56 protein-coding genes, 1 tRNA gene, 1 pseudogene and 1 riboswitch (1 of these 59 running past the window's edge) are annotated in these 54,402 nt (G+C 68.4%); of the genes and pseudogenes, 29 read left to right on the top strand and 29 right to left on the bottom strand.

The window, feature by feature from the left end; all coding sequences use genetic code 11:
* Positions 1–664, top strand: partial view of an MBL fold metallo-hydrolase gene (locus tag ACFYXF_RS42805; RefSeq protein WP_389358063.1) — the 3' portion only. Its footprint begins 89 nt before the window's first position; 664 of the gene's 753 nt are visible here — the last part of the coding sequence; its start codon lies off the left edge, out of view; the stop codon is at positions 662–664.
* A gap of 83 nt (positions 665–747) precedes the next feature.
* Here ACFYXF_RS42805 and ACFYXF_RS42800 read toward each other — a convergent pair whose 3' ends face one another.
* A complete protein-coding gene (locus ACFYXF_RS42800; RefSeq protein ID WP_389358061.1) occupies positions 748–1,995 on the bottom strand; it encodes a PTS transporter subunit EIIC in 1,248 nt (415 codons plus the stop codon).
* 169 nt (positions 1,996–2,164) lie between these two features.
* On the opposite strand from ACFYXF_RS42800, the gene ACFYXF_RS42795 reads away from it, so the two are divergent.
* From ACFYXF_RS42795 to rdgB, 4 genes are all read left to right on the top strand, one after another.
* Complete coding sequence (locus tag ACFYXF_RS42795; protein WP_389358059.1) at positions 2,165–2,440, top strand: glucose PTS transporter subunit EIIB; 276 nt, start codon at positions 2,165–2,167, stop codon at positions 2,438–2,440.
* Between the two features lie 135 nt (positions 2,441–2,575).
* A complete protein-coding gene (gene rph / locus ACFYXF_RS42790) occupies positions 2,576–3,313 on the top strand; it encodes a ribonuclease PH (RefSeq protein ID WP_389358057.1) in 738 nt (245 codons plus the stop codon).
* 142 nt (positions 3,314–3,455) lie between these two features.
* Positions 3,456–3,902, top strand: coding sequence for a hypothetical protein (locus tag ACFYXF_RS42785; protein WP_389358055.1), 447 nt, complete (start codon positions 3,456–3,458; stop codon positions 3,900–3,902).
* A gap of 42 nt (positions 3,903–3,944) precedes the next feature.
* Entirely contained in the window at positions 3,945–4,547 is a 603-nt protein-coding gene (gene rdgB, locus ACFYXF_RS42780) for an RdgB/HAM1 family non-canonical purine NTP pyrophosphatase (RefSeq protein WP_389358053.1), read from the top strand.
* Positions 4,548–4,602: 55 nt separating this feature from the next.
* On the opposite strand, the gene ACFYXF_RS42775 is transcribed toward rdgB, so the two are convergent.
* The 5 genes from ACFYXF_RS42775 to bcp all read right to left on the bottom strand — a co-directional run bounded on the left by ACFYXF_RS42775 (position 4,603) and on the right by bcp (position 9,215).
* Positions 4,603–4,678 (bottom strand) — tRNA-Leu (locus ACFYXF_RS42775).
* 10 nt (positions 4,679–4,688) lie between these two features.
* Positions 4,689–5,546 (bottom strand): HNH endonuclease, encoded by an 858-nt coding sequence (locus ACFYXF_RS42770; RefSeq protein WP_389358051.1) that lies wholly within the window; start codon positions 5,544–5,546, stop codon positions 4,689–4,691.
* Complete coding sequence (locus tag ACFYXF_RS42765) at positions 5,543–6,169, bottom strand: HNH endonuclease signature motif containing protein (protein WP_389358049.1); 627 nt, start codon at positions 6,167–6,169, stop codon at positions 5,543–5,545. Before ACFYXF_RS42765 ends, ACFYXF_RS42770 begins: the two co-directional genes overlap by 4 nt.
* Before the next feature lie 166 nt (positions 6,170–6,335).
* The gene (locus ACFYXF_RS42760; protein WP_389358047.1) at positions 6,336–8,513 is read right to left on the bottom strand and encodes an RICIN domain-containing protein; all 2,178 of its coding nucleotides are present in this window, start codon (positions 8,511–8,513) and stop codon (positions 6,336–6,338) included.
* Between the two features lie 234 nt (positions 8,514–8,747).
* Positions 8,748–9,215, bottom strand: a complete 468-nt coding sequence (gene bcp / locus ACFYXF_RS42755) for a thioredoxin-dependent thiol peroxidase (protein WP_389358045.1) — start codon at positions 9,213–9,215, stop codon at positions 8,748–8,750.
* A gap of 170 nt (positions 9,216–9,385) precedes the next feature.
* On the opposite strand from bcp, the gene ACFYXF_RS42750 reads away from it, so the two are divergent.
* From ACFYXF_RS42750 to ACFYXF_RS42740, 3 genes are all read left to right on the top strand, one after another.
* The gene (locus tag ACFYXF_RS42750) at positions 9,386–9,715 is read left to right on the top strand and encodes a DUF3618 domain-containing protein (RefSeq protein WP_389358043.1); all 330 of its coding nucleotides are present in this window, start codon (positions 9,386–9,388) and stop codon (positions 9,713–9,715) included.
* A 21-nt stretch (positions 9,716–9,736) separates the two neighbouring features.
* Complete coding sequence (locus ACFYXF_RS42745; protein ID WP_369033459.1) at positions 9,737–10,093, top strand: co-chaperone GroES; 357 nt, start codon at positions 9,737–9,739, stop codon at positions 10,091–10,093.
* A gap of 70 nt (positions 10,094–10,163) precedes the next feature.
* Positions 10,164–10,235: riboswitch (guanidine-III (ykkC-III) riboswitch) on the top strand.
* 38 nt (positions 10,236–10,273) lie between these two features.
* On the top strand, positions 10,274–10,594 hold the full coding sequence (locus tag ACFYXF_RS42740; RefSeq protein WP_389358041.1) for a DMT family transporter: 321 nt from the start codon (positions 10,274–10,276) through the stop codon (positions 10,592–10,594).
* 58 nt (positions 10,595–10,652) lie between these two features.
* Here the strand turns inward: ACFYXF_RS42740 and ACFYXF_RS42735 are convergent, their stop codons facing one another.
* On the bottom strand, positions 10,653–13,118 hold the full coding sequence (locus tag ACFYXF_RS42735) for a transglycosylase domain-containing protein (protein WP_389358039.1): 2,466 nt from the start codon (positions 13,116–13,118) through the stop codon (positions 10,653–10,655).
* Between the two features lie 211 nt (positions 13,119–13,329).
* Here ACFYXF_RS42735 and ACFYXF_RS42730 point away from each other — a divergent pair, with 211 nt between their 5' ends.
* The 4 genes from ACFYXF_RS42730 to ACFYXF_RS42715 are packed head-to-tail and all read left to right on the top strand — an operon-like array spanning position 13,330 to position 16,784.
* Positions 13,330–14,130 (top strand): ABC transporter permease, encoded by an 801-nt coding sequence (locus ACFYXF_RS42730; RefSeq protein WP_389358036.1) that lies wholly within the window; start codon positions 13,330–13,332, stop codon positions 14,128–14,130.
* A gap of 31 nt (positions 14,131–14,161) precedes the next feature.
* Entirely contained in the window at positions 14,162–15,031 is an 870-nt protein-coding gene (locus tag ACFYXF_RS42725; protein ID WP_389358284.1) for an ABC transporter permease, read from the top strand.
* Positions 15,032–15,035: 4 nt separating this feature from the next.
* Positions 15,036–16,016, top strand: a complete 981-nt coding sequence (locus tag ACFYXF_RS42720; protein ID WP_389358034.1) for an ATP-binding cassette domain-containing protein — start codon at positions 15,036–15,038, stop codon at positions 16,014–16,016.
* Between the two features lie 33 nt (positions 16,017–16,049).
* Entirely contained in the window at positions 16,050–16,784 is a 735-nt protein-coding gene (locus ACFYXF_RS42715; protein ID WP_389358032.1) for a DUF1707 domain-containing protein, read from the top strand.
* A 440-nt stretch (positions 16,785–17,224) separates the two neighbouring features.
* Here ACFYXF_RS42715 and ACFYXF_RS42710 read toward each other — a convergent pair whose 3' ends face one another.
* Positions 17,225–18,571, bottom strand: a complete 1,347-nt coding sequence (locus ACFYXF_RS42710) for an SGNH/GDSL hydrolase family protein (protein ID WP_389358030.1) — start codon at positions 18,569–18,571, stop codon at positions 17,225–17,227.
* A 288-nt stretch (positions 18,572–18,859) separates the two neighbouring features.
* On the opposite strand from ACFYXF_RS42710, the gene ACFYXF_RS42705 reads away from it, so the two are divergent.
* Positions 18,860–20,122, top strand: coding sequence for a DUF445 domain-containing protein (locus ACFYXF_RS42705; RefSeq protein WP_389358028.1), 1,263 nt, complete (start codon positions 18,860–18,862; stop codon positions 20,120–20,122).
* A 77-nt stretch (positions 20,123–20,199) separates the two neighbouring features.
* A complete protein-coding gene (locus ACFYXF_RS42700; protein WP_389358026.1) occupies positions 20,200–20,691 on the top strand; it encodes a hypothetical protein in 492 nt (163 codons plus the stop codon).
* A gap of 89 nt (positions 20,692–20,780) precedes the next feature.
* Here ACFYXF_RS42700 and ACFYXF_RS42695 read toward each other — a convergent pair whose 3' ends face one another.
* On the bottom strand, positions 20,781–21,230 hold the full coding sequence (locus ACFYXF_RS42695; RefSeq protein ID WP_389358024.1) for a hypothetical protein: 450 nt from the start codon (positions 21,228–21,230) through the stop codon (positions 20,781–20,783).
* A gap of 95 nt (positions 21,231–21,325) precedes the next feature.
* Here ACFYXF_RS42695 and ACFYXF_RS42690 point away from each other — a divergent pair, with 95 nt between their 5' ends.
* A complete protein-coding gene (locus ACFYXF_RS42690; protein ID WP_389358022.1) occupies positions 21,326–22,276 on the top strand; it encodes a GlxA family transcriptional regulator in 951 nt (316 codons plus the stop codon).
* A gap of 69 nt (positions 22,277–22,345) precedes the next feature.
* Here the strand turns inward: ACFYXF_RS42690 and ACFYXF_RS42685 are convergent, their stop codons facing one another.
* Together ACFYXF_RS42685 and ACFYXF_RS42680 are read right to left on the bottom strand one after the other, a co-directional pair.
* Positions 22,346–22,654 carry a hypothetical protein gene (locus ACFYXF_RS42685; protein ID WP_389358020.1) on the bottom strand — a complete coding sequence of 103 codons (309 nt, stop codon included), beginning with the start codon at positions 22,652–22,654 and terminating at the stop codon, positions 22,346–22,348.
* Positions 22,655–22,782: 128 nt separating this feature from the next.
* Positions 22,783–23,205 (bottom strand): winged helix-turn-helix transcriptional regulator, encoded by a 423-nt coding sequence (locus tag ACFYXF_RS42680; RefSeq protein ID WP_389358018.1) that lies wholly within the window; start codon positions 23,203–23,205, stop codon positions 22,783–22,785.
* Between the two features lie 120 nt (positions 23,206–23,325).
* Between ACFYXF_RS42680 and ACFYXF_RS42675 the strand changes: the two genes are divergently transcribed.
* Complete coding sequence (locus tag ACFYXF_RS42675) at positions 23,326–23,691, top strand: DoxX family protein (protein WP_389358016.1); 366 nt, start codon at positions 23,326–23,328, stop codon at positions 23,689–23,691.
* Here the strand turns inward: ACFYXF_RS42675 and ACFYXF_RS42670 are convergent, their stop codons facing one another.
* Complete coding sequence (locus tag ACFYXF_RS42670) at positions 23,692–24,663, bottom strand: NAD(P)-dependent alcohol dehydrogenase (protein ID WP_389358014.1); 972 nt, start codon at positions 24,661–24,663, stop codon at positions 23,692–23,694.
* A gap of 62 nt (positions 24,664–24,725) precedes the next feature.
* On the opposite strand from ACFYXF_RS42670, the gene ACFYXF_RS42665 reads away from it, so the two are divergent.
* From ACFYXF_RS42665 to ACFYXF_RS42645, 5 genes are all read left to right on the top strand, one after another.
* The gene (locus ACFYXF_RS42665; RefSeq protein ID WP_389358012.1) at positions 24,726–25,139 is read left to right on the top strand and encodes a DUF6924 domain-containing protein; all 414 of its coding nucleotides are present in this window, start codon (positions 24,726–24,728) and stop codon (positions 25,137–25,139) included.
* Positions 25,140–25,188: 49 nt separating this feature from the next.
* On the top strand, positions 25,189–25,935 hold the full coding sequence (locus tag ACFYXF_RS42660; protein ID WP_389358010.1) for a hypothetical protein: 747 nt from the start codon (positions 25,189–25,191) through the stop codon (positions 25,933–25,935).
* Positions 25,936–25,998: 63 nt separating this feature from the next.
* The gene (locus tag ACFYXF_RS42655; protein ID WP_389358008.1) at positions 25,999–26,850 is read left to right on the top strand and encodes a hypothetical protein; all 852 of its coding nucleotides are present in this window, start codon (positions 25,999–26,001) and stop codon (positions 26,848–26,850) included.
* On the top strand, positions 26,847–29,045 hold the full coding sequence (locus ACFYXF_RS42650; protein WP_389358006.1) for a bifunctional serine/threonine-protein kinase/ABC transporter substrate-binding protein: 2,199 nt from the start codon (positions 26,847–26,849) through the stop codon (positions 29,043–29,045). Before ACFYXF_RS42655 ends, ACFYXF_RS42650 begins: the two co-directional genes overlap by 4 nt.
* Positions 29,046–29,308: 263 nt before the next feature.
* On the top strand, positions 29,309–31,528 hold the full coding sequence (locus tag ACFYXF_RS42645; protein WP_389358004.1) for a bifunctional serine/threonine-protein kinase/ABC transporter substrate-binding protein: 2,220 nt from the start codon (positions 29,309–29,311) through the stop codon (positions 31,526–31,528).
* Between the two features lie 20 nt (positions 31,529–31,548).
* Here ACFYXF_RS42645 and ACFYXF_RS42640 read toward each other — a convergent pair whose 3' ends face one another.
* Complete coding sequence (locus tag ACFYXF_RS42640) at positions 31,549–32,316, bottom strand: PIG-L deacetylase family protein (protein WP_389358002.1); 768 nt, start codon at positions 32,314–32,316, stop codon at positions 31,549–31,551.
* A gap of 139 nt (positions 32,317–32,455) precedes the next feature.
* On the opposite strand from ACFYXF_RS42640, the gene ACFYXF_RS42635 reads away from it, so the two are divergent.
* Both ACFYXF_RS42635 and ACFYXF_RS42630 read left to right on the top strand, forming a co-directional pair.
* Positions 32,456–32,926, top strand: coding sequence for a DUF5959 family protein (locus tag ACFYXF_RS42635; RefSeq protein ID WP_389358000.1), 471 nt, complete (start codon positions 32,456–32,458; stop codon positions 32,924–32,926).
* A 623-nt stretch (positions 32,927–33,549) separates the two neighbouring features.
* Positions 33,550–33,702 (top strand): hypothetical protein, encoded by a 153-nt coding sequence (locus tag ACFYXF_RS42630; RefSeq protein ID WP_389357998.1) that lies wholly within the window; start codon positions 33,550–33,552, stop codon positions 33,700–33,702.
* A gap of 1,254 nt (positions 33,703–34,956) precedes the next feature.
* Here the strand turns inward: ACFYXF_RS42630 and ACFYXF_RS42625 are convergent.
* Both ACFYXF_RS42625 and ACFYXF_RS42620 read right to left on the bottom strand, forming a co-directional pair.
* Positions 34,957–35,160, bottom strand: coding sequence for a DUF397 domain-containing protein (locus tag ACFYXF_RS42625; RefSeq protein ID WP_389357996.1), 204 nt, complete (start codon positions 35,158–35,160; stop codon positions 34,957–34,959).
* Positions 35,161–36,006 (bottom strand): helix-turn-helix domain-containing protein, encoded by an 846-nt coding sequence (locus ACFYXF_RS42620; protein WP_389357994.1) that lies wholly within the window; start codon positions 36,004–36,006, stop codon positions 35,161–35,163.
* 186 nt (positions 36,007–36,192) lie between these two features.
* Here ACFYXF_RS42620 and ACFYXF_RS42615 point away from each other — a divergent pair, with 186 nt between their 5' ends.
* On the top strand, positions 36,193–36,855 hold the full coding sequence (locus tag ACFYXF_RS42615; RefSeq protein ID WP_389358282.1) for an ATP-binding protein: 663 nt from the start codon (positions 36,193–36,195) through the stop codon (positions 36,853–36,855).
* On the opposite strand, the gene ACFYXF_RS42610 is transcribed toward ACFYXF_RS42615, so the two are convergent.
* Complete coding sequence (locus tag ACFYXF_RS42610; RefSeq protein ID WP_389357992.1) at positions 36,852–37,601, bottom strand: HNH endonuclease; 750 nt, start codon at positions 37,599–37,601, stop codon at positions 36,852–36,854. The genes ACFYXF_RS42615 and ACFYXF_RS42610 overlap by 4 nt on opposite strands.
* A 161-nt stretch (positions 37,602–37,762) precedes the next feature.
* Between ACFYXF_RS42610 and ACFYXF_RS42605 the strand changes: the two genes are divergently transcribed.
* Positions 37,763–38,812, top strand: coding sequence for a DNA cytosine methyltransferase (locus tag ACFYXF_RS42605; RefSeq protein WP_389357990.1), 1,050 nt, complete (start codon positions 37,763–37,765; stop codon positions 38,810–38,812).
* Between the two features lie 16 nt (positions 38,813–38,828).
* On the opposite strand, the gene ACFYXF_RS42600 is transcribed toward ACFYXF_RS42605, so the two are convergent.
* The 6 genes from ACFYXF_RS42600 to ACFYXF_RS42575 all read right to left on the bottom strand — a co-directional run bounded on the left by ACFYXF_RS42600 (position 38,829) and on the right by ACFYXF_RS42575 (position 44,424).
* Complete coding sequence (locus tag ACFYXF_RS42600) at positions 38,829–39,317, bottom strand: very short patch repair endonuclease (protein WP_389357988.1); 489 nt, start codon at positions 39,315–39,317, stop codon at positions 38,829–38,831.
* Complete coding sequence (locus ACFYXF_RS42595; protein WP_389357986.1) at positions 39,314–40,288, bottom strand: hypothetical protein; 975 nt, start codon at positions 40,286–40,288, stop codon at positions 39,314–39,316. Before ACFYXF_RS42595 ends, ACFYXF_RS42600 begins: the two co-directional genes overlap by 4 nt.
* 44 nt (positions 40,289–40,332) lie before the next feature.
* Positions 40,333–41,376, bottom strand: coding sequence for a NaeI family type II restriction endonuclease (locus ACFYXF_RS42590; RefSeq protein ID WP_389357984.1), 1,044 nt, complete (start codon positions 41,374–41,376; stop codon positions 40,333–40,335).
* 607 nt (positions 41,377–41,983) lie between these two features.
* A complete protein-coding gene (locus tag ACFYXF_RS42585) occupies positions 41,984–42,301 on the bottom strand; it encodes a VOC family protein (protein WP_389357982.1) in 318 nt (105 codons plus the stop codon).
* Positions 42,302–42,752: 451 nt separating this feature from the next.
* Positions 42,753–43,235 (bottom strand): hypothetical protein, encoded by a 483-nt coding sequence (locus ACFYXF_RS42580; protein ID WP_389357980.1) that lies wholly within the window; start codon positions 43,233–43,235, stop codon positions 42,753–42,755.
* 481 nt (positions 43,236–43,716) lie between these two features.
* Complete coding sequence (locus ACFYXF_RS42575) at positions 43,717–44,424, bottom strand: NAD(P)-dependent oxidoreductase (RefSeq protein ID WP_389357978.1); 708 nt, start codon at positions 44,422–44,424, stop codon at positions 43,717–43,719.
* A gap of 126 nt (positions 44,425–44,550) precedes the next feature.
* Between ACFYXF_RS42575 and ACFYXF_RS42570 the strand changes: the two genes are divergently transcribed.
* The 4 genes and pseudogenes from ACFYXF_RS42570 (at position 44,551) to ACFYXF_RS42555 (ending at position 46,357) form a co-directional block, all read left to right on the top strand.
* Entirely contained in the window at positions 44,551–45,279 is a 729-nt protein-coding gene (locus ACFYXF_RS42570) for a TetR/AcrR family transcriptional regulator (protein WP_389357976.1), read from the top strand.
* A 57-nt stretch (positions 45,280–45,336) separates the two neighbouring features.
* A pseudogene (locus ACFYXF_RS42565) lies at positions 45,337–45,690 on the top strand (beta-ketoacyl synthase N-terminal-like domain-containing protein); the annotation flags it as partial.
* 17 nt (positions 45,691–45,707) lie between these two features.
* Positions 45,708–46,076 (top strand): hypothetical protein, encoded by a 369-nt coding sequence (locus ACFYXF_RS42560; RefSeq protein WP_389357974.1) that lies wholly within the window; start codon positions 45,708–45,710, stop codon positions 46,074–46,076.
* Positions 46,073–46,357, top strand: coding sequence for a hypothetical protein (locus tag ACFYXF_RS42555; protein ID WP_389358280.1), 285 nt, complete (start codon positions 46,073–46,075; stop codon positions 46,355–46,357). Before ACFYXF_RS42560 ends, ACFYXF_RS42555 begins: the two co-directional genes overlap by 4 nt.
* A 41-nt stretch (positions 46,358–46,398) precedes the next feature.
* Here the strand turns inward: ACFYXF_RS42555 and ACFYXF_RS42550 are convergent, their stop codons facing one another.
* From ACFYXF_RS42550 to ACFYXF_RS42520, 7 genes are all read right to left on the bottom strand, one after another.
* On the bottom strand, positions 46,399–47,583 hold the full coding sequence (locus ACFYXF_RS42550) for a serine hydrolase domain-containing protein (RefSeq protein ID WP_389358278.1): 1,185 nt from the start codon (positions 47,581–47,583) through the stop codon (positions 46,399–46,401).
* 162 nt (positions 47,584–47,745) lie between these two features.
* The gene (locus ACFYXF_RS42545; protein ID WP_389357972.1) at positions 47,746–49,845 is read right to left on the bottom strand and encodes a PQQ-dependent sugar dehydrogenase; all 2,100 of its coding nucleotides are present in this window, start codon (positions 49,843–49,845) and stop codon (positions 47,746–47,748) included.
* A gap of 36 nt (positions 49,846–49,881) precedes the next feature.
* A complete protein-coding gene (locus tag ACFYXF_RS42540) occupies positions 49,882–50,850 on the bottom strand; it encodes a hypothetical protein (protein WP_389357970.1) in 969 nt (322 codons plus the stop codon).
* Between the two features lie 26 nt (positions 50,851–50,876).
* Positions 50,877–51,656 (bottom strand): ABC transporter ATP-binding protein, encoded by a 780-nt coding sequence (locus ACFYXF_RS42535; RefSeq protein ID WP_389357968.1) that lies wholly within the window; start codon positions 51,654–51,656, stop codon positions 50,877–50,879.
* On the bottom strand, positions 51,646–52,422 hold the full coding sequence (locus ACFYXF_RS42530) for an ABC transporter ATP-binding protein (RefSeq protein WP_389357966.1): 777 nt from the start codon (positions 52,420–52,422) through the stop codon (positions 51,646–51,648). Before ACFYXF_RS42530 ends, ACFYXF_RS42535 begins: the two co-directional genes overlap by 11 nt.
* Positions 52,403–53,407: a branched-chain amino acid ABC transporter permease gene (locus tag ACFYXF_RS42525; RefSeq protein WP_389357964.1), complete on the bottom strand. Its 1,005-nt coding sequence runs from the start codon at positions 53,405–53,407 to the stop codon at positions 52,403–52,405. Before ACFYXF_RS42525 ends, ACFYXF_RS42530 begins: the two co-directional genes overlap by 20 nt.
* A 106-nt stretch (positions 53,408–53,513) precedes the next feature.
* Positions 53,514–54,401, bottom strand: coding sequence for a branched-chain amino acid ABC transporter permease (locus ACFYXF_RS42520; protein WP_389357962.1), 888 nt, complete (start codon positions 54,399–54,401; stop codon positions 53,514–53,516).
* Position 54,402 lies beyond the last annotated feature (1 nt).

Raw genomic sequence — 54,402 nt, 5'->3', positions numbered from 1 at the left:
GCTGCTTCTCGACATGGGCAACGGTGCCCTTGGAGAGTTGCAGCGCCACGTTGGTCTTTACGACCTCGACGCCATCTTTCTCAGCCATCTGCACGCCGACCACTGCATCGACATGTGCGCGTATTTTGTCGCACGGTACTACCGCCACGACGGCGGCCGCTGCGACCCGATCCCGGTCTACGGCCCCGAGGGCACCGAACACCGCCTGACCACGGCGTACGCCGACACCCCGACCGCCTCCTCGATGAGCGAGGTCTTCGACTTCCACACGGTCAAGCCGAGCACGTTCGACATCGGCCCCTTCACCGTCCACACCGAGCGGGTCCGCCACCCCGTGGAGGCGTACGGCATCAGGGTCGAACACGCCGGGAAGTCCCTCACCTACTCCGGGGACACCGGCGTCAGCGACGCGCTGGACCAACTCGCCCAGGACACCGACCTGTTCCTCTGCGAGGCAGCGTTCACGCACGGCAAGGAGAACATCCCCGACCTGCACCTCAACGGCCGCGAGGCGGGTGAGTCGGCGAACCGCGCGGGAGCGCGCAAGCTCGTGCTGACCCACATTCCCCCGTGGACCGACCCGCAGGTCAACCTGGCCGACGCGCGCGAGGTGTTCAGAGGGCCGGTGGAACTGGCGATGCCGAGGGCGTCGTACGAGATCTGATCTCTTGTTGTGCGTGTACGTGCACGAGGGCCCCGGAACCGTGTCGGTTCCGGGGCCCTCGTACATGTCGTGTCCCTGTGGGGCTATGCCTTGGTGAGGTCCTCGATCTCCTCCGCGGGCTCGCGGCCCGGGGTCGGGAGGTCGAACCTGGTGATCGCGAAGCGGAAGAGGAAGTAGTAGATCGCGCCGAAGACGAGACCGATCGGGATGATCAGCCAGGGCTTGGTGGCGAGGTTCCAGTTCAGGGCGTAGTCGATGAAGCCCGCGGAGAAGGTGAAGCCCGCGTGGACGCCGAGGGCCCAGGTGACCGCCATGGACAGGGCGGTCAGGACCGCGTGGATCACGTACAGCAGCGGGGCGATGAACATGAACGAGAACTCGATGGGCTCGGTCACACCCGTCACGAAGGACGTCAGCGCGAGCGAGATCATCATGCCCATCACGGCCTTGCGGCGCTCGGGGCGGGCGGAGTGCGCGATGGCGATCGCGGCGGCGGGCAGACCGAACATCATGATCGGGAAGAAGCCCGACATGAACTGACCGGCGGTCGGGTCGCCGGCGAAGAACCGGTTGAGGTCACCGTGGACGACGGCGCCGGTCGCGTCGGTGAAGTCGCCGATCTGGAACCAGGAGACGGTGTTCACGAACTGGTGCATGCCGACCGGGATCAGCGCGCGGTTGATCAGGCCGAACAGACCGGCGCCGAGGGAGCCGAGACCCGTGATCCACTCGCCGAAGTCGGAGATGCCCTCACCGATCGGCTCCCAGACGAGGCCGAAGAAGACGCCCATCGCGGTGCCGACGAAGGCCATGATGATCGGCACCAGACGGCGGCCGTTGAAGAAGCCGAGCCAGTCGACGAGCTTCTTGCGGTGGTAGCGCTGCCACAGTACGGCGGACAGCAGACCCATCACGATGCCGCCGAGGACACCCGGGTTGTTGTAGGTGGCGGCTATGTCGGCGCCCGCCTGGACCTTGGCCTCGCTGACCGGGAACGCCTTGAGGACGTTGCTGTAGACCAGGTAGCCGACGAGGGCGGCGAGTGCGGTGGAGCCGTCCGACTTCTTGGCGAAGCCGATCGCCACACCGATACAGAACAGCATCGGCAGGTTGTCGAAGATGGCGCCACCTGCGGTGGCGAACACCGCCGTCACCTTGTCCGGCAGGTTCAACTTGTCGTGCACGTCCTGCTGGCCGAGGCGGAGCAGGATGCCCGCCGCCGGAAGCACGGCGATCGGGAGCTGCAGACTGCGGCCGACCTTCTGCAGGCCCTGGAACAGGCCGGATCCCCTCTTCTTCGCGGGGACCGCCGCGGTGGTGGCGGTGCTCATACTTCCTCCAACGGGGAACATGGTCTACACCAGTCAGTGGTGTAGACCACGTTGTAGCACGGTTAAGGCCGCATAAGGAACCCTCGATTTCACAACAAGGGCTTACTGGTGTAGACCAGTCGACGAATGACGCGCGGAGGCGTGGATCGTTCGCGAAGATCGGTCAACTGTGGGTTACTGCGACAAAGCGGCTCGGACCAGGGAGAAGGACATGTCCACCAAGGCTGAGAAGATCGTTGCCGGACTCGGCGGCATCGACAACATCGAAGAGGTCGAGGGCTGTATCACCCGCCTCCGCTGCGAGGTCGCCGACCCCGCGCTGGTCGACGACGCGGCCCTGAAGGCCGCCGGCGCCCACGGCGTCGTCAAGATGGGCACCGCGATCCAGGTCGTCATCGGCACGGACGCCGACCCGATCGCGGCGGACATCGAGGACATGATGTAGTTCCCGGGCCCGCACCCCCGTCCCCCCGAACCTTCGAACTCCCGAACCCCCGTACCTGGTACGGATGTTCACCCCTGAGGGGCCCTTCCCGCTGACGGGAAGGGCCCCTCCGCCGTTGCGGATAGGCTCGTCGCCATGTCACGTATCGACGGCCGCACCCCCGAACAGCTTCGCCCCGTCACCATCGAACGCGGGTGGAGCAAGCACGCCGAGGGCTCTGTCCTCGTCTCCTTCGGCGACACGAAGGTCTTCTGCACCGCCTCCGTCACCGAGGGCGTCCCGCGCTGGCGCAAGGGCAGCGGCGAGGGCTGGGTCACCGCCGAGTACTCGATGCTCCCGCGCGCCACGAACACCCGCGGTGACCGCGAGTCGGTCCGCGGCAAGATCGGCGGCCGTACGCACGAGATCAGCCGTCTGATCGGCCGCTCCCTGCGCGCGGTGATCGACTACAAGGCGCTCGGCGAGAACACGATCGTCCTCGACTGCGACGTCCTCCAGGCCGACGGCGGCACGCGTACGGCGGCCATCACCGGCGCGTACGTCGCCCTGGCCGACGCCGTCGCCTGGGCACAGGGCAAGAAGCTGATCCGGGCCAACCGCCAGCCCCTCACCGGCACGGTGAGCGCGGTGTCGGTTGGCATCGTGGACGGAGTCCCCCTCCTCGACCTCTGCTACGAGGAGGACGTACGCGCGGAGACGGACATGAACGTCGTCTGCACCGGCGACGGCCGCTTCGTGGAGGTCCAGGGCACGGCGGAGGCGGAGCCCTTCGCCCGCGAGGAGTTGAACTCCCTCCTCGACCTCGCGGTCGCCGGCTGCTCGGACCTGGCGACACTCCAGCGCAAGGCACTGGACGAGGCCCTGGAAAGGTAAAGGGAACACCAAATAGGGTGGCGGCAGCGGGCAACCGCACACCTGATCCAGCGCGTCTCCAGAGGCACGCAGCGATACGCAGGAACGTGGGCGTACGGCATGCCGCCGTACGCCCGACAAGCCAACGGAGGGAACCCCAACGATGCCCGTGAGCCGCCGAATCCGAAACGCCCGAGGACTCGGACGAGGACTTGGACTTGGACGGGGGCGCCGTGCCACCGCCATTGCCGCCACGGTGGCAGCCGTGGCGCTGACCGCCGGGCTCACCACCGGATGCGACGCCGTCAACAAGGCCCTGGACTGCGTCCAGACCGCCGACGCCATCGCCACCAGCGTCTCCGACCTCCAGCAGGCGGTGGAGAACGCGGCGAACGACCCGACGCAGGCGTCCGAGGCGCTGGACTCGATCGACAAGAACCTCAGCGACATCGGCGACAAGACGGACAACGCCGACGTCAACAAGGCGGTCGACGACCTCAACAAGGCTGTGAACAACGTCCAGACGGCCATCAAGAACGGCGACGAGACCCCGGACATCAGCGGTGTGACGGACGCGGCGGGAGAGCTGACAAAGGTCTGCACGTCGTAAACGGAATGAGTGGCGAGGGTGGAGCCCGGGATACTGGACGCCATGACACGCCTGATCCTCGCCACCCGTAACGCCGGAAAGATCACCGAGCTGAGGCAGATCCTCGCCGACGCGGCCCTCCCCATGGACCTGGTCGGCGCGGAGGCCTACCCGGAGATCCCCGACGTCAAAGAAACGGGCATCACGTTCGCGGAGAACGCCCTGCTCAAGGCCCACGCCCTGGCCCAGGCAACAGGCCTCCCGGCGGTGGCCGACGACTCGGGCCTGTGCGTGGACGTCCTGAACGGCGCCCCGGGCATTTTCTCGGCCCGCTGGTCGGGACGGCATGGGGATGATCGAGCGAACCTGGAACTACTGCTCGCCCAGCTGTCGGACATCGCGGACGAACACAGGGGCGCCCACTTCGCGTGCGCGGCGGCCCTGGCCCTGCCGGACGGCACGGAACGGGTGGTCGAGGGCCGCCTGAGGGGCGTCCTCCGCCATACCCCGGAGGGCACGGGCGGCTTCGGCTACGACCCCATCCTCCAGCCGGAGGGCGACACCCGGACGTGCGCCCAGCTGACGGCCGCGGAGAAGAACGCGATCAGCCATCGGGGGCAGGCGTTTCGGGGGTTGGTGGCGGTGGTTCGGGAGTTGTTGGGCTGACTTCACGAGAAGGCCCCGCACCTATGAATCGAAGGTGCGGGGCTGAATTTCCCTGTGGGCCCGGTGGGACTCGAACCCACGACACACCGGACCTAAACCGGCGCCCTCTTGGCCAGCTGGGGTACGGGCCCGCAACGCCGCCTACTCTACTGTGCGTCGCGGTGAGGGCAGACGGTGAGATCGATTCGCGAAGGTTTTCGTCTGGCTATGGCAGGACGGGCACAGGTATCGCAGGTTCTCCTGCCGGTTGTCCAGCCGGTCTCCGTTGACGTGGTCGATCTCCAGCACGAGTCGTTTGCCCTGCCAGACGTCCCCAACACCGCAGGTTTCGCAGGTGTGGGGGACGTCCAGGTCATCGAGTGCTCGTCTCAGCTGCACGGTCTTGGTGCGGGAACAGCCCGGCTCCAGCCGCACCAGGATCTGGGCTGCGGACTTGCGGTTCTTACTCGGAACACCCTGACTGTGACCCTGGCCGACGAAGTGGCCGATCGACAGGTTGTGAGCTTCCAAGCTCCGTTTGACGCGTGAGCGTCCCGCCCCGTTGTCGACGATGCCGAGCAGCTTCAGGACACCCGCGATACTCCGAGAGGCAGCGACGGCGGGTGCGACCTGGTCGCGCCGCAGGATTCCCGGACCGTATCTGCGCCCGCTGTTGAAGTGGGAGGTGTCGATCCCGAATTGGTCGAGCTTCTTGCGAATGTGACCGTACGGGCTGTCGCGTGGATCAAAGCCCATGTACTCCAGCATCTCTCGGATGCTGGACGACTGGGCCGCCGCCTCCTGCAGAACCTCTTTCGAGTAGCTTCGCCGCTCTCGCCCGGGCATCGGCTCGTTGATGAAATGCGAGGTGTCTATCCCGTAGTGCTCAAGCCGCTTGAGTAGATAGCTGCGTGGTGCGCTGCCCATCGGAGCGTTCAGTCTGCGCATCAGGTCGGTCAGGCTTGTGGAAGCAGCTGCGGTACGGGCCAGCAGGTCGAGCGTGTACTTCGTAGTACTCATCCCTGAGCCCTCCGCTTGCGCCCCCGGTAAGTGTCCGTCACCGAATGGCAGTTGGGGCAGAGCAGCTGGAGGTTCTCCTGGCGGTTGTCCCACCAGTCACCGTTGATGTGGTCTACCTCAAGGCGGAGCGGCCGACCGTTCCGTTCCGGCCCGGTGCCGCACATCGTGCAGCGCTCCTCGACTCCAACTTGGAGCAGTGCGCGGCGCAGGCGGTCGCCAGGCACTCTTCCGTCCTTGGCGGAGCGGAGACAGAGAGGGCCCCCGAGTGAGCCTTTGGGGCGCTTTCGTTGTGCCGCTCCGAAGTGGCTCGTGTCGATTCCGAGTGTGGCGATACGGCGGCTGATGTGGGTCTGGTTACCGCCGACCTGATTGATCCCGAGGTGTCGTACGACGCCCTTGATGCTGGTCGATGCCGCTACGGCGGCCCGCAGCCGTTCTTCGGTATGTCGAATCCGGTTCGTCGTGAAATGCGAGATGTCGATATCTGCTTCCGCCATCTTCTGGTGCAGATAGCGCCTGCTGCCGGGCGTGGGGTTGCCCCCGCACCATCGGACAGCGTCATCGATGTGAGTCGTTCCGCGGGCGGCCTCTTCCAGCAACTCGCGGGTGTATCGAACTGCCACGTTCCCCCTCCGAAACCGGCCGCATGTTCGCGGCCTCGTACGGAGTAACGAACCGCTTATCGGACAGTCACGCCCGAAAATGCAGAGGGAGCCTCAAGGGCGGCGGAACACCTCGGTATGTCGGAACGGCCGCCCCTCGGACAAGGGGCGGCCGACAGGCGTTGGGCTACGGGTAGTTGGTCAGGTTGGCCACGTTGCTGGACGGGGTGGAGGAACCGCCCGTGCCGTTGGCGATGTGCCAGATGGTGCCGACGCCGCCCAGGGAGACCGTCACCATGCTCTGGAAGCGCACGCCCGAGCGGTTCGGGGCCTCGATGGCGCGCTCGGCGGCCACGCCCGGGTTGACGTTGAAGAAGCAGTAGCTGCCCAGGCCGTAGGCCTGGTGGCTGGTGACCGAGTCGGCGACCTTGTAGGCGGCGTAGCCCAGCGTGGAGCCGTTCATCCAGGCCGCCTGGTTCGGCGGGTCGTACGGCATCTCGTTCTGGTAGAAGAACGTCCGGCCGCCGTTGCCGTTCCAGATGGTCTGGTACTTCTGGTAGTGCTCGACGAACAGGCCGTACATCGTCACGTCGTCACCGTTGACGATCAGGCCGGTGTCCGCGGTGTTCGTGTTCCAGCCGACGCCGTCGCCGTGGTCGGCGCGCCAGATCCAGGTGTGGTCGCCGATGACGTTGTCGCTGTTGACGACGAGGCTCGTGGTCGCCCTGCCGACGGCGGCGCCGCCGACGCGGAAGTACACGTCGTGCAGGGAACTCGGGTCGGCCGCGTGGGAGGCGGCGGAGCCGGCCGGGCCGACCTCCAGCAGGGAGGGCGAGTTGGTGGTCCCGGCGTCGAAGAGCACACCCGCGATCTTCACGCCGTCGACGTCGGCCACCTTCATCGCGGTGATGCCGTTGTCCGGGATGAACGTGGCCAGGCCGAGACCCAGGACGACCGTGTCGGCGCGGTTCACCTGGAGCGTCTGGTTCAGGTGGTACACGCCCGGGGTGACCAGGAGGTTCTTGCCGGCTGCCAGTGCCGTGTTGATGTCGGAGGCGGTGGCGCCCGGTTTCACGACGTAGAAGGTGCTCAGGGACAGTGAGTTGCCGGTGGGGGAGCCGTTCGCCCAGCCGGTCGCCGTGGAGTTGGTGCGCACGGACGGCACGAACACCTGGTAGGCGCCGTTCTCGTCGACGTGGAGGAACGGCTTCTCCCGGCTGACCGGGCTCTGCGCGACCGTCGTGTAGGGCGGGTTGGGGAAGCTGGTGCCCGGCACGCCCTGGCTGCCGACGAAGACCTGGTTCCAGTTGGCGCCGGTCCAGCTGCCGAGCTGGGAGTTGCGGGTCAGCCACTGCTGCTGGCTGCCGGAGTCGACCTGCCCGTCGATCTTGCTGTCGGCGAGCAGCCCGCCGCTGGACCAGCCGCCGTCGTCCAGGGCGAGGTTGCCGCGCAGATGCATACGCCGGTACGGCGCCGCCTGCGAGACCGCCCAACGGTCGCTGCCGCCCGCCGGGTTGACCGAGAGGTTCTCGGCGCCGCGCCAGAAGTTCTGCGTCGCGTTGCCCTGGAACCAGTCGGCCTCCGCGTGCACCGCCCCGTTGACCGTCACCGCGTCCGGGGACAGACCGAGCCCCGCGACCTGGGTGTAGAAGCCGACGTTGACGTCCGCGTTGTAGGCGCCCGGCTTGAACAGTACGGCGTAGCGCTGGGAGCCGAACTGGTTCGTCTCCTGTTGCGAGAAGATGCCGTTCAGCCGGTTCTGGATCGTCGCCGACGACATCGACGGGTCGAATATCACCACGTTCGGGCCGAGGTCGGGGTTGGCCGTCGACTGGGCCACGGGCGTCACCTGGAAGCGCTGGGCCGCCGACCCGTTGCAGGTGTACTGCACGAACTGCACGCTGTCGGCGGTCGAGGCGGCCGGGTCGTCCAGGCACTTGCCGCTGTTGCGGTTGACGAAGTGGTAGGCGCCGCCGCCCTCGTGGACCGGCAGCCACTGCTGGTTGGTGCCGCCGCCCCACGCCCACAGCTGCATGGGCGCGTTGTCGGCCGTGGACACGCCGGTGACATCCACGACCTGGCTGGTGTTGTTGCGGTTGTTGATCCGGACGTAGCCGCCGCCGGTGTCGGTGAAACTCCACTGCTGGGCGGTGGAGTTGTTGCAGGAGTACTGCTGTACGGCGGTGCCGTTCGCCGTGGCGGCCGAGCGGGCGTCGAGACACCGGCCGCCGGCGGCGTTCATGACGGTGGCGAAGTCGCTGGGCAGCGCGGCTGCCGCCGGTGCGGGGGCGGCGGCGACCAGCGAGGCGGCGGCCACGGTGACCGCCGCCGCGAGGGAGACGACCGTGGACAGAGGTCTGGACATAGGTGGGGGAGAGCCTTCCGTGGGGGGACGGATGATGCGTTCGACTCGTGAGCGGCGCGTGTGGCGCGAGGTGCTTGGTCTGAACCTATGGCTGTGGACCATCTGTGTCAGCTGGTGAAGCAAGGGTTGGTGAAGGTGACTTGAAGGTGACTTGAGGGTGAGGGCAGACGCAAAAAGCCCGTGCCGGAACCAAACCGGCACGGGCTGCCCGTGAAGGGAAGGGGGAGCGGGACCTCAGATCCCCAGATCCTTGATGATCTTCGCCACGTGCCCCGTCGCCCGCACGTTGTACAGGGCCCGTTCCACCTTGCCCTCCTCGTCCACGATCACCGTGGAGCGGATGACTCCCACGTACGTCTTGCCGTAGTTCATCTTTTCGCCGAAGGCGCCGTACGCCTCCAGGACCGTCTTGTCCGTGTCGCCGAGGAGGGTGACCTTCAGGTCCTCCTTCTCGCGGAACTTGGCGAGCTTCTCCGGCTTGTCGGGGGAGATGCCGATGACGTCGTAGCCCGCGCCGGCCAGCAGGTCGAGGTTGTCCGTGAAGTCGCAGGCCTGCTTGGTGCAGCCGGGGGTCAGGGCGGCCGGGTAGAAGTAGACGATGACCTTGCGGCCCTTGTGGTCGGCCAGCGACACCTCGTTGCCGTCGGCGTCGGGCAGGGTGAAGGCGGGGGCCACATCCCCGGGCTGGAGTCGCTCGCTCATCCGTCTGCTCTCCTCGTACGTCCTGTGCTGTGCGTTCACATGCGTCCTCGAAGGGCGCGGGACCGAGCCTAACCGGGGGTGCTGACATGGCGGTCCGGGGTGGAGCTGACAGACTGTCCGGAGCAGGGCAGTAGTGCATCAACGCAGCAGCGGACTTCGGAGGGCGTACGGTGGCGGACACCTCGGACAGCAGAACCCCGGTGCAGATCGAGGCGGACATCAGGCGCCGTCGCGAGACGCTGGCCGAGACGCTCGACGAGATCGGGGTGCGGGTGCACCCGAAGACGATCGTCGGCGATGCCAAGGCCAAGGTCGTCTCGCACATCGATCACACCCTTGGGCGTGCGTACGTCGGCGTCAACCGCGTCGTCGGCGACGTCAAGGGGCGGTTCGTCGACGCGGACGGGGCGCCCCGGATCGAGCGGATCGTGCCCGTAGCCCTTGTGGTCGTGGGGCTTGTCGGGGTGCTCGGTCTCGGGACCCGGCGGCGCAAGGGCTGACTTGGCAGGTAGGTTCGGAGTGTGAGCGCCAAAAGCAATGAGCAGAGCACCCATCACGACAAGCTGCCCATCCGGATGCTGCACGACCGTGTGCTCGTGCGGCAGGACACCAGCGAGGGCGAGCGGCGTTCCGGCGGCGGCATCCTGATTCCCGCCACCGCGGCCGTCGGGCGCCGGCTGGCCTGGGCGGAGGTCGTCGCGGTCGGGCAGAACGTACGGACGGTGGAGCCGGGCGACCGCGTCCTGTACGACCCGGAGGATCTCGCGGAAGTCGAGGTGCGGGGCGTCGCCTATGTGCTGATGCGCGAGCGGGATCTGCACGCCGTCGCCGCCGACCGCTTCGAGGGCTCCGAGGACTCGACCGGCCTCTACCTGTAGATCAGCCTGTAGATCAGCGGTAGCGCCGTACGTATGTGGGGCTGGTGACCATCGTCACCAGCCCTTTTTACCTGTCGTTTGCTAGCTTGGAATGACCCCGACGAGACGCGCCGTACCGGGCCCGACGCAAAGACGACGCACCCCGTTCCGTACGCCGTACGTCTCTCGGAGGTGGCCGTCATGGCCTGGGTACTGCTTGTCGTCGCCGGTTTGCTGGAGATCGGCTGGTCGGTCGGTATGAAGTACACCGACGGGTTCACCCGTCCGCTTCCCAGCCTTCTCACCGGCGTCGGCATCGTCGCCAGCATGTATCTGCTCTCCTGCGCCGCCAGGTCGCTGCCCATCGGTACCGCCTATGGCGTCTGGGTCGGGATCGGGGCGGCCGGGGCGGCGGTCGTCGGCATGGTGGTGCTGGGGGAGCCGGCCACCGCCGCCCGGATCTTCTTCGTCTGTCTGCTGCTCGTCGCCGTCGTCGGGCTCAAGGCGACCTCCGGTCACTGACCAGAGGCCGCCTTCGGTCCCGTCAGCCCCGCCGGTCCCGTCGATCCCGTCGATCCCGTCAGTCTCTTCTCGACGTGGTCAGCGCCCCCGTCGTCAGCCCCGCCGTCGTCCCTCCCGTGTTCCCGCCCGTGTCCGACGTGCCGCCGGTGTCGGTGGTCCCGCCGTCGGTCGTCGTGCCCCCGGTGTCCGTCGTACCGCCATCCGTCGTCGTGCCGCCCGTGTCCGTCGTACCCCCGGTCGTGGTGGTCCCGCCGGTGTCCGTCGTCCCGCCGGTCGTCGTCGTGCCGCCCGTGGTGGTGGTCCCGTCCGTCGTCGTGCCGCCGGTCGTCGGGGTGGCCCCGGTGGTCGCGCCGGTCGTCGCGCCCGGGGTCTCCCGGCCGCCGTCGGTGGTGCCGCCGTTGTCCTGGCCGGCGTCCGTGCCGGGGTCGGGCCGGGTGTCGGCGGGCGGGGCCTGCTGTTCCTCGGCGCCCTCCTGGAGCTGGAGGTCGAACTCCTTCGCCTTCTTGCCCTTCAGGGCGGCCTTGGTGAACTGGGCCCAGATCTCGGCGGGGGCGCCGCCGCCGTTGATGCGGTCGAGGCCCATCGCGCCGTAGAGGGACTTGTGCTTGCCGGTTACCGGGTCCTGGCCCATCACTGACACGACCGTCGCCAGGTCGGGGGTGTAGCCCGCGAACCAGGCGGCCGTGTCCTCCTCGGCCGTGCCGGTCTTGCCCGCCGCCGGGCGGCCGGCCTCCAGCGCGGCCGTCGCCGTACCGCTCTCCACCACGCTCTGCAGGATCGAGGTGGTCGTGTCGGCGGCCTCCCGCGACACCACCTGCTTCGTCTTCTGCTTCGGGAGGGTGACCGAACCGGCCTCGCCGTCCTTGGTGATCTTCTCGATGATCGTGTACGTGCCGTGCTTGCCGTGGTTCGCGAGCGTGGCGTACGCCTCCGCCATGTCGAGGACGCTGGCCGTCGACGTACCGAGCGCGATGGACGGGTACGGGTTCAGCTCGGGCGTGTCGGAGGGGAGGCCCAGGTCGATCGCCGTCTGCTTGACCTTCGCGGGGCCCACGTCCACCGCCAGCTGCGCGTACACCGAGTTGACGGACTTGTCCGTCGCCGTACGGACCGTGATGTTGCCGTACGAGACCTGGTCCTCGTTCTCGGGGGCGTACTCGTCGCCGCTCCAGCCCTGGACCGGGCGCTCGTTGGTGCCGTCGTAGTACGTGTTCGGGGTGATCGTCTGGCCGTCCTGCGTGACCGAGCCGTTCTCGACGGCGGAGGTGAACACGAACGGCTTGAAGGTGGAGCCGTCCTGGTAGTCACGGCGGGTCGCGTTGTTGACGTACTGCTTGGTGTAGTCGATGCCGCCGTACATCGCGAGGACCTTGCCGGTCGCCGGGTCGATGGCGACACCGCCCGCGCGGACGTAGTTGTCGACCTTGTTGTTCTTCTTGTCGAGCTTCTTCATCACCTGGTCGTTGACCGCCTTCACGAAGGCGTCCTGCTTGGGCTTCTGCAGGGTGGTCGTGATGCGGTAGCCGCCGGCCTGGAGCTCGTCCTCGGTGAGGATCTTGTTGTCGAAGAGGTAGTCGTCGACCGCCTTGACCAGATAGCCGCGCTGGCCGGACATGCCGGTCGAGACGATCGACTGCTTCGGCTCGGGGAAGGTGGTGGCCTTCCGCTCGGCCTCCGTCAGCCAGCCCTTCTTGACCATGCCGTCGAGGACGTAGTTCCAGCGCGCGAGCGCGGCCGGCCGGTTCTCGGGGTGGGCGATCACGTCGTACTCGCTCGGCGCGTTCAGCAGCGCGGCGAGGTAGGCGCCCTGGCCGGCCGTCAGGTCGATGGCGTCGATGCCGTAGTAGGCCTGGGCGGCGGCCTGGAGGCCGTACGAGTTGCGGCCGGCGTAGCTGGTGTTGAGGTAGCCCTCCAGGATCTCGTCCTTGGACTTCACCTGGTCCAGCTTGATCGAGATGAAGAACTCCTTCACCTTTCGGGTGACGGTCTGCTCCTGCGCGAGGTAGTAGTTCTTCACGTACTGCTGGGTGATCGTCGACCCGGACTGCTTGCCCTTGCCGGTCACCGTGTTCCAGGCGGCGCGCAGCATCGCCTTCGGGTCGACCGCCGACTCGGTGTAGAAGTCGCGGTCCTCGGCGGCCAGTACGGCGTGCTGGGCGTCCTTGGAGATCTGCGACAGCGGCACGTTCTCCCGGTTGACCTCGCCGTCGCGGGCGAGCTGGCTGCCGTCGGCGTAGAGGTAGACGTTGCTCTGCTTGGTGGCCGCCGCGTTCGCCGCCGGGATCTGCACCGCGTAGTAGCCGAACGCGAACAGGCCGACGACCAGCAGGATCCCCAGCACGAACGTGCCGAGCACGAACCGCCAGGTCGGGACCAGCCGACGCCAGCCGGTGCGCCGGGGCCGCTTGGGCTTCTTGACCTTCTCGGCCTTCCCGGCGTTCTCGGGCGTCCCGTCGTCCGCGACTTCGGGTTCTGTCGGTGTCCAGCCCTGCGTCGGCTGCTGCGGCTCTGGCTGGTCGCTCATGTCGTGCACGGACTCCTGTTTCGCGTCGTACGTTCCCGTACGACCTCTCACGCGTTCAAACGTCTCTTACGCCCCCTCTTGAAGACTGTCGCACCGCTCGATCAGTTCCCTGACCTCGGCACGCGTCTGCCCGAAAACGTGTGGCGGGCGGGTCGGGGCGCGGACTAGGCTCGTGCGTTTCGGTCCGAGTACGGGGGAGAGGGCTGGTGTCGTGGGTTCTGGGCGGTTGTACGCGGCCGTCGCGGCGGGGGGTTTCCGACGGTATGCCACCTATCGTGCGGCCACGCTCGCGGGGGTGTTCACCAACACCGTCTTCGGCGTGATCCTGGCCTATACCTACATCGCCCTGTGGGACGAGCGGCCGCACCTCGGCGGGTACGACCAGTCCCAGGCCCTGACCTTCGTGTGGCTGGGCCAGGCGCTGCTGATGACGATGTGCGTGATGGGTACGGGCTTCGAGGAGGAGCTGATCGAGCGTATCCGTACGGGTGACATCGCGATCGACCTCTACCGGCCCGCCGACCTCCAGCTGTGGTGGCTGGCCCAGGACATGGGACGGGCCCTGTTCCACCTCCTCGGCCGGGGTGTGGTCCCGGTCGCGTTCGGCGCGTGGGCCTTCGAGCTGACGTTCCCGTCGTCCGCGCTGACCTGGCTGGAGTTCCTGGTCGCGGTCTGCCTCGGCATGCTGGTCAGCTACTCGTTCCGGTTCCTGCTGGCGCTGGCCGCGTTCTGGCTCCTCGACGGCGCGGGCATCATCCAGATGGCATGGCTCGCGGGTGTCTTCTGCTCGGGCATGGTGCTTCCGCTGAACGTCATCCCGGGGCTGCTGGGCGAGGTGATCCGGGCCCTGCCGTGGGCGGCGCTGATCCAGGCGCCCGCCGACATCCTGCTGGGGGAGGCGGACGCGGTGAGCACGTACGCCTTCCAGGCGGGGTGGGCGGTGGCGCTGCTGGCGGCGGGACGGGTACTGCAGGCGGTGGCTACTCGGCGGGTGGTGGTTCAGGGTGGGTGACGGGGGTGTCGCCGGCGCGGTGAGGACCGGTGTGCGGGGCGACCGGTGGGCCGACGGCGACTGGGACGACGGGCCGCTGAGCCGTACCGCCCGGGTGCGCGACAGTGTCCGGGCGTACCGGATGATCGCCGCGATGTGGATCCGGTCCACGATGGCCTACCGGGCCTCCTTCGCGATGACCACGTTCGGCAACTTCGCGGCGACCGGCCTCGACTTCCTGACGATCGTGCTGATGTTCTCCCAGGTCGACAGTCTCGGCGGCTACTCGCTGCCCGAGATCGCGTTCCTGTACGGGCTGTCGTCGATCGCGTTCGGGATCGCCGACCTCGTCGTCGGGTCGATGGACCGGCTCGGGCGCCGGGTCCGCGACGGCACCCTGGACACGCTGCTCGTCCGGCCGGCGCCGTTGCTCGCGCAGGTCGCCGCGGACCGGTTCGCGCTGCGCCGCCTGGGCCGGATCACCCAGGGGCTGATGGTTTTCGGCTATGCCCTGCTCACCCTCGACGACGTCCACTGGACGACGCTCAAGGTGCTGCTTGTGCCGGTGATGATGATCAGCGGCGGGGCGATCTTCTGCGCGGTGTTCGTCGGGGGCGCGGCCTTCCAGTTCGTGGCGCGGGACGCCTCCGAGGTGCAGAACGCGTTCACGTACGGCGGCGCCACCCTGTTGCAGTACCCGCCGGGCCTCTTCGCGCAGGACCTGGTGCGCGGGGTGACGTTCGTCCTCCCGCTGGCCTTCGTCAACTGGCTGCCCGCGCTGTACGTGCTGGGCCGCCCCTACCCGCTCGATCTGCCGGAGTGGGTGGCGTTCCTGCCTCCGCTGGTGGCGGCGGGCTGCTGCGCGCTCGCGGGGCTGGCCTGGCGGGCGGGAGTTCGTTCGTACCGGAGCACGGGGAGCTAGGGCAGTGGAGTCCTTCGAGTCTTTCATCGAGCTGGCCGACGTCGAGAAGGTGTTCGACGTGCGCAAGAGGACCGGGTTCCTGCGGAGTGAACGGCGGGAGGTGCGGGCGGTCGACTCGATCTCGTTCCGGGTGGCGAGAGGGGAGATGGTCGGCTACATCGGCCCGAACGGCGCCGGAAAGTCCACGACCATCAAGATGCTGACGGGCATCCTCACCCCCAGCGCCGGCCGGCTGCGCGTGGCGGGCATCGACCCGTCCCGGGAACGCACCCGCCTCGCACGACGGATCGGTGTGGTGTTCGGACAGCGGACAACACTCTGGTGGGACCTCCCACTGATCGACTCGTACCGCCTGATGCACCGCATGTACAGGATTCCCGATGAGCGTTACAGGGAGAACCTCGCCCGCTGCGTCGAACTCCTCGAACTGGAAGACCTGTTGGACGTCCCCGTCCGCCAACTGTCCCTGGGACAACGGATGCGGGGCGACATCGCGGCGGCGCTGCTGCACGACCCCGAGGTGCTGTACCTCGACGAGCCGACGATCGGCCTGGACGTGATCTCGAAGGCGAGGGTCCGTGAATTCCTCCGCGACCTGAACACCGAACGAGGCACGACGGTCCTGCTGACGACGCACGACCTCCAGGACATCGAGCAGCTGTGCTCGCGGGTCATGGTCATCGACCACGGGCGGCTGATGTACGACGGCCCGCTGACCGGCCTGCACGAGGTGGGCGACAGCGAGCGGACCCTCGTCGTGGACCTGGAGCGCGAACTGCCGCCGATCGAGGTGCCGTCGGCGCGGGTCGTACGGGTGGAGGGCCCGCGCCAGTGGCTGGCGTTCCCGGCGTCGGAGTCGGCGGCTCCGCTGGTCGCGCGGATCGCGGCGGAGTATCCGCTGGTGGACCTGTCGGTACGGGAGCCGGACATCGAGGCGGTGATCGCGAAGATGTACGCCGACCGGGCGTCGGGCACTTTGGCATAGTGCCGGGGGCGGGACACCTCGTAGGCTGCTTGCATGACGGACGACCTTCCGGAGCTGCGCGCCTCCGACGCCGATCGTGAACGAGTCGCCGAGGTACTGAGGGACGCCCTCGCGGAGGGGCGGCTGGACATGGCGGAGTTCGAGGAGCGTCTCGATGCCACCTACCAGGCGCGTACGTACGGCGAGTTGACGCCGATCACGCGTGACCTGCCCGGCGGCCCCGCGGTGAGCATGGTCAAGCGGCCGGTGGGGGACGGGAGTTGGCCGGACCGGATCGTCGGGGGCGAGGGTTCTTCGCGGTGGGGTGTGGCGATCATGGGCGGGTTCCAGCGCAGGGGGCGCTGGACGATGCCCCGGCGGTTCAACACGTTCGTGTTCTGGGGCGGTGGGGAGATCGATCTGCGGGACGCGAACTTCGCGGACCGTGAGGTGGTCGTCAACTGCGCGGTGATCATGGGCGGCATGGGGGTGATCGTGCCGCCGGGCGTCGAGGTGGTGGTGCGGGGCGTCGGCATCATGGGGGGCTTCGACCACGGCCAGGAAGGTGTCCTGGGCGACCCCGGCGGCCCGCGCGTGATCATCCAGGGGTTCGCCTTCTGGGGCGGCGTGGGAGTGACCCGAAAGCTCCCGAAGGCGGAACGCCAACGCCTGAGGGAGGAACGCCGCCAGGAGAAACTGGAACGCCGGGAGGGCCGGGGCGAACTGGGTGACTCCGGCTCAGGGTCCCACCACGGCACGCACAACCTGCACAGGCGTGACGAGGACTGAGCCGGGAGCTGCTTGGGCAGGGGTGGGTCGCGCAACCCGGCGCTGAACGGGGTGCCGCTGCGCCCACCCGTGCCGCCCTTAGCGGCACGCATGCCCGCAGCTGGGCGGGTTTGACGGGCGCCGCCAAACGGCACGTATCCCCGCAGCTAGGCGGGTCGAGCGGGAGCCGCCGCGCGAGCTGGCGGCGCGGCCCGCCGCTGCGAACTCCGGCCGGCTGGGGCGCCCCTAGGGGCGCGGGGAACTGCGCGCCCAGCCCCCACCGGCCCGCACCCGGGCGGATCGGGACGGCCGGGCTTTTAGGGGCGCGGGGAACTGCGCGAGCAACCCCCACCGGCCCGCACCCGGACGACTAGGGAGGGACGGGCATTTAGGGGCGCGAGGAACTGCGCGACCAGCACCCACGCACCGCACCCGCACCCGAACCCGCCCCGCACCCTCCCTCACAGCTTCGCCGGTGCCGCCCCCTTCAAGTCCTCCAGGTCGAACACCTCGCCCATCCGCGCATAACCCCGGTCGCTCGGATGCAAGTGGTCCCCGGAGTCGTACTCCGGGCGGAAGCGGCGCGGGTCGTACGGGTCGCGGAGGGCCTTGTCGAAGTCGGCGTACTCGTCGAACACCCGCCCCGAGCGGATCTCCGCGTTCACGGACTGGCGCAGGGACTCCGTGGTCGCCGAGTAGCCGTGGAAGCCGCCGAACGGCATCAGCGTCGCGCCCACCACCTTCAGGCCCCGCCCATGCGCCTCGGCCACCAGTTCGCGCAGCCCCGCCACGATCGAGGACGCGCTCAGGGTCCTCGGGTCGCGGGCGCGCAGGATGTCGTTGACGCCCAGGTCGATGACGACGACCTTGACGTTCGTACGGCCGAGGACGTCCCGCCCGAACCGGTTCAGCCCGCTGGCGTTCGGCGCGGGCGTGCCGACACCCCCGTGCCGCAGGACCCGGTTCCCGCCGATGCCCTGGTTGACGACGCTGTAGCGGGGCACGTCCGCGCCCGACTCCGCCGCCGCGTGGAGGCGGTCGGCCAGGACGTCCGGCCACCGGCTGTTCGTGCCCACGCTGGACGTGCTGCCCGCGGTGAGCGAGTCGCCGAGGACGACGACCGTCCCGTTGGCCTGGTTGCTGAGGACGTCCACCGCGGTGACGTACCGCCAGGCCTCGATCTGTTCCGTGTACGCCGTGCTCGTCGGGTCCTCCGTGCGATCGCCCACCGCCGCGTACGAGATCTGCCGGGCGCGCGGGTGATAGGTGACCGGGCCGGACGGGACCGCCGAGTACGTCGTCACCAGGAGGTCCGTGTCGCGCGGGACGCTCACCCGTACAGCGTCCGAGACGATCTGCCGTCCGGCCGGGATCGTCACCGAGGGACTGCCACCGAAGGTCAGCCGGCGCATCGTCGCGGCGTCGGCCGCCGCGCTGTTCTCGGCGGCGGCGACGGCTATCGAGGCGTGCGCGATCGTCAGTGGTTGCTTGCCGTACAGGTTGGAGAGCGTGACGCGGGCACTCGTACCGCCCGCCGCCGTGTGCACGACGTTGCGCAGGGAGCGGCCGGCCAGGCCCTTCGCCTGGGTGCCCGGTTCGCCGTCGACCGGGGACGCGGCCCAGGTGCCGACCCAGGCGCCGGTGGACGCGGGGGCGACGGCGTTGCCCGAGTCGCCGCGGGCGCGGCTGACGGCCTTCGTGTGCCGGCTGCCGTCGTCGAGGGTCGCCCCGACGTAGATGGCGGCGGAAACGGCCACGACGAGCGTGACCATCGCGGCGAGCAGGCCATAACCGTGGCGCCTGGTCATGGGATGCGTGACTCCTCGTACGGCGGGGAGCGTGGGGCTCCGGTGGGCTGAGCCCATGATGCGGGATGGGCCTGTGCGAGCCCGCCCAATCCTGCGGTCGGACTCCTTCCGGATATACGCGGGGAACTCCTGTTCCGTTCCGGGAGTAGGTCAAGAAGGGACAATGTGTGAGGGATCACTGGGAAGGATCACTGAACGGTGGAGCGAGTGGAACGGACCAGAACTGAAACCGGGGACGGTGTGGACGGTAGGGGCGGTACGGGCGGCCGTACCGTCCCGGGGCGTGCCATGACCTCCTTCGGTTCCGCCGACGAGGAGCGCATGCGCGGCGTGCGCCGCATGAAGCTCACGGCGGTCGGGCTGCTGCTCCTCGTCGCCGTCGTGTACGTCCTCGCCAAGTGGGCCGGCGACCAGGGCGCCGGTGCCTGGACGGGCTATGTCGCCGCGGCGGCCGAGGCCGGCATGGTCGGCGCGCTGGCCGACTGGTTCGCGGTCACCGCCCTCTTCCGCCGCCCCCTAGGCCTGCCCATCCCGCACACCGCGATCATCCCCACCAAGAAGGACCAACTCGGCGTATCGCTCGGGGAGTTCGTCGGCGAGAACTTCCTCTCCCAGGATGTCGTACGGCAGCGGCTGCGGGCCGTAGGCATCGGCAGCCGCCTGGGCGCCTGGCTCGCCGAGCCGGAACACGCGGACCGCGTCACCGCCGAACTCTCGGCCGCCCTGCGGGGCGCGCTCACGGTCCTCCGCGACTCCGACGTCCAGGCGGTCGTCGGCGAGGCCATCACCCGGCGGGCCGACGCCCAGGAGATCGCGCCCGGCATAGGGAAGATGCTGGAGAAGGTCGTAGCGGACGGCGGCCACCGGAGAGTGGTCGACCTGATCTGCGTACGTGCCCACGACTGGCTCGTCCTGCACGAGGAGGAGGTCATGGGCGCCGTACAGGGCGGCGCGCCCGGCTGGACGCCCAAGTTCGTCGACAAGAAGGTCGGCGAGCGCGTCTACAAGGAGCTGCTCCGCTTCGTCACCGAGATGCGCGACGCGCCCGCGCACCCGGCGCGCGGCGCCCTCGACCGCTTCCTCAACGACTTCGCCTCCGACCTCCAGTCCGACACGGACACCCGCGCGCGCGTCGAGCGCCTGAAGACCGAGGTCCTCGGGCGCGGCGAGGTCCAGGACCTGATCGCGTCCGCCTGGACGGCCGTACGCTCGATGATCGTCTCGGCGGCCGAGGACGAGCGCAGCGAGCTGCGGCTGCGCGTACGGGCGTCGCTGCTGTCGCTGGGGTCCCGGATGTCGGTCGACTCCGGGCTGCAGAACAAGGTGGACGGCTGGGTCGAGGGCGCGGCGGTGTACGTCGTGACGACCTACCAGGGCGAGATCACCTCCTTGATCACGGACACGGTCGCGGGCTGGGACGCCGAGCACACGACGAAGAAGATCGAGGCGCACATCGGCCGCGACCTGCAGTTCATCCGGATCAACGGCACGGTGGTCGGCTCACTGGCCGGCCTGCTCATCTACACGCTCTCGCGGGCGGTAGGCGTGTGAGCGGGGGACAACTAGGTACGTGCACCTGAGTATCCGTACTCTGTCGGACCGCTCCCGAGCAGGGAACCCTCGTACGTATGACCGAGATGACTGGTACTGGCACTACCGGGAAGCTGCTCCGGCCGCTGGGGGCGCGTCCCTGGGCCGAGCGCTGGCTGACGCGCGCACTCGGCGTCGTCGTCGCGTCGGCGGCGTACGTCCTCTGCGTCCCCTGGGACCTGCGCAACCGCGTCGAGAGCGCGGGCTCGACCCAGGAGACGACCCCGGTGACGGGCGTCGGGGTGGTCGCCCTGGGCGTCGTACTCCTGCTCCTGGCCGCCTACTTCGGCTACCGCGACAGCCGAGGCTGGCCCCTGCTGTTGGTGGCGGTCCCCCCGGCGGCCCTCATGTACATCTCCCTGCGCACCCACCCCGGCCCACCCGACGGCTTCGCCAACGCCTGGCCCCTGACCTGGGCCTTCTTCACCCTGGTGATCGCGGCGGGCGTGCTGGTGGCAGCGGGAGTGGGCCGGGCGTTCAGGGTGGAGGAGGAGTCGATGGAGGGTCTGGTGTCGGCGGCCCGACAGTGAGTTCTCGACGGGGCCTGAGGTGATCCCCCAGGGGCGCGGGGAACTGCGCGACAAGCCACGACGAACCCGCAGGCGACGTACTACCGGCCCTACGCCCCTGTAGTGGACCCCGGGCGCACGATCATCAACACCGTCACCGTCGCCCACAGCAGGTTGAAGATGCCGGTGAACATACCGAGTCGAACGGTCACAGCCCGATCCGCCCCACCCTCGACAAGCGACTCCTGCCGAGGCAGCACCAGCACGACCAACACGATCGCCGCAGCCACCGTCAACACCATGGACACGATCAACCACGTATCCCCCATCACCCCCATACTGCTCGCCGTAGCGATCCCGAACACAGGCACGGCGATGCCGACCCCCGCGTACACCCGGCAGATCCGATGCAACAGCCGTACGGTCTCCAGCGCCCGCGGATCATCGGGCGCCGCGAGCGCCTTCCGCGCGCTGGGCGGAAACATGCTGGCCGCGACGGTGACGGGACCGACAGCGACGATCGCGGCAAGGACATGGACGGCGAGGAGAAACTTGGTCACGGGGTGACGCTAGGCGCGGGGGAGGGGCGCGCAGAAGTGGCGGTTGTGCCAGGGGTCAACGGATTCTCGCCAGAGCCGGCCTCTACGCTCTCCCCATGCACACCGTCGCCGTACTGGCCCTCGAAGGGGTCATCCCGTTCGACCTCTCCGCACCGATCGACGCCTTCGGCTGGGCGCGACTCCCGGACGGCCGGGAGGCGTACCGCGTACGGGTCTGTTCAGTCGCCGACGAGGTGAGCGCGGGGGCATTCACGGTCCGGGCCCCGTACGGGCTCGACGCGCTCGCGGACGCCGACACGATCATCCTGCCGGGCACCGCCGACCCGACCCTGCCGCTGCCGCCGGGCGTCGCGGAGGCGCTGTGCACGGCGGCGGCGAACGGGACACGGATCGCCTCGATCTGCGTCGGCGCGTTCCTCTTCGCGGCGACGGGCCTGCTGGACGGGCTGCGCGCGACCACACACTGGATCGCCGCAGCGGATCTCGCGGCCATGTACCCGAAGGTGACCGTCGACCCGAACGTCCTGTACGTCGACAACGGACAGTTCCTCACCTCGGCGGGCGCGGCGGCGGCCATGGACATGTGCCTGCACATGATCCGCAACGACCACGGCTCGGCGGTCGCCGCACAGGCGGCCCGGATGTGCGTGATGCCCCTCGAACGGGAGGGCGGCCAGGCCCAGTTCATCGTCCAGGCCCAGCCGCCGGCCCCGGCGGGCGCGACGATGGAACCGGTGCTGCGCTGGCTGGAGGAGCAGGCGGACCGGGACGACCTGACACTGGCCGACATCGCGGCCCAGGCCGGCATGAGCACCCGTACCCTGAACCGCCGCTTCCGCGAACAGACCGGCACGACACCCTTGCAGTGGCTGCACCGGGCACGCGTACGGCGGGCCCAGCACCTCCTGGAGACGACGACCCACCCGGTCGAACGCATCGCCACCCAAACGGGTTTCGGCTCCCCGACGGCCTTCCGAGACCGCTTCAAGAGGGTGGTGGGAACAAGCCCGCAGGCGTACAGAAGGACGTTCCAGGCAGCCCCGTAGGGGCTTGCCTTTAGGGGCGCGGGGAACTGCGCGACCAGCCACAACGGCGCCGCACCAGACCAACAACCCCTACCGCCGGTCAGCGACAACCCAGGACGCAAGCGCGACAGCCCCCGCAACCCCGAACACGGCCGGCCAAGCACCCACCTTCTTCGCCAAGGGGTGCGACCCCGCAAACGCACCGACGTACGCGACGGTCAACGCCCCCGCCGCAGCCACCCCCGCCTGCTCCCGCCACCGCTGAGCCGCGACGGTCCCGGCGACGGCCAGCACAGCCCCACCCAGCTGCCGGTTCCTGCTCCAGCGAGCGACACCGTACCCGCCGACAAGCCCGCCGGCGGCCACAAGCGCCGTAGGAACCTTCGTCGTCTTCGCCATGGTGGCCTGCCTCCCGCGCGGTCGGTCATGTCGTACGGGGCGAGGCTAACCGGTGATCCTGGGTGCCTCGTCCGGCGGGGTGGCGGCGGCCCGGCGGGCGCCCGGCTCGGCCTCGTGCCCGGCTCCGGTCACCTGGCTGATCCGGTGACGGGGCCGGTGGGCCGGCCGGGCTCGGGATGGCCGTCCTCGCGTCCGTCGGCCGCCGCCGCCTCTATCTCCGCGATGTGCTCGGTCGCCCAGCCGGCGAGGGCGAGCGCCGGTGGGATGAGGCTCTGGCCGGTGGGGGTCAGCGCGTACTCGACGCGAGGCGGGACCTCCGCGTACGTCGTCCGGGACACCAGGCCGTCGCGTTCCAGGTTCCGGAGGGTCAGCGTCAGCATCCGCTGCGAGATCCCGGGGATCTGGCGGTGCAGATCGGTGAAGCGCAGACGGCCCTGATCGAGGGTCGCCACGATCAGCAGCGTCCACTTGTTGCGGATCCGGTCGAGCACGGCGCGGAGCGTGCGCCCGCCGTCGCCGCGGATCAGACACGTGTGCCGGTGCTGCGACATGACGACAACTCCCTGTGCGTAGGGCACACATGTGTGCCTTTTGTAAGCCCTTCGACGCTCACCCATGATGAGGCAACCGAGGCGGCCCGCGCCCGGCAACCACCGTGCAAGGGAGCCACTTTGACCGTCGCCTACTGGGTCGTCGCCGCGCTGCTCGCGGTGTTCTACCTCTACGCCGGAGGCAAGAAGGTCCTGCAGAGCCAGGAGCGACTCCGGCCCATGATGGGGTGGGTCGACCGCGTCCCGATGCCGCTCGTCAGGGTCATCGGAACCCTGGAGGTTCTCGGCGCGGCCGGCCTGGTCCTGCCGCCGCTGACCGGGATCGCGCCCTGGCTCGCGGTCGCCGCGGCCATCGGCCTCGTCCTGATCCAGGTCGGCGGCATCGCGGTCCACGTCTCCCGTGGCGAGGCCCGGCTGATCGGCCTCAACATCGCCCTCCTGGTCGCCGCCGCCGGGGCTGCGGGCCTTGGCACCACGTGGCTCTGATCAGTCCGGCGGTACGACGGTGACGACCACGTTCCCGATCTTCTGGCCGGTCTCGACGTACCGGTACGCGTCGGCGATCCGCTCCAGCGGGTATCGCCGGTCGATGACGGGCCTGAACTCCCCGGCCGCCATCAGCTCCCGGAGGAACCGCACCATCTCCTGACCCTCCACGGGGAAGGGGAACACCACCTTCCGCCCCCGGAACAGCGGTGTGACGAGCGGCAGCAGCAGGTTCTGGCCCCAGGGGCCCAACTCCGAGGACGAATACACCCCGCCGGGCTTCAACAGCCGCCTGCACCGGCCGAACGTGCTCTTGCCGACGGCGTCGAGCACCGCGTCGTAGCGCTGCTCGTCCCGGGTGAAGTCCTGGGCGGTGCGGTCGACGACCCGGTCCGCGCCGAGCCCCCTCACCAGCTCCAGATGCGCCGTGTCGCACACCGCGGTCACGACGACCCCGCGCTGCTTCAGCAACTGCACCGCCGCCGAGCCGATACCGCCGGTCGCCCCGTACACGAGCACATCGCCCCCGGCCCCGACGCCCGCCTTCCTGACGAACGCCAGCGCGTAGTGCGCGCCCTCGGTACCGGGAGCGGCCTCCTCGAAACTCATGCCGGCGGGGATGGTCGCCACGGACCCGTCGTGCGGCACCGCCAGATACTCGGCGTGGGCGCCGAACGCGCCCTCGTTGTACCCGAACACGCGGTCCCCGACGGCGAAGGACTCGACGCCGCCCCCGACCTCCTCCACCACCCCCGCGTACTCCGTGCCGAGCACGGTGACCCGCGGCCGGGTGAGCCCCGTGAGCGCGCGCATGAAGAAGGGCCGGGCGGCGCGATAGGCGCAGTCGGTCCGGTTGACGGTCGTGGCGTGCACCCTCACGAGAAGGTCCTGCTCACCGACCGACGGCTTGTCCGTCTCGACGATCCGGACCACGTCCGGGGGACCGTACCGACTGCGTACCGCTGCCTTCATGGGCGCACTGTAGCGACGGGGTGCTGTGTTCCACCCCTCCGCGACGCCAGTACTCTGCGCGGATGACCGATCAACTGCCTTGTACTCCAGGCACGTTGGTGCTGCGCACCGACTTCTCCAGCGACGCCGCGTGGGAGGCACTGGGGCGGGCCCTCGCCACACCGAGCGAGGACGGCTTCCTGCCGTACGTCGAACTCGTCACCGACCACCGGTTCGCCGGACTGACGACGGAGGAGGCGCTCGCCGCGCTCCCGGCCGCCTACGAGCACCCCATCCTCGTCCTGGCGGACGCACCGGCCCTGGCCTCGCGGGAGTTCCCCCTTCTCGTCGTGGATCTGCGGCAGGAGTACGGGCGTTGCCTCCGGGTCGTGGCGAGCGAGCTGTGGGGCATCGAGAACAACCTGTCGATCGCGAACATGGACTTCTGGGAGTTCGCGGCGGCCGTGGATGCGGACGGAGTACACCGGGGCTTCTGACCACCTGACCACCCGACCCGCCGGCCCGGTGCTCGGTTACTGTGCGCGAATGTCAAACACGCGCACGTACGGCGGCTACCGGACCGGCGGCCTGTGGGTCGCGGCCGGGATCTCGTTCGGCGCGGTGGTCGTCGGCTCGGCGCTGGCGCTGTTCGGCATGCTGGAGTTCGACGAGCAGTGCGCGCAGGGGTTGGTGACGGGCCCGGGCAAGCTGGGGGACATCCGGTACCGGGCCTTTCCCCCGGCCACCATCTGCGAGTTCGAGCACGGGGACGTGACGTCCATCGGGGGAGGGTTCGTCCTCGGCGGGCTGCTCTGGATCGGCATGCTGATCCTGGTCGTGTGTCTGTTCGCCGCCCTGATCGCGGAGTGGTTCGAGCCGGAGCTGGGCGGCCCGTTCGTGGAGCCGGTCTCCAGGGCCGCGAAGCTGCGGCGCACGGGCGTGGCGTTCTTCGTGACCGCCTCCGCGTTCCTGATGTTCTACGCACTCGCCGGTTGGCAACTGCTCGCGGGCCCGTCGTCGGCCTGCGCGGCTGGCGCGGACTGGGGAACCAACCCGCCGACGACCCTGGAGTACAGCTTCCTGCCACCGCAGGCGACCTGCCGGTTCACCAGCGGTATGACGCGGCAGCTGAACCCGGACTGGGTAGCCTCCCTGGCAACGGAGTTGGCCGTGCCGGCGCTGATCGCCGGGGTCGGGTTCGGGCTCGCGTGGTGGCGTCGGCGGGCAGAGAGGCTGGCAGAGGAGCGGGCAGAGGAGGGGGCAATTCATCAGCGGGACGCGGTCATTTCGTAGTGCGCCAGCGGCATAGTCGCTACGCTCCACGCGGGGGAACACAGGTGCGGAGTGGGGGCGTTGATGGTGTCCTGGAGGCCGGTGTTGCTGCGCTCCGGCGCCTTAATGGCCACCGGCCTGTTACTGGCCGGCTGTTCAGGTTCGGGAGGGGGCAAGGCCGCCGGGGCCAAGGGCTCGACCACCGGCGCGGGCACCCGCTCCAGCCCGACTTCGAGCTCCGGCCAAAGCGCCGCCGCCGCGAACCCGAGTGCCACCCCCAGCCCCACAGCTTTCGCCTTCGACCCCGACCCCGCCCGCCTGCCGAAGACCCGCGCACAGGCCGTACGCCTGGCCCGCGCCGTCACGGCGGAGCCCGTCAAATGGGGTCCCGGCTTCGTGAAGCGCGACCCGTACGAGACCGACCCCGGCCACTGGCCCGTGCTCGACGCGAACTGCGTCTGGCAGCGTGACTCGCTGCCCCCGACGGTGCTCGCCTCACTCACCCGCCACAGCGAACTGCCCGCAGAGGACGGCAAGGGCCCGATCCGGGTCTCCGCCGTCGTCACCGTGCACCGGACCGTGACGGACGCCGGCTGGGAGATGGCCGAGACCCTCGAAGAGGCACTGCGCTGCCCCGACCAGCAGCTCCGCCAGGGCGAGCGGATCACCGGACTGCTCTCCCAGGGCGCGGCGTTCGGCCTGATGGGCAACCTCACCTCCGAGGACACGCTCTCGGAGGGCGGCCAGTACTACAGCGACGAACTCGGCGGCCCCCACTACTACTACTGGACCCAGAGCCGACTGGGCCAGGTCACCGTCGCCGTCGCCGGCCGGGGCGCCAAGGGCAGGACCGAGGCAGAGGTCAGTACGGCCATGAGCCAGGCGATAACCCAGATGCTGACCGATGTCGAGACCGAACTGGGGGCGGGCGAATGAGCGAGCGTCTGCTTCCCACCGACCCCTCCTCGATCGGCGGCCACCGGCTCCTCGCCCGCCTCGGCGCGGGCGGCATGGGCGTGGTCTACCTCGGCCGTACGGAGGCCGGGTCACTGTCCGCCGTCAAGGTCATCCAGGCCGAGTACGCCGACGAGCCGGACTTCCGCGCCCGCTTCCGCCGCGAGGTCGACGCGGCCCGCCGGGTGACCAGCCCCTGGGCGGTCCCGGTCACCGGCGCCGACCCGGACGCGGCGGAGCCCTGGCTGGCCACCGCCTTCGTGCCCGGACCCTCGCTCGGGGAGGCGGTCGTACGGCATGGTCCGCTGCCCGCCCGGAGCGTGCGGATCCTGGGCCGGATGCTCGCCATGGCGCTCCGCGAGGTGCACGCGGCCGGGCTCGTCCACCGTGACGTCAAGCCCGCCAACGTCCTGCTCGCCGTGGACGGTCCGCGCCTGATCGACTTCGGCATCGCCCGCGTGACCGACGAGACCGCGATCACCTCCGCCGACATGGTCGTCGGCACGCCCGGCTTCCTCTCCCCCGAGCAGGCCGAGGCACGCGGCGCGGAGGTGGGCCCGCCGAGCGACGTCTTCTCGCTGGGCTGTCTGCTCGCGTACGCGGCGACCGGCCGCCCGCCCTTCGGCACCGGCACGGTGGACGCCCTGCTCTACCGCACGGTCCATGACGAACCTGACCTGGCCGGCATCGGGTCCGACGACGACACGGACGGCGGCGAACTGCTGACGCTGCTGCACATGTGCCTCGCGAAGGACCCCGAGGACCGTCCGACGGCCGAGCAGATCTGCACGGTGCTGCTGGTCGAGGACGCCGTCCCCGACGGCGGCCGGACCGACTGGCTGCCCGACGACGTCGTACGGGGAATCGCGGACCGCTCGGCCGAGATGCTGGCGCTTCCCGACATCGAGCCGACCGTCGCCGAGGCGGCATCGGACGCGGAGCCGGCGTCGCCCGGCCGGCGCCGGCTGCTCCTGGCCTCCGGCGCGGCACTGCTCCTGGCGGCGGGCGGGACCGCGGCCTGGGCCGCCCTCCGCGACGAGGACACCCCGTCCGCACCGGCGGCCCGCCGCTGGGCCATCGGGGTGCAGGCGGATCTCAGCGGCGCGCAGAAGGCGTCGGGCCGGGCGCAGGAGCAGGGCGCGCGGCTGGCGGTCGAGCAGTTCAACGCCCGTAAGAACAAGCCCTTCGAACTCACCCTGAAGACGGTCGACGACGGCGGCAGCGCGGGGCGGGCACCGGCCGCCGCCAAGACGCTGATCCAGGACGCCGACGTACTCGCCGTGCTCGGCCCGACCACCGACGAGGCCGCCACCGCGGTCCTCGGCGCGTACGACGAGGCCCTGCTGCCGCTGCTGTCGGTCTCGGCCGGCGGGCTGCTCCTGTCGACGGCGCAGTACCGGTCCTTCGTGCACTGCCGGCCCAGCGACTCGGCGCTCGCCCTCCCGATCGGCATCTACCTCATGGGGCAGAAGGAGACAGCGCGCCCCGGTGTGCTCCAGGACCGGACCGCACAGACGTACGCCCAGGAGACCGCCTCGATCAGCGTCATCATGCTGCGCCGGCTGGGCCGGCCCGCCTACCCCCGGGTGGTCCCGGCGGGGACGGAGGACCTGGCGCCCGTGGTCGCCGACATGCTGCGGGCCGGGATCGGCTCCTTCATCTACGCCGGCTACGCACAGGGCGCGGCCCAGGTGGCCCGGGAGCTGGCGAACGCCGGCTTCGACAAGCCACGGATCGCCTCGCAGGCCGTGATCGACCAGGAGTTCCTCGACCTGGCCGGAGACGCGGCCGAGGGATGGCTGATGACGTCCTCCTTCATCGACCCCACCGCCGTACCGGCAGCGGCATCCTTCACCACCGCCTTCCGCAAGCGGTACGGGGCCGCACCCGGCCACTACGCCGCCGAGGCGTACGACACGGTGAACCTGGTCATCCAGGAGCTGCTGAAGGCCACGAAGAGCACGAAGAGCACGGGGAGTACGAAGACCACGAAGGCCGAACAGCCGCCGAACCGCCAGGAGTTGGTGAGCCTGCTGCGCAAGGGCCATTACAAGGGCATCACGAAGGAGTTCTCCTTCGAACCGGACGACGGCACGTTCGCCGGGTGGGGCATCTTCCTCCACCAGGTCGAGAACGGCCGCTTCCGCTTCCTCGGCGACGCGCCCTCCGAGGTGTAGCACCGGTGGGCGGGACGCACCCGGACGGCCACGCGGGGGACGACGCGGACGGCCGCGCGGCAGGCCGGGTGGGGGACGGCGCGGCAGGGCGCGCGGAAGGCGGTGCCGAAGGTCGGGTGGGGGACGGCGCGGCAGGCCACGCGGAAGATCGCGCGGTGGGCGGTGCGGAAGGCCGAGCGGGTGGCGCTGCGGCAGGCCGTGTGGATGGACGTACGGCGGAAGACGGCGCGGAAGGCCGGGCAGGAGGTGCTGCGGCAGGCCGTGTGGAAGGACGTACGGCCGAAGACGGCGGCGAAGGCCGCGTGGGAGTGCAGGCGCTCAAGCCGGGTGATCCGCCCTTCGTCGGCGGCCACCGGCTGTTGGGCCGGCTCGGCGCGGGCGGTATGGGCGTGGTCTACCTGGCCCGTTCGACGGGCGGGGCGCTGGTCGCGCTGAAGGTGATCCGCGCCGAGTACGCGGCCGACCCCGGCTTCCGGACCCGGTTCCGGCGTGAGGCGGAGGCGGCGGGCGGGCTCACCGGACGGTGGGTGGTCCCGGTCACGGCGGCGGAACCGGAGGCCCACGAACCGTGGCTGGCGACCGCCTTCGTACCGGGCCCGTCGCTGGCCGAGGCCGTCGAGCTGTACGGGCCCCTGCCGGACCGCACGGTACGCGCTCTGGGCGCCCGGCTGGCCGAGGCGCTCACCGAGGTGCACGCGGCGGGCCTGGTGCACCGGGACGTGAAACCGCACAACGTCCTCCTCGCCCTGGACGGCCCCCGGCTGATCGACTTCGGCATAGCCCGCTCCAACACGGCCACCGCGCTGACCGCGACCGACGTGGTGATCGGCTCGCCCGGCTACCTCTCGCCCGAGCAGGCGCAGGCGCGGGCCGGTGACATGGGCCCGCCGAGCGACATCTTCTCGCTGGGCTGCGTCCTGGCGTACGCGGCGACCGGCCGCCGCCCGTTCGGCACCGGCACCCCGGCCGCCGTCATCTTCCGTACGGTCCACGAGGAACCGGACCTGGAGAGGGTGCCCCGGTCCCTGGTCCCGCTCCTGACGGCCTGCCTCGCCAAGAACCCGCGGGCCAGACCCACGGCACGGGAGGTACGGGACACCCTGACCGACGCGACAGAGGCGGAGGCCGGGGTCGGAGGAGACTGGCTGCCGCCCTCGCTGCCCCGCCTGATCGCCCGCCGCTCGGCCGCCGTCCTGGCCCTCCCCGACCCCGTGCCGCCCACCCTCGTACAGTCGTCGGACCGGCCCTCCCCCTCCCGGCGCCGACTGCTGACCCTGGGCTCGGCCGCCGCGGTGACCCTGACCGGCGGCGGCCTCGCGGCCTGGGCCGCCTCTAGGCCGACGGGCGGCGGGAGCGGGACAACGGGCTCACAACCACTGCCGGTGTACGTCATCGGAGTGCACGCGGACCTGTCGGGACCGGACGGGACGATCGGCCGGGCACAGGAGCGGGGCGTACGGCTGGCGATGGAGGACTTCAACTCCCGTTCCAGCTCCGGCAGTTCCGGTTCCTCCGGTGGCCGCGCCTTCAAGCTGGCCCTGAAGGTCCTGGACGACGCGGGGGAGGCGAAGCGGTCTGCGGAGGTCGCCGCGAAGTTCATCGCGGACGACGACGTGTACGCCGTCATCGGCCCGACCGGCAACACCTCGACCGAGGCATCCGTCACCCGCTACGACAAGGCCCTGCTGCCCCTGGTGACCGTCTCCGCAGGCCTGGACCCGTACGCCAGCACTCGCGCGTTCTTCCAGCTCAGACCGGACGAGAACGCACTCTCAACGCCCTTCATCTACTACCTCACCCACAACGAGAAGAGCACGAGAACCGCCCTGATAGACGACAGGGCGGCAAGCCGAACCAGCTGGCAGATCGTCAAGACCCTGACCACGTACCCGCCCGCCGCCGCGACGACCACCACCCATGTCGTCCCCGCGGACAGCGAGGACTTCGACCCGGTCGCCGCCGCCGTGCTCGCCGCCGGGGCGGACGCGGTGGTCTACGGCGGCACCTCCCCGCACCGGGCCGCCCTGTGCGCCCGCGCGTTGACACAGGCCGGATTCAAGGGCACGCGCATGGCCCCGGAGCCGGTCCTTCAGTCCGCGTTCCTCAAGGAGGCGGGCACCGCGGCCGAGGGCTGGCTGATCAGCGCGACCTACGTAGACCCGGCCGAACTCCCTGCCGCCACCCGCTTCGTGACGGCGTACCGGAAACGCTTCGGGGTGCGCACCGTAGACCGCTTCGCGGTGGAAGCGTACGACGCCCTGCTCTTCGTCGCTCAGGGCCTGGGCGGACTCGGCGCTGTCGAGGTCGAGCGGGGAGCGATGGTACGGAGACTCCGCGCGTCCAGCTACAAGGGCCTCGCCAAGACCATCGCATTCGATACGGCGACCGAACAGTTCCACCTGGTCAACGGCCTCTTCCTGCACCGGGTGGAGAACGGCGCGCCGCGCTTTCTGGGGCGGTACGACCAGCTCGGGAAGACGTGAGCGATGAGTGACTCCCGCGCTCAGAGCACGAGTTCTGTCTGCCCTGTCACCGTGGAGACGGGGCCCAGGCCGTGGCGGACGTACCACTCGGTGGAGAGCAGCAGTTCCCGTTCGGCGACGGAGAGCCCGGCGATCAGCCCAGGGGCGGCTCCCCGCGCCACCTCGCTACGGTGGGCCAGCACGGCGGCGACCTTCTGCTCCAGCCACGGACTGACGTCGACGGTCGCGGTGACCGCCTCGTCCGGCACGGTGAGCATGGCCTTGCCGGCGGGGGCCAGATGCCCGCCCCACACGGCTGTGGCCGAGTGAGGATGCGTGGCCAGGTACAGAGCGCCCGCCTGCCAGGGCGCACCGGCGCCCGGATAGAGCCGCTCAAGTCCGGCCGCGTGGACGGCGAGCAGGGTCACGCGGTGCGTGTGCACATGATCCTCGTGCCCGGTCAGCCCACCGTACGCATCATGGGTGACCATGATCTCCGGCCGGAACTCCCGAATGTGCGCGACCAGTCGCCCCACCGCTTCATCGAGCGGCGCATCAAGGAGACGTGGCTCGCCCGGGGCGGACTCCGGGACCCGGGAGTCGGCGTAGCCGAGCATCCGGGGCGCGCCGGCACCGAGGACGCGGAGGGCTTCGGCGAGTTCGGCGGCGCGGTGGGTGGCCGCGCCCCAGGTGGCGGTGACAACTGCGGTGCGAGCACCGGAGGTTGCGTGCCGGGCGAGGGTGCCGCCGGCGGAGAGGGACTCGTCGTCGGGGTGGGCGAAGACGGCGAGGAGGGTGGGGGCGGGCATGGGGGGCCTTCCGGGTGGGGCCGGGCGTACGGATCATAGGCCGGTGCGTGCTGTGCACGGCTGCGCACGATCGACTTCGACGAGATGAACGAGATGTACGAGATGAAACGAGACGACCGAGACGAGGGTGAGTGTCGCCATGGCGGAACCTGATCCGGTGGACCTGATCCACTTGAAGGACGCGGACGGAACCAGCTGCGTCGTGCGCGTCACCGGACGCTCCGAGCCGGGCGTACTGACCGGCCACGACATTCTGTACGCCGAGGTGCTGGTATCCGCGAGCGACGTCGACGCCAGGCTGGATGTGTACCTCTTCCAAGAGGACCTCGACGACTGGCAACAAGCCCTGTCCGACCTCGCCCCAGGCCGACAGGCCACTCTCGGAGGGGACCGAGGCCTGAGCCTCACCCTCCACATGAACGAGGACGGCCGCCTACGGATCGCGCTCGAAGACCCGGACCGCCTCACTACGTTGCTCGGCATCCGCCCGGAAGGCGACTGGGCCAATGAGCACCAGGAGCGCCTGGAACAGGTGAGGAAGACCTGGCCCAGCGAGGTCATCGAGACGGCACCGATGACGTACGAGTGGAGCCCGAACCGCAGGCGCTGAGTCCTGTTGCCGGGTCTGCTTGCTGCCATGCTCCCCCGGACCACATCAACGGGGGGTAGTTGTGCAGCCGGGTCCGGTTCCGGTTCACTCACACGTCGATTTCCACCTAGTCCGCAACAGCAGCGGCGAACCGAAGACGCGAATGCGCCTCCGCCGCCCCGACCATGGCCCCGAGACCGTCAAGGTCGTCTGCCCCACCTGCCGGGAAAACGGTCGCTATTGCGGCTCGGCCTCTCCGGCAGTCCTGGACGAGGTTCGTATGGCGACACTTCTTCTGGAGCACGGCATCGTCCCGACCGCTTGTGGGGCGGGCGGTGTCACGCGCCGGGGCATTGAGTCGATCTCCGGCCCCTTGGCTGCTCTCGGCCTCGGCCGAGGGGTTCGGGGTGGTACGGGTTCTGGAGCGGGATGGGTTGTCTTCCGGTCTCTTGGCCTTTGGTCAGTCAGCAGCTGGAGGTGGCGGCTTCCTGACCGGGGCTTCGGGAGCGCCGGTGGCCAGGACATATGGCGGCCATGTTCCGCAGGACGTGCGAGGCAGAGGTGGGGCCCGGATTCCTCATCGGAGATGTCGTACGTCAACTCGACGAGCGTGCCGAGACTTGTCTCGATGAGCACCGGGACACGTGCCGAGGCCGGGCGGGTACGGCTCGTTGGAGAAGGCGGATCAGGAACTCCCCTGCGGACTGTGCGGCGTTGTCAGCATCTGCATGGAACTCATGGAGTTCTTCGACGTGAAGTACTGGGAAGGCGGGACGAGCGGTGTGAACACCGCGTGAGTTGTCGTCAGTGCGCCGACCAGGGAGACATGTGGGGTTCATGGCGGCGGGCTCGGACATCCTCGCTCGATCCTTGAAATGACGGCACCAGGCCTGGGTAAGACGCCTGGGTGGGGCGCGCGTTTACCGCACGCGCGTGCTTCCTGTGTGACGTTGCGCACCAGACCTGCGGGAACTGGCACCTAGCACCAGACGTACCGTCAGACGTCACCCCAGCTAGAAGGGTTGGGGAGGTCGTGATCAGTACCTGAGTGCCTTGTGGGGGCGGCCGCCATGGCACGCGGTGCCCGACTTCCTCGTATGGGGCGGAGGTTGACGAGAACACGGGTTCTGCGGCCTCGGGTATGGTTCCGGCAATCTGTCACCTCAGAGGTTCACGCACAGTCGTGTCTCCCCGGGGAGTCCACGAAAGGTTGTGGGCCCTCTGCGGGGACCTGTGAAACTCGCAGGCCCCACGAAATGGGGTGATAGATCCCGATGGCACCGCAAGATCCGCCAGAGGGGCACTGTCGTTGCTGCAGCAGGCGGGACCGGTCGCACCGGATCGTCCGCTGGCTCGGGCCGGTCTACATGATCTACAAGATCGTGCGGGATCACTGGCCCGTGTAACGCGGGAAGCCCCGACCTAACGGTCGGGGCCGCGCTGCAGACGGCGTGCTGAGGAAGGCCTCACCCCGAGCTTGGCCGGCGACCGGGTGGGGCCTTCCGTATGTCCGAATGCGGTTACTGCCGCGTACGCAAGTGAATGGGGCAATGTGTGACGCCCATCACATTCGCCCGCGGCGGTGTCCCTATCTTGCCTGCTGTGAAGGCAGTTGTGCGACAGCAAGCCGAATATTGATCCGATCGGTTCGAGTCTTGGATTCCGGTAACACCCCAGGTCGGAACTAGTTTTCCGGTTGGTCAGTGATGCACTTCACATCAGAAAGGGTGAGGCACTGCACATTCGACCGGGTCTGTATGGGGCGATTTGCCGGGAGTTCGCCTGGCGAAAACCTCCGGAACTAGCTGATCCGATTGTGGGTTGGGCACCATACCGCCAAGGTCTGACAACGGACCCTCCTGGAGGGTCGTGTCTTCTGATACGTCGCCTGCGCCGATGGCAGGGAGTCCCTGGCGTGCAGGGCATCCGTCAGTGAACAGGGCTTCCCTGCTGCTCGGTCGAGACCTGACGCATCGCGGAATGTCGTTCGGCAGGTTGGCCAAGTTGGGCGGCCCAGAGCCCGGACGAGTATCAAAAGCTCGCGATCGCGCCTACTGCATACGGCGTGTGTCAGCTAGAAAGTCGGCCCATGCCGTCATGGATACCGTGAGGTGCTGGTGCTCGCGCTGCTTGGAGTCTCGTATCAGCACTCTGGATGGGGCGAAGGCGGCCTCTACGCACTCGGTCGTGTTGCCGCCGCTGTACGACGACTTGAACCAAATGGGTTCGGGGACTGAGTGAGGGCCGACGGGCATCTACAGCTCCTTGCGGGCACGATGGATCACGGCGGAGGAGGCCTCCATGTCCAACGCTTGTGCGCGGAGGTACTCGAACGCAAGTCTGTATCGGTCGAGTTCCTCGTCTTTCTCCAGGAAGAGGGAGCCCGTATGGAAGTCGACGTACACGACGTCGAGAGCCGGTTCGGCGCCGCCGATGATCACGAAGCTGCCCAGGGCTGCGGAGTGGGCTCCCTTGGAGAAAGGCAGTATCTGAAGTGTGACGTGAGGGGACTCGTTCGCTTCGAGCAGACGGTCGAGCTGCTCCTTCATGGTCTCCGGTGATCCGACGACTCGGCGGATCACGGACTCGTCCAGGATCGCCCACAAGCGTGGGGGCTTCGGACGCTTGAGGATCGCCTGCCGCTTCATGCGGATGTCCACGAGCCGTTCGATCTCTGTCGGCTCCAGGGGTACCTCGTTGGCCTTCTGGAGAGCCGTGCTGTAGGCGCGAGTCTGGAGGAGGCCTGGCACGTAGACGCACGAGAAGTGGTCCTCCCGTACGGCCTCGTCCTCAAGGGTGAGCAGCAGGTTCATGCTCTCTGGGATGGAGTCGGCGAAGGAACTCCACCAGCCCTGCTGCTTGGCGTCTTTGGCGAGGTCGACAACTGCCTTTCGCTCGGGCTCAGTTGCCCCGTACTCCCGGCACAGTGCATCGACCACGATCCACTTGACCGGTCCGGCTTGAGTTTCGTACCGGCTCACCGTCGCCTTGGACACACCCACGAGCTGCCCGGCCTCCTCAAGGGTGAGGCCCTTGCGGGCGCGCAACTTGCGCATCATCGCGCCGAGTTGGCGGCGTCGTGTCGTGGTGCGTGCTGACATGAGGCTCCTTTGAACTGGCCCGAGCGCCGGCCCGGAGACCTGCTCAGGCTAGGCAATGTGAAAGCCGGTTCACTACCAGATTCACTCGATGGGTTCTAGTGAGAAGTTACACAGTGAGAGTTCTCTGTGTCATGCTCGCTCACAGACCGCTACGCAGTGCAGTCGTACGGATACGGCAGGCGCAGCATGTGCGTGGCTTGGGAGGGAGGAGTCTCCATGCTCGGATGCGAAGTCACCGAACCTCGACCCCGCTGTGTTCTGCCTTTTGAGGCAGCGCCGGCGGAAGTCCGCCTGCTTCGGAGAGCCGCTGTGGCTCAGCTCGGTCAGTGGGGGATGCCCGTCGCTGCCGACGAAGTGGCTTTGCTCGTCACGGAGTTGGCCACGAACGTCATCAAGCACGTTGGCGAGGGCGTGGCGGCGACGTTGATCCTTGAATGGCGGAGTGAGCGGCTGCGCGTAGAAGTCCACGACAAGAGCCGGGCCGTCCCGTTGCTCAAGGCTGAAGGCTGCCATGAGGAGTGCGGTCGTGGCCTGCACCTACTTGGAGGTCTAGCCGCGGACTGGGGGACGGTGCTGATGGCCGCAGGTAAAGCCGTCTGGTGCGAGATCCTGCTCGACCGAGACGGTTCATGTCGGCGCATCGAACGGGCCGTTGAGGTTCTGGAGGGCTATCAAGGCGTCAGCGGCGGGACCGTCCTGCGGGGCGCAAAGAAGTCGGCGGGCCTGGAGACATCCGCTGTTGAGCTGATCGCTGACCTGCTGCACTGGACCGCCGCTCGCGGCCAGGACCCGGACGACATCCTCGATCGTGCGCAGATGCACTACGAGGCTGAAGCGGACGCAGCCTAGTGCGGTCCGGGCTCGCCGGACTTCCGTATCTCGTCCCGCAGGTCGTCCGGTGTACGCCAGGATTCTCCGGGACGGCTCCTGTGGCACATGCGGTGGCAGTTGGCGCACAGGCACGCGAGATCGTTGAGCTTGGTCTCCCGGGTTCCGGAGATGTGGAGGGGGGTGACGTGGTGCACTTCGATGTAACCGTCGCCGAGGCTGCCGTAGGCAAGGCCGAAGTCGAAGTCGCAGACCTCGCACCGAAGGGGCTGCCCACGCCGGCGAACCTGCTGGATCTTCAGCTTGCGGAGCTTGGGGTCGCGCTCGCGGGCGAGAGCCTTCCGGACGAGAAGTCGTCCCTCGACGGCGATGGCTCCGTCGTCGCCGATCTCGTCGGGATGCTCGGGGAGAAGCTGGAGTTCCCCGGAGCCGATGCCGTCCTCGATTGCCTGAGCGGCTTGAAGCATTTCCCCCTCGCGCTCCGTGAACGCTTTGATCATCAGGCGGGTTGGCTCCCCGCCACGGGTGCGCTTGCCCTCGTAGAGGTCATGGTTCGTCGCGAAGTCCGTGGTCTTGCGGCTCACGCTGTCCGGAGACCGGAAGCCGGGAATGGCATGAGCTTCTGGGCCGTGAAGCGGCAGCGAACGGAGCAGCTCGGACAGCTCCTGTACCTCCCGGTCGTCGGTCCGCAGCTCACGCCAGCCGTTCTTCACGACGAGCGCTCCGGCCAGCACCAGTTCATCCTCAGTCCACGCAGGGCTCCGCATGAGCAATATCGTATGAGTGTTCGGCGCTACGGAGGGTGCGTTCAGCGAACCGCGGGGCGTGTTGCACACTGTGTCTGGTCTCGTTGTCAGTGGGGTCTGTCACCCTCAGTGATGGTGGATTGCAATATGTGTCTGCCGCTGCACGACTGTAAGGAGGGGGCATGACCCGCACGAACGCACTCAAGTACACCTCGGTGGAGATCTGCGCCGGGGCTGGAGGCCAAGCCGTCGGTCTGCATAACGCCGGCTTCAAGCATGCCGCCTTGATTGAGATCGACAAGGACGCCTGCCAGACGCTCAGGGATAACACGGAGAAACACTCCGAGTGGGCTGGCTGCAAGGTCATCCAAGCTGACCTGAGGGAGTTCGACCCTTCCACTCTGGGGCTTGAGTCTGGGGAGCTTGATCTTCTGGCCGGAGGAGTGCCCTGCCCGCCCTTCTCGGCAGCGGGCAAGCAGTTGGGGCGCGACGATGAGCGCGATCTCTTCCCGACCATGCTTGATCTCGTCGATCACCTTGAGCCCAAGGCTGTGATGATCGAGAACGTGCGTGGGCTGCTTGATCCGAAGTTCGCCGAGTACCGGCAGGACATCATCAAGCGTCTGGAGTCGATGGGGTACGAGGAGTGCTACTGGGACATCCTGGAGGCCAAGAACTACGGCGTCCCGCAGCTGAGGCCTCGGGCCATCCTCGTTGCGATGAAGCCGCAGTACGCCAAGTACTTCGAGCACTCGAAGCCGCAGGCAAGCGGACTTGTCACCGTGGGCCAGGCGCTGCACGACTCGATGAGGGAGCGGTACGACGCCGTTGCCGGTGACTCTCGGGCTGACGACAAGTTCAAGAACTGGTACGAGAAGGCGCTGGAGGGCGTGGCCCCCACAGTCGTCGGCGGCTCAAAGAAGCATGGTGGAGCCGATCTCGGCCCGACGAGGGCCAAGCGGGCATGGGCTGATCTTGGTGTGTGTGGTCTTGGTGTCGCGAATGAGCCCCATGAGATGAAGGATGCCGAGCGCGATCTGTTCGCTCCGGCAGGCCCGAAGCTCACCGTGACCCAGGCTGCACTCATCCAGGGATTCCCGGTGGACTGGAAGTTCTCCGGCCGTAAGACGGCGGCGTACCGCCAGGTGGGGAACGCGTTCCCCCCTCCGGTCGCCAAGGCTGTCGGAGAGCAGATTTACGCGGCGTTTGAAGCCGCAGCGAAGGCGCGGTAGCGCTCAACGATGTGCCTCACGGCTTCGCCTTCCTGAGGCGGCTCACTGTGGCTGCGATCTTCACGGCGCAGTCTTCGGCTGGATCGTGCTCCCAGAACCGGAGCACGGTCCAGCCTGCTTCCTTGAGTTGCTCGTCCGTATCGCGGTCGCGAGCCATGTTCCTGGCGACCTTGTCTGACCAGTAGCCGGGATTGGTCTTTGGTGAAACGTAATGCTCTGGGCAGCCATGCCAATAGCAGCCGTCGATGAACACGGCCAGCTTCGCAGGGCGGAAGACGATGTCTGCAGTCCGGCGAAGCCCAGGCAGGGGCTTCGCTGCGACTCGGTATCTCAAGCCTTCGGCGTGCAGGAGGCTGCGCACCAGTCGTTCCGGTTTGGTGTCTCGGCTGCGGATTGCCTGCATGTTCCGGCGACGGGCTGCGGAGGAGGCCCAGGATCCTGCCGGAGGCTCCCAGGCAAGATCGGGCGCGTCCTTGCCCTCTGTGTCTTTCTTGCCTGCGCTCACAGGATGTCTCCGCTCTCGCGAAGGTCGAAGACAAGAGCATCAAGACCATTCAGCGTCAGCGTCTCAGCTCTGGCGACCCCCTCCTTGCGGAGTGACTCCAAGTCTGGCCAGCGTTCCTGAGGCGAAGCGCCTGCCGGTAGCTCGTTCACCGCCATCCAAGAGCCAACCCACCCCGGGCACAGGTGGTAAGTGCGGTCTTCGACGCTCTCTCGCGCAACCTTGGGCGCTCGTGGGAATTCGGCCGTTGCCAGGGCGTAGGGGATATCGGGGCGATAGCGGGTGAGGGGCACCATCTGTGCTGCCTCAGTACCTCGGTCAGACCGCCAGGACCACTTCGATGACAGGGCTGCGACGAGCCGGTCCCCGTCGTCGATGATGAGGATGTCGCTCTTCCGACCGCTCACATCCCTTCGCATGTGGAGGCCTCGAATGTGAGTGAGCGGGACTTCGTGGCGGACCTTCCAGCCGTCAGGGAGGCTGCGCTGGAGAAAGTAGATGAGGAAGTCGCGGAAGAGGGTTCCTCGCGTGCCGGGTTTCAGGTCAACAGGTCTTTCAAGTTTAATTCCCCTGGAATCAATGACCTGTGCCCATAGAGCCAGAACTGCAATCTCGGCTGAAGTGCGTCGGCTGAAGCGTTGGCCTTTCGCGGAGTCTTCTACGCCATCGTCCACACGGAAAGTCCTCACCGGAGGCGACCAGGTGATGGGTCCAGGTGTGTGGGGAGTTGCGTCGAGTGCCGTGCCGATAGCGTCGTACGCCGTGTGGCCTGAAGCTGTCAGCCAGGCTGGATTCCAGCCGATTCCCAGACGTACGGCTGCATCCTCGATCGTCTCGGCCTTGTCGAGGTAGATATTTGCAGCGTGAGCAAGTTTTGAGTCGCTCCAGCAAAGACCGAAGATTACTGCACTGATGGCCTCAGCATCTTTGAGATGCTTATCGACGAGGGCCTCTTGCTCAGGTTTGAGTGACATGAGTTGAGTTCCAGGAAAGTAGCGGGTAGGGCTGGGCTGGCGGTCTAGGAAAGGGCTGTGTGAGACGGTAGCTGTGGCCCTGCCTCCAGAGGGTCGTGCTCTTCGGCGACTGCCCAGCTCTGGCCGTCGAGAACTACCTGCGGGGCAGTCTCATGACGTGCATCAGCGCGTACTACACGCACACTCACGAACTCTCCTTCGCCTGGCGGCAAGAGCCCGAGCTTCTTGGCAACAGCCCGATGGCTGTCGTAGTCACCCATGATGATGATTCCCTCGGGCCTCAGCGCTGAGCGGGAGCCTCCATTGCCGCGGACCCGCTTCATGTAGTCCTTCTGCTGAGCAACTGTGCGTACTACGTTCCGCCCGATTCTGCGCTTCTGTACACGTCTGAAGAGTTCGTTGAGGCGCTGTTGCCCGGAGCTGGATGCGAAAACCGCTTCTCGGTCGAGTGGGTTCATGTGCAGAAGAACGTTCTCTGGCAGAAGCGCATCGCGCCAAAGCCAGAGAATTTTATCGCGGTGCTCTGCTTTGATGGTGAGCTTGAGGTCTCGGTTGTTGCCCCCATTGAGCCACTCGCGGCGTATGCGCAGGAGCCCAGCGCTCCAAGAGGTTTTGTAATCGTCTGCCCATACCAGAAGGCAAATATGCCCCATTGCCTCGGGTGGAATCATCCAGCTCCCGAACTGCTGTGAATACTTGCAGTCCACGTCGATTCCGGCAATTTGGTAGTCCATGGTGATGCCGTCATCGAAGTTGAATTCTCGCTGGAGATTGATCTCGACCAACGTTCCGGCGTGCGTCTTCTCTGTCTTGAACAGCGTTTTCCAGTCGTAGCGCCCGGTGACCTCACCATTGAGCAGTTGGTCTATGGTGTCGCGAAGGACGGTGGCGAAACGTTGGCCGTCTGGGTCATGGTCCAGAGCTCTGATGTGGTCGTAGACCTTGATGAGCTCGGGGTCAGCTTGCGCGAGTTCATTTCGAGCGATTTGGGTAGCGGCTTGAATGTCATCCTCGAATGGAAGCAACTTCCGTCCCTGTCCGATGAATTGAGGCGGGTGCAAAGCTGAGCCCTGCCCGACCGCGGCCATGTCAGCGAGTCTAGGCCCCGTGGCAGTCTCCGTGCCCCTGATCCGGTTCACACCAATAGGCCACCTCCGGCTGAGGCGTTCAAGCCACCACCTCGTTCGCGCCGCCGAGGTCTTCGTCTCCTGCAGCAGCAGTGCTCCCTCTCCTGGTAGGGCTTCCTTCCGACCCATCATGGGGTGCCTCCGGCACTGGCCTGCTTGCTAGCGTCCGGCCCATGAGCCGTCAGTGCCCCTGTCCGCGCAGTTGATCTGCGGGCTGAACCGGTGGACGCCGTGCTCGACCGTGTGGCCAGGTCTCTTGACGTGCGCCTCGACAGGAACTCGGTGGTACGCAAGCGACGTTCGGTCGGTGCGCGGACGCAGCGGAAAGCCTGGGTACGCATTCGAGCGGCGCCACGACTTCGAGAGCCGGGACGGCAAGTTGATGACGCTGTTCGTCTGCGCGAAGATGCTCGGCCCCTACACTCACCTCGAAGATTCCCGTCTGGAGCCCGCTCGCAGGACGGCGGAGCGCCTTGTCACGGACTTCAGACAGGTTGAGGGCGGGTACTGCGTCACCGGGGCAAGTCGTTGAGGGGGACGATCCAACGGTCAGAACAACGGCCGAGGGCTACTTCGACGGTGAGATCTCGCCGCCGATCCCCGTCTCATTCCCGTCGGAGTCGCGAAACACCCACTTGCACACGCTGCCGTGCTGCTCCACCTCCACCGGCTCCAGACCTCGCTCAGCGATCCGTGCGACCTCGGAACCGGGTTCGTCCATCCAGATCATGTTCACCGCCCCGCCCGCCCGGTCTGCGTCTTCGACGATGTACACGTACCGGTCCTCGGCCAACTGCCACACCGCTTCGATGTCGTTGGGGTAGAAGGTCGGCTCCGCACCGAGCAACTGCTTGTACCACTCCAGAGCGCTCTTGAAGTTGCGCACTGCAATCCCCGCAAAAATCCCTACAGGCACGACCGACTCCCACTCTCTCAAGATCAACCTTGGGCGGACGGCTGCTTTCGCCAGAAGAGCAGACTGCATCAGAAGGCAAGACTCATCGGACGTCGCCCGGGCCGCAGATCTGTGGGACAGCCCGGAACGAGAAGCCGAGAAGCCGTGCCTCATCCAACCGAGGCGTTTGACAACGACCCCAGTCGTTTCTCCTTCTTTGCCAGTGAACCTAGTCGTCCGAGGGCGAGCGGCCGGAGGCACTGGGTGGCTGTACCGGCTGGGGTGGATCTTGCGGAGGCGTACGTTGAGTCGTCGTACGGACGCTTCACGCGAGCGACGACGGCGTCCGCCGTTCGACTGCGTGACGGTCAGATTCGAGGACGTGGCACCGGTACGGACGATTCGCTGTTCGAGTGGTGAACTCCTGCTGAGTTGATACTGATCAGCGGGTGGGGAACGAAGCCAGAGCAAGATCCCACTCGTCAGCTGCGCGAAGCAGAGCAGCTATATCCACCTGGGCCTCGATGAAGTACTGGTAGATGTCTGCTGCATTCTCACCCTGCTGCCATGGGGGTGCCGCCTCCATGGACAGGTGCACACGAATCACCGCACCTTCCTCGCTTCGATCGACGAGGCTGAAGGCCAGGACCGGCTCGACGAACCACGTGTCCGGGGACAACGAGCCGTCGGCATCAGGTCCGGTCACCGCAACCGTCCCCACCGCCACCGCGCGCAGCCAGGCGGACACCTGGCGGGCTTCATCGATCAGCAGACAAGGATCAGTGAAAGCCCAGATGCCCTCCGGAGTTATCACCGAGCCACCGATGACCAGCCAGTTGTCATCGTATGAGTCGCCGCGGACCGCGGAGAACTGGTACCGCAACGGGCAAAGCTCGACACTGCTGGCCTGATCACCCAAGAGCATTGCCAAAGGGTGTCACGAGCCTTCTCGACGTTGCACAGGCCCTCGCAACACGTCAGCACAACCCCATGGCCGAGCTGGGCAAGACGGGCCGTTTGACATCCAACTCAGTCGCTCCAGGTCAGGGCGCCGCTCTGGATTCACTTCCTTGTCGAAGGACAGCGCCGGCTCAGTTGGTCTGGGAGGGCACGTTCTGTCCCGGCTCCGAGGAACTGGCCCCCGTCTCAAGTGAACTGGTCCAATTCGCTGGCGGTCTCAGGTGGCCTGGCTCGCCAACCTGTGTGACGGGGTGCGGGCGTACCACTGTGGCTCTCAGCCGTGCACGGATGAAGTCGCCTGTCGCCAGGCCGCTTCGCCCTCTCACTCGATGACTCGACCTGCCCGAAGGCGGACAGCACCGCCGGGAACCGACACTGCGGTACGGCCTGGACGAAGGCCCCGGCCGCCGCTGTGGCGGGCCGGGGCCTTGGAGCAGCACGTCTCTTCAGTAACCGATCGTGAAGCGTCGCTGCACGAACTGCGGCAGCTCCGCCTCGTCGATCAAGGCGACCGCCGCATCCTCCGCCGAGATGCGGCTGCGCCCCTCCGCGTCGCGGACCGCCTGGTCGCCGCCGATGCGGAAGCGGCCGGTGCGCTCGCCGGGGGCGATCTCCATGGCGGGGCTGAAGTAGGTCCACAGCCGGTTCGAGGTGCGCAGGACGTCGAAGCCGTCACGGGCGCCACGCGCCGCCGCCGCGTAGGCGCGGGGCAGGCCGAGCTGGTCGAGGATCTCGTGCATGCGTTCGTCCGAGTCGGCGAGCGCCAGCCCGGGCTCGACCTCCAGGCTGCCCGCGCCGCCGATCACGATCAGCCGGATCCGCGGGTGGCTCTCCAGCGCCTCCGTCAGTGCGTACGCCACGGTGGAGTGGGTCGTGGGGTCGGCGATCGAGCGCCGGACGGTGTCCTCGAAGTCCTTGGCGGCGTTGCCGGGCTGGTAGGCGCTGATGAGCACGTCGAGGCTGGGCAGCACGGCCTCGATGCTCGCCGCGTCCAGGACATCGACGCTCGCCCAGGTGATGTTCTCCCGCTTCTCGTCGGCCCGTGGCCGCGACGCGTCGCGGCTGAACGCCCTGACGTGATGCCCCCGTTCCAGGGCCTCGGCAACGACCCGGCTGCCGATGGTCCCCGTGGCTCCGACGACTCCGATGTGCATGGTTCTCCCCCAACTCGCATGCGGCACGAGGGCGCGGTCAACCGGATCGGTTGCGCCCGTGCAGTGACTATACGCCGTGAAGTTTCTATACGGCCATCAATTCGGGTAACGCTGTAGAGTGCTCGGGTGGCAGGTTCGGCGAGCAGGGCGGGAAGCACGGGGCGGCGCGAGCGGCTGCGGGCCGAGACGACGGCCGAAATCAAGGACGTGGCACTGGAGCTGATGGCCTCGGGCGGGCCCGAAGCCATCACCCTGCGGGCCATCGCCCGCGAGATGGGCATGACGGCCAACGCCATCTACGGCTACTTCGCCACCCGCGACGATCTCGTCACCGTGCTCATCGGAGACGTGTACACCGAGCTGGCCGACGCCGTGGACACCGCGTGGGAGAGCGCCTCCGCCGAGAGTCCGGCCGCCCGGATCCAGGGCTGGGCCAGCGCCTTCCGGAACTGGGCCCTGGCCAACCCCGAGGGCTTCCGGCTCGTCTACGGCGACCCCGTTCCCGGCTACGACACCCCCCACGGAGGCGCCGCCCCGGAGGCCGCCCACCGGGTCTGCGCCGGGCTCACCGCGCTCGCGTCAGCCGCCTGGCCGTACGCCGAACACCTCCATGAGGGCAGCGAGTTCGAGTGGTCCGACTTCGACGCCGGGCTCGTCGACAAGGTCCGCGCGGACTTCCCCGGCCTGCCGCCCGCCGCCGTCGCGCTCGCCCTGCGCATCTGGGGGCGCCTGCACGGCCTGGTGTCACTGGAGGTCTACGGCCATCTGCGCACCCAGACGACCAACCCGGACAAGCTCTTCCGGGAGGAAGTGACCCAGCTCGTACGGTCGTTGGACATCCCGCTGCGCAGCTGAAGCCCCCTTGGGTACAGCACGGCGGGCTGTGCCCGGCCCGGCGGTGAACAGGGCTTCAACATCGCCCGGATCGCCGCTGTCCTGCTCGGCTGGGACCACGTGCCCGGGGTGACCGTCAACTGCTTCTGCACCTCTTCACTGCAGGCGATCCGTATCGCCGCGCAAGCCGTGCGCTGCGGGGACGCCGACGTCGTTGTCGCGGCCGGAGTCGAGTCGCAGTCCCGTCTCGCCCACGGCAGTTCCGACACCTGGCCCGGCACCGAGAACCCCGCCTTCCACACCGCCGGACAACGCACGATCCGGCGCTCACAGGCCGACGCGGGCCCCTGGAACGACCCCCGCGAACAGGGCGGGCACCCCGACCCGTACATCCCGGTGGGACTGGCCGCCGAGAACACCGCCGACCTGTACGGCATCACCCGCACGACATGGACGCCTACGCCGCACGCTCCCACCGGCTCACCCAGCAAGCCCTCGACCAGGGCTTCCACTTCGGCGACATCGTCCAGGTCAAGACCCCGGACGGCACCACCGCCACCGCCAACGACTGCCCGCGCACCGGGGTCACCCGGCAGAGCCTCGCCGCCCTGCCGCCACGGTTCCGCCCCGACGGCAGGGTCACCGCGGGCAACAGCGCCCCGCTGTCCGACGGAGCAGCGGCGGTCGTCGTCATGTCCGAGAGCTACGCCCGCGCCCACGGCCACACCCCGCTCGCCCGCATCCTCGCCACCGCCGTCAGCGCGGGCACCCCCGAGACCGAGGGCCCGGTCCCGTCGCCGCGACCCGCGCCGTCCTGACCAGGGCCGGCCTGTCCCTGGCAGACGTCAGCACCGTCGCCGGCAACGAACCCTTCGCCGCCCAGATCCTGGCCTACTGCACCGAACTCGGCCTGGACCCCGAGCGCGTGAACCCGCACGGCGGCTCGATCGCCCTGGGCGAGCCCTACGGCGCGGCCGGAGCCCGGCTGACCACAACCGCCCTCGCCACCCTGCGCCACGACGACCTCGGCACCGCCCTGATCAGCGTCGTCGCCGCGGGCGGCCAGGGCATGGCCCTCCTCCTGGAATGCACCTCATAGGGGGCACCAGCCCCCGTAACAGTGAGGGCCCTCTCAGGAACCTAGCGCGGGGAAACCGAACCGTCGTACACGTTCTTCGGCGTAACGATCCCGGTGACCGCCCGGGCGAGGAGCGTGGACGGTTCCTGGCCCTCGCTGAGGGAGTCCGTGTTGATCATGATGACCAGGGTGGCCTTCTTCGAGGGCAGATAGACGGTCACCGTCTCGTAGCCCGGGATGGAGCCGTTGTGGCCGATCCAGCCGCCGGTCTCGAAGATGCCGAGGCCGTAGCTGAGGCCGGGGAGTCCGGTCGGCAGCGTCTTGAGGCGCTGTGCCTGGGTCTGGGGGCTGAGGAGTTTCCCCGTGGCGACGATTTCCGCCCAGCGGCGCAGGTCATGCAGGTCGGAGATCATCGCCCCGGCCGCCCAGGCCCAGCTGGGGTTCCAGTCCGTGGCGTCGGCGACCGTGCCGCTCAGGGTCTGGTTCGTGTAGCCGCGGGGGTGCGGCTCGGGGAACTCGGCTCCCTGCGGGAACAGCGTGTGGCCCAGGTGGGAGGGCCGTAGCACCCGCTTGTCGATGACGTCGGCGAGGCGCTGGCCACTGACCTTCTCGATCACCAGGCCGAGCAGGACGAGGTTGGTGTTGGAGTACTCGAACTCCTTCCCCGGCGCGAAGGTGTTCTTGTGCTTGAAGCCGTACGCGAGTACTTCCCGAGGCGTGAAGGAGCGCTGCGGGTCGCTCAGCAGGTCCTGGACGAAGTCCGGATCGGAGGTGTACGGGAACAGGCCGCTGCGCATCTCCGCGAGGTGGCGCAGGGTGATCCGGCTGCCGTTCGGTACGCCGTGGACGTAACGGGAGATCGGGTCGTCCAGCCTGATCCGGTGGTCGTCGACGAGTTCGAGCAGCGCGGTGACCGTGAAGGTCTTGGTCTCGCTGCCGATCCGTACGAAGCCGTCGGTGGTCATCGGCCGGCGGGTGGCGGTGTCGGCGACACCGGTCGCGCGGACGTAGCTTCCCTTGCCGGGCATCCACACACCGACGACGACACCGGGGATGCCGGCCTGCCGGCGGACATCCTCGATCGCCTTGTCCAGCCGGGCGGTCACCTTGGGGCCGAGGCCGCCCGGCGGACAGTCATGACGGTCGTTCCGGACGTGCAGGTCGACCCTTGCGGCCTGGACGGCCGCGGCGGGAGCCGTTGCCATCGGGCCCAGAGCACATGCCACGAACAGCGTTGCGGCGAGCATCCGGCGGTGAGGGGTACGTCGTCGCATCGGAGGGTGCCTCTTCCAGTCACGGGCAGTCACGGGCAGTCACGGCCTCGGACGGCAAGGTCACCATCGGCGACTCGTCGCAAAGGCCCCCTTCCGATCGCGTACCGGCGAGTCCACTCGTTCGGAGCCGCACCCTCAGGGAGAGGAAACCCTCAGGTCGCGAAGCCGCCCCGTGTTGTCGAACGACCCGAAGCCCACCCTCCCCGAGGCGAGCGTCGTGTCCACGGCCGTCATCAGTGGGCGCTTCGAGCCGTCGACGTAGACCGCGATCTCGCCCGTGCCCGCGCAGCGCACCACCCGCACCTTGTGCCAGGCGGTGTCAGTGATGGCCGGCGGGGCGCCCGTCGTGCCGTTCCACTGGTCGTCGATGCGTAGGCGGTCGGCGTCGTTGACCACGAAGATGCCGTTGTGCGGGTAGATCGTGTTGTCCTGGGACAGGTGGACGTAGGAGAACCTCGTGTCCGACTGGTAGTCGAAGACGACGATCACGTCCCTGTTGGTCGTCTCGACCGGGGTGTCTATGCGGACTTCCGCGTCGATTCGTACGTCGCCGTACGCCGCCGGGCCCGCCGTCAGTACCGCGTACTCGTACGGGCGGCGCGGGCCCGGGCGCTGGACCCCGGCCTCCGCGAGAACGGCCTCGCGGCCCGGGAAGCGCCACTTGGACGGGGTGACGGGAGCCCAGTTCCGGCCGTCCATGACGTGGGTGAGCCGGGAGCCGGTGGTGTCGCAGGACGCGAACTTGCGTGTGCCGGTGATCTTCCAGATCTTGCCGTTGGCCTTCGACAACAAATACAGCTCGCCGGCGGCGTCCCGGCCGAAGTGCAGGTCCACCCGGGGGTCCTGGGCCAGGTCCCGCATCGTGACGCGCTTGCCGCTCGCGTCGTACAGCATCAGGTCGTACAGCTGCGCCAGTTGCCCGCTGCCGCGCCGCATGTCCTTGGTGTCGGCGAAGAGCAGACGTCCGTCGACGATGTCCCCGAAGATGTATTTGCCGCGTAGTTCTGGCAAGTCGCTGCCTCGGTAGACGAAGCCGCCCACCACTGCCCGGCCGACGTCGGACGTGCAGTTCCAGTCGGCGGGCGGGTCGTGGTCGTAGGCGACGACGGGGTAGACGTAGCCGTACTTCTCGTCGTCCTCGGGGAGCGGGAGGATCTGGTCGCAGGGGTCGGTGGCCGTCTTGTCGAAGACGAACGGGCCCTCGCGTTCGCTCCAGCCGAAGTTGTCGCCCGCGCGCACCTCGTAGACCGACTCGACGGCGTGCTGGCCGATGTTGGCGACGTACATACGGTGGCTGCCCGCCGGGTCCCAGCTGAAGCGGTGCGGGTCGCGCAGGCCGTACGCGTAGATCTCGCCGAGTGCGCCGGGTACGCCCGCGTACGGGTTGTCCGGCGGGATTCCGTACTTGCCGTTGGCGCTGTTCGTGCCTCGCGGGTCTATGCGCAGGATCTTGCCGTGGGGGAGGGAGAGGGTCTGCGGCTCGGTGTTTCTTACGCCCTGGCCGCCATCGCCGACTGCTAGGTAGAGCAGTCCGCGGTCGGGGTCGTGGGGTCCGGCCGTCGGGTTGAAGTCGATCTGCTGGATGCCGTGGATCGTGCCCACGAAGCCGATGCGGAGGATTTCGCGGCGGGTGCCGCTGAAGGTGTCCGCCGAGGGGTCGGTGGCGGTCCACTCGGTGACGATGCCGTGGTAGACGGTGGACGCCTGCTGTCGGTAGTCGGGTACGGCGGTGGTGGCGGAGGCCAGTTCGGTGTGCACGGTGTAGAAGCGGCCGTTGCGGCGGAAGTCGGGGTCGAAGGTGACGAAACCGAAGCCCTGGCCGAGGCCTCGGCTGGCGAAGAACGCGGGCGAGAAGGTGGCGGCGATGTCCAGGTAGAGGTGGGGGCTGCTGCCGTCCCGGACCAAGTACAGCTTGCCGTTGAGGTCGGGTACTGCCTTTCGGCCCGAGCGGTCGGGGAGTTCGCTGAGGTAGTTGATGCGGGCCTGCCGCATCAGCCGGGGGTCGGTGACCGGGCCGGGCGGCGGATCGGTCTTCGGGAAGGAGGCGTACTCCTCCACGGTCAGCCCGATGCCGGAGGCGGCGGGGCGTTCGGGGATGGGGTCGGTGAGGGGGGCGGCAGCCGCCGCGAGCGCTCTGCCGGGGAGTGCGACCAGGGCCGACAGCAGCAGGGCCAGGGCGATCAGAAGGATCAGAGGGGAGTGGGCTCGGGGTCTGGTGCCGGGAGATGCGGCCATGGGAATGGCACTCCTTTTGTCTGTCTGCATGGGTCGTCAGTGGGCGGCCATCAGGCGGTACTGGGCCCGTATTCGGTCGCCGCCCACCGCGCTGTCCAGGAACATCAGGCTGTCCATGCGGCAGTCGCAGGGATTGCGTTCGACGGTGTTCTGCGGGAAGCTGCCGCCGATCTTGATGCCCCGGGGGTCGGTCGGTGAGGCGCGGTGCGGGCCCGGGCCCGCGAGGTCCCAGGGGTCGCCGGGGACGGTGTAGGAGCCGTCCAGCTGCCGGCCGTCGCGGTACAGCGCCATCGCTCCCGTGCCGAAGTCGAAGGTGGCGGCCAGGAAGACCCACTCGCCGACCGGCAGCAGGGTCCGCCAGTCCTGCGAGGCGGCGAAGGTCTGCGAAGCCGACCCGTCCACGCGCCGGCCGAGGGCTACGAGCCGCAGTTCGCCGTTCACCTCGATGATCTCCAGCAGGCCCCGCACAGCATGGCCGTCGGAGTCCCCCGACAGCACCCCGGCCAGGCCCACGGCGCCGTAACGGTCGTCCGGGGCTGCCGTGTTGCTGTTGAGAGCCGGGTTCGGGCCGGTCATCTTGAACCAGCCCATCACCGTCATCCCCTCAACCCCGTTGAACGCTCGGAGAGTTGGCACGCCGGACGGCCCGTACACCCCCGCCTTCCAGTCGTCGTTGCCCTTCGCGTCCGGGGTGACCTGCCGCACCTGGATCGAGGTCCGGCTGCCCCGGTGCGCACCGTCGTACGTGCGCATCCGGGCCCCGCCACCGACCAGGTCGATGTCGGTACGGGAGAAGCCCAGGTCCCGTTCGCGCGCCGGGTTGCCGCGGACCGGGTGCTCGAAGTCGTAGTACGCCGCCAAGTGGGGGCGTAGGGAGGGGAGTACGGGGCCTGCCCCCGCCCCCACCCCCTTCCCTGTTCCTGAGGGTGCCGCTGCTGTGGTGGCCAGGGCGGTCAGCAGTGCGGCGACTGCTGCTGCCACGAGCGTGTTCCGTCTGCTGCGCATGAACGGTCTCCTTGGAGTCGTCGGACTCATCGGCGTGCGGGCCGACCGCCCAGATACAGCTCGCCGAGCTGCGGGTCGGCCAGCAACTCCCGTGCCGGGCCCGCGATATGGACCCGGCCGAGGTCGAGGACACAGCCGGTGTCGGCGGCTTCCAGGGCGCGCCGCGCGTTCTGTTCGACCAGCAGGACGGCGGTCCCCGCGTCCCGCATCCGGACGATCTGCTCGAAGACCACCCCGGTCGCCTTCGGATCGAGCCCCATCGACGGCTCGTCGAGGAGCACGACCCGGGGTTCGACCATCAGGGAACGCGCGAACTCCACCTGCTTCTGCTGTCCGCCTGAGAGCAGCCCGGCCAGGCTCGTCCACCGCTCGGCAACGACCGGGAACAACTCCCGTACGAAGTCGGCCCGTTCGGCGATGAGGGCCTTGTCGCGCAGGGTGTAGCCGCCGAGGAGGACGTTCTCGGCGACTGTCATCTCCCTGAACACGCTGTGGCCTTGGAGGACATGGGCGACTCCGGCCGCCAGCATCCGCTGCGGGCCGCGGCCGGTGACGTCCTCGCCGTCTACGAGGATCCGGCCCGAGCGAGGGGTGAGGAGACCGCTGGCCACCTTCAACACGGTGGACTTTCCTGCCCCGTTGGGCCCGACCAGACAGACGATCGCCCCGGCCGGTACGCGGACCGTGAGTCCGCGCAGGACCAGTGCCGCCCGGCCGTATCCGGCGCGGATGTCGTCGAGTTCGAGAAGGAAGGGAGGGTCGGTGGCGAACCCCGAGCCCGGGTCGGTGTGAGAGTCAGACGCCAAGGTATGCCCCGAGCACTCGTTCGTCGGACTGGATCAGCGAGGGCGGGCCCTGTGCGATCGGCCGGCCGCGGTCGAACACGACGACGTGGTCACTGAGGCTCATGACCATGTCCATGTTGTGCTCGACGATCAGGAACGTCCGGCCCTCGGCGTTGAGTTCGCGCACCAGGTCGCCGATGCGGTCGATGAGCGCCGGGTTGACCCCGCCCGCCGGCTCGTCCAGCAGGATCAGCTCCGGCTCGCTCGTCAGTACGCCCGCCAGCTCCAGCAACTTCTGCTGCCCCCAGGAGAGTTGGCGGGCCTCGGCCTGCTCCAGGTGCTCGATGCCCATCCGGGTCAGCCAGTAACGTGCCCGCTCGGTCTCCGCACGCGTGCCCGAGCGCCCGAGCTGGCCGGTGAGCCCGCGCGGCCGGACGGCGGCGAGGAGGTTGTCCAGCACGGTCATCCGGGGGAAGACCCGGCAGAGCTGGAAGGAACGCCCGATGCCGGCGCGGGCGATCCGGTGCGGGGGGCTGCCCGTGAGGTCGCGTCCTCGGTACGTGACGCGGCCGGAGTCCGGGCGGATCATCCCGGTGACACAGTTGAAGAAGGTCGTCTTTCCCGAACCGTTGGGTCCGATCAGGGCGTTGACCTTGCCGTGGTGGAAGGTCACGGTGGCCGAGTCGAGTGCGGTGACTCCGCCGAAGGCCTTGGTGAGCCCGGTGGTCGCGAGGCTCGGCTCGGGCTCCGCGCCAGCAGATGCCTCTTCAGGTGCCGCTTCGTTCACTGTTCCTCACCTCCGTCGCGTCGCGCCCGTCGGTCTCCTCGAACTCCCCGCCCCGCTCCCGTAGTTCGGCCGCGGTCACCTCCCGTATGGAGGCGTCGCCGGTCCGGCGGAACCGGCCGAGCAGGGCGTCGGCGGCCGGGATGACGCCGTCCGGCATGAACGTCACGACGACGCCGAGGAGCAGCCCCGCCACGACCAGGTGCAGAGGTGTGTCCCCGTACTCGACCTTGGAGTACTCCAGGGCGTACCCGACGATCAGTGCTCCGAGCAGCGGCCCGTACAACTGGCGTACGCCACCGAGCAGTGCCATCAGCACCATGTACGAGCCGCTGAGGATGGAGAACTGGAAGACCGGGTCGAGGTCGCCGAACCACAGGGCGTACAACCCGCCCGCCAGCGAGGTGAAGGAGGCGGAGACGACGAAGACGACCAGCTTGTACGTGAAGGTGGGGATACCGAGCGACTGCGCCTTGTCCTCGTCCTCGCGGATCGCCTTCAGGCCCATGCCGAACCGCGACCGGTCGATGACCCACCACGCCAGAAGGGCCAGCGCGAGCAGTGCCAGGAAGAGGAAGTAGAAGGTCCGGTGGTGCTCGGCGCGCAGCATGCCGGGGAAGGGCCGCGGTACGACCAGTCCCCGGGAACCGCCGGTGAGGGAGGACCAGCTCTGGAAGACCAGCAGCAGGATGAGGACGAGGGCGATGGAGACGATGACGAAGGAGGCACCGCGTACCCGCAGGGCGGCGTAGCCGACCGGAACGGCGAGTGCCGCCACCATCAGCGCGGCCACGAACAGCGCGGCGAAGGGCGGGAGTTCGGCCTTGGCGACCAGGAGCCCGGTTCCGTACGCCCCGAGTCCCGCGAACGCCCCATGTCCCAGGGAGACATAGCCCGTGAAGCCGCCGACGAAGTTCCAGGAGGTGGACAGCACCGCGTAGTTGAGGATGGCGATGCCGACCGTGATCTCGTAGGGGCTCGGCGCCATGGACGGGAAGGAGAGCGCCACGGCGGCTGCCAGGAGCAGGACGCCGAGATGGACGTACCTGTACCTGTATCTGGACCTGGATCTGGACCTGGATCTGGACCTGGATTCAGAACCGTTGCGCAAGCCGCCCCCCGAAGAATCCCTGCGGCCGGACGGCCAGCGTGGCGAAGAGCGCGACGTAGAAGACGGTCTGCGCCCAGGTGGTGGACAGTTCGAGTTGGAGCAGGCTCTGGAGGATGCCCAGCGTCATGGCGGCGATGGCGGCGCCCGGCACGCTGCCGAGTCCGCCGACGACGATGATGGCCATCAGCGGGCCGATCCAGTGCCAGTGCAGCGAGGGGTAGATGGTGGTGTCGAGGGCGAGTGCCGTGCCGCCGACGGCCGCCGTGGCGAGGCCGAGGCCGAACCCGTATCCGGCGATCCGGTCGGTGTCGATGCCCAGGAGCCGGGCGGCGTCCGGGTGTTGGATGGTGGCGCGCAGTGCCTGGCCGAACCGGCTGTGCTTCATGAGGAGGTAGAGGCCGAGCAGGGCGAGCGCGGCCAGGCCGAAGGCGATCAGCTTCACCACCGCCACGCGTGCCCCGAGGAACTCGATGCTCTCGGAGCTGTAGCCGAGCCGGATCCGGCGCTGGGTGCCGCTGAACGCGTATCCGAGCAGCCCCTCGATGACCAGCGCCACCGCGAACGTGAGCAGTACGGACATCATGGTGAGCGTCGCCGGGCGGAGCCGGGTCAGGAGCAGCCGTTGCATGGCGACGCCCGCGGCGAAGAACAGGGGCACGGTGACGAACAGGGTGAGGAGCGGGTCGACCCCGGTTTCCCGGTGTGCCCACCAGGCGAGGTAGGCGGCGAGGATCAGGAAGGCGGAGTGGGCGATCATCACGACGCGCATGACGCCGAAGTAGAGGGTGAGGCCCGCCGCCAGGAGGGCGGACAGCCCACCCAGCAGGACGCCTAGGACAAGGCTCTGGAAGACGAGACTCGCGGAGGGCATG

Origin of the sequence: Streptomyces sp. NPDC002680 (genome assembly GCF_042889145.1) — a bacterium.
Classification (GTDB): domain Bacteria; phylum Actinomycetota; class Actinomycetes; order Streptomycetales; family Streptomycetaceae; genus Streptomyces; species Streptomyces adonidis.
This window is presented reverse-complemented; position numbering and strand designations above follow the sequence as displayed.

What these genes read in the sequence shown, in the direction of transcription:
- ACFYXF_RS42785 (WP_389358055.1), top strand. Translation starts at nt 3,456, where the DNA reads ATGCCCGTGAGCCGCCGAATCCGAAACGCCCGAGGACTCGGACGAGGA.
- ACFYXF_RS42680 (WP_389358018.1), bottom strand. Translation starts at nt 23,205, where the DNA reads ATGTCGCAGCACCGGCACACGTGTCTGATCCGCGGCGACGGCGGGCGC.
- ACFYXF_RS42575 (WP_389357978.1), bottom strand. Translation starts at nt 44,424, where the DNA reads ATGCACATCGGAGTCGTCGGAGCCACGGGGACCATCGGCAGCCGGGTC.
- ACFYXF_RS42620 (WP_389357994.1), bottom strand. Translation starts at nt 36,006, where the DNA reads ATGTCAGCACGCACCACGACACGACGCCGCCAACTCGGCGCGATGATG.
- ACFYXF_RS42685 (WP_389358020.1), bottom strand. Translation starts at nt 22,654, where the DNA reads ATGGCGAAGACGACGAAGGTTCCTACGGCGCTTGTGGCCGCCGGCGGG.
- ACFYXF_RS42760 (WP_389358047.1), bottom strand. Translation starts at nt 8,513, where the DNA reads ATGTCCAGACCTCTGTCCACGGTCGTCTCCCTCGCGGCGGCGGTCACC.
- ACFYXF_RS42560 (WP_389357974.1), top strand. Translation starts at nt 45,708, where the DNA reads ATGGACGCCTACGCCGCACGCTCCCACCGGCTCACCCAGCAAGCCCTC.
- ACFYXF_RS42545 (WP_389357972.1), bottom strand. Translation starts at nt 49,845, where the DNA reads ATGGCCGCATCTCCCGGCACCAGACCCCGAGCCCACTCCCCTCTGATC.
- ACFYXF_RS42595 (WP_389357986.1), bottom strand. Translation starts at nt 40,288, where the DNA reads ATGTCACTCAAACCTGAGCAAGAGGCCCTCGTCGATAAGCATCTCAAA.
- ACFYXF_RS42735 (WP_389358039.1), bottom strand. Translation starts at nt 13,118, where the DNA reads ATGAGCGACCAGCCAGAGCCGCAGCAGCCGACGCAGGGCTGGACACCG.
- ACFYXF_RS42670 (WP_389358014.1), bottom strand. Translation starts at nt 24,663, where the DNA reads ATGAAGGCAGCGGTACGCAGTCGGTACGGTCCCCCGGACGTGGTCCGG.
- ACFYXF_RS42690 (WP_389358022.1), top strand. Translation starts at nt 21,326, where the DNA reads ATGCACACCGTCGCCGTACTGGCCCTCGAAGGGGTCATCCCGTTCGAC.
- ACFYXF_RS42525 (WP_389357964.1), bottom strand. Translation starts at nt 53,407, where the DNA reads ATGGCGCCGAGCCCCTACGAGATCACGGTCGGCATCGCCATCCTCAAC.
- ACFYXF_RS42710 (WP_389358030.1), bottom strand. Translation starts at nt 18,571, where the DNA reads ATGACCAGGCGCCACGGTTATGGCCTGCTCGCCGCGATGGTCACGCTC.
- ACFYXF_RS42590 (WP_389357984.1), bottom strand. Translation starts at nt 41,376, where the DNA reads ATGGCCGCGGTCGGGCAGGGCTCAGCTTTGCACCCGCCTCAATTCATC.
- ACFYXF_RS42770 (WP_389358051.1), bottom strand. Translation starts at nt 5,546, where the DNA reads ATGAGTACTACGAAGTACACGCTCGACCTGCTGGCCCGTACCGCAGCT.
- ACFYXF_RS42520 (WP_389357962.1), bottom strand. Translation starts at nt 54,401, where the DNA reads ATGCCCTCCGCGAGTCTCGTCTTCCAGAGCCTTGTCCTAGGCGTCCTG.
- ACFYXF_RS42610 (WP_389357992.1), bottom strand. Translation starts at nt 37,601, where the DNA reads ATGCGGAGCCCTGCGTGGACTGAGGATGAACTGGTGCTGGCCGGAGCG.
- ACFYXF_RS42650 (WP_389358006.1), top strand. Translation starts at nt 26,847, where the DNA reads ATGAGCGAGCGTCTGCTTCCCACCGACCCCTCCTCGATCGGCGGCCAC.
- ACFYXF_RS42540 (WP_389357970.1), bottom strand. Translation starts at nt 50,850, where the DNA reads ATGCGCAGCAGACGGAACACGCTCGTGGCAGCAGCAGTCGCCGCACTG.
- rdgB (WP_389358053.1), top strand. Translation starts at nt 3,945, where the DNA reads ATGACACGCCTGATCCTCGCCACCCGTAACGCCGGAAAGATCACCGAG.
- ACFYXF_RS42605 (WP_389357990.1), top strand. Translation starts at nt 37,763, where the DNA reads ATGACCCGCACGAACGCACTCAAGTACACCTCGGTGGAGATCTGCGCC.
- ACFYXF_RS42655 (WP_389358008.1), top strand. Translation starts at nt 25,999, where the DNA reads ATGGTGTCCTGGAGGCCGGTGTTGCTGCGCTCCGGCGCCTTAATGGCC.
- ACFYXF_RS42800 (WP_389358061.1), bottom strand. Translation starts at nt 1,995, where the DNA reads ATGAGCACCGCCACCACCGCGGCGGTCCCCGCGAAGAAGAGGGGATCC.
- ACFYXF_RS42700 (WP_389358026.1), top strand. Translation starts at nt 20,200, where the DNA reads ATGACCGAGATGACTGGTACTGGCACTACCGGGAAGCTGCTCCGGCCG.
- ACFYXF_RS42580 (WP_389357980.1), bottom strand. Translation starts at nt 43,235, where the DNA reads ATGCTCTTGGGTGATCAGGCCAGCAGTGTCGAGCTTTGCCCGTTGCGG.
- ACFYXF_RS42715 (WP_389358032.1), top strand. Translation starts at nt 16,050, where the DNA reads ATGACGGACGACCTTCCGGAGCTGCGCGCCTCCGACGCCGATCGTGAA.
- ACFYXF_RS42615 (WP_389358282.1), top strand. Translation starts at nt 36,193, where the DNA reads ATGTGCGTGGCTTGGGAGGGAGGAGTCTCCATGCTCGGATGCGAAGTC.
- ACFYXF_RS42705 (WP_389358028.1), top strand. Translation starts at nt 18,860, where the DNA reads ATGACCTCCTTCGGTTCCGCCGACGAGGAGCGCATGCGCGGCGTGCGC.
- ACFYXF_RS42740 (WP_389358041.1), top strand. Translation starts at nt 10,274, where the DNA reads ATGGCCTGGGTACTGCTTGTCGTCGCCGGTTTGCTGGAGATCGGCTGG.
- ACFYXF_RS42665 (WP_389358012.1), top strand. Translation starts at nt 24,726, where the DNA reads ATGACCGATCAACTGCCTTGTACTCCAGGCACGTTGGTGCTGCGCACC.
- ACFYXF_RS42550 (WP_389358278.1), bottom strand. Translation starts at nt 47,583, where the DNA reads ATGCTCGCCGCAACGCTGTTCGTGGCATGTGCTCTGGGCCCGATGGCA.
- bcp (WP_389358045.1), bottom strand. Translation starts at nt 9,215, where the DNA reads ATGAGCGAGCGACTCCAGCCCGGGGATGTGGCCCCCGCCTTCACCCTG.
- ACFYXF_RS42625 (WP_389357996.1), bottom strand. Translation starts at nt 35,160, where the DNA reads ATGCCCGTCGGCCCTCACTCAGTCCCCGAACCCATTTGGTTCAAGTCG.
- rph (WP_389358057.1), top strand. Translation starts at nt 2,576, where the DNA reads ATGTCACGTATCGACGGCCGCACCCCCGAACAGCTTCGCCCCGTCACC.
- ACFYXF_RS42660 (WP_389358010.1), top strand. Translation starts at nt 25,189, where the DNA reads ATGTCAAACACGCGCACGTACGGCGGCTACCGGACCGGCGGCCTGTGG.
- ACFYXF_RS42635 (WP_389358000.1), top strand. Translation starts at nt 32,456, where the DNA reads ATGGCGGAACCTGATCCGGTGGACCTGATCCACTTGAAGGACGCGGAC.
- ACFYXF_RS42640 (WP_389358002.1), bottom strand. Translation starts at nt 32,316, where the DNA reads ATGCCCGCCCCCACCCTCCTCGCCGTCTTCGCCCACCCCGACGACGAG.